At 73.9% G+C, this 56,270-nt stretch carries 59 protein-coding genes (1 of these 59 running past the window's edge); 36 read left to right on the forward strand and 23 right to left on the reverse strand.

What is annotated here, in order from left to right; genetic code table 11:
• The 3 genes from ACFP3R_RS28430 to ACFP3R_RS28440 form a co-directional block, all read left to right on the forward strand.
• A partial coding sequence (locus ACFP3R_RS28430) for an LppU/SCO3897 family protein (RefSeq protein WP_380640185.1) occupies positions 1-823 on the forward strand: 823 nt, incomplete at its 5' end.
• 56 nt (positions 824-879) lie between these two features.
• Positions 880-1,350: an LppU/SCO3897 family protein gene (locus ACFP3R_RS28435; RefSeq protein ID WP_380640187.1), complete on the forward strand. Its 471-nt coding sequence runs from the start codon at positions 880-882 to the stop codon at positions 1,348-1,350.
• Between the two features lie 72 nt (positions 1,351-1,422).
• Positions 1,423-2,325: an LppU/SCO3897 family protein gene (locus ACFP3R_RS28440; RefSeq protein ID WP_380640189.1), complete on the forward strand. Its 903-nt coding sequence runs from the start codon at positions 1,423-1,425 to the stop codon at positions 2,323-2,325.
• A gap of 57 nt (positions 2,326-2,382) precedes the next feature.
• Here the strand turns inward: ACFP3R_RS28440 and ACFP3R_RS28445 are convergent, their stop codons facing one another.
• A complete protein-coding gene (locus ACFP3R_RS28445) occupies positions 2,383-3,282 on the reverse strand; it encodes an ABC transporter substrate-binding protein (protein ID WP_380640191.1) in 900 nt (299 codons plus the stop codon).
• Between the two features lie 521 nt (positions 3,283-3,803).
• Here ACFP3R_RS28445 and ACFP3R_RS28450 point away from each other — a divergent pair.
• The 4 genes from ACFP3R_RS28450 to ACFP3R_RS28465 are packed head-to-tail and all read left to right on the forward strand — an operon-like array spanning position 3,804 to position 8,941.
• Positions 3,804-7,142, forward strand: a complete 3,339-nt coding sequence (locus ACFP3R_RS28450; RefSeq protein ID WP_380640193.1) for a nitrate- and nitrite sensing domain-containing protein — start codon at positions 3,804-3,806, stop codon at positions 7,140-7,142.
• Positions 7,139-7,558 (forward strand): roadblock/LC7 domain-containing protein, encoded by a 420-nt coding sequence (locus ACFP3R_RS28455; RefSeq protein WP_033432212.1) that lies wholly within the window; start codon positions 7,139-7,141, stop codon positions 7,556-7,558. The genes ACFP3R_RS28450 and ACFP3R_RS28455 overlap by 4 nt, the downstream gene beginning before the upstream one ends.
• A 29-nt stretch (positions 7,559-7,587) precedes the next feature.
• Positions 7,588-8,355: a DUF742 domain-containing protein gene (locus tag ACFP3R_RS28460; RefSeq protein ID WP_380640195.1), complete on the forward strand. Its 768-nt coding sequence runs from the start codon at positions 7,588-7,590 to the stop codon at positions 8,353-8,355.
• Complete coding sequence (locus ACFP3R_RS28465) at positions 8,336-8,941, forward strand: GTP-binding protein (RefSeq protein WP_380640197.1); 606 nt, start codon at positions 8,336-8,338, stop codon at positions 8,939-8,941. The genes ACFP3R_RS28460 and ACFP3R_RS28465 overlap by 20 nt, the downstream gene beginning before the upstream one ends.
• Positions 8,942-9,253: 312 nt before the next feature.
• Here the strand turns inward: ACFP3R_RS28465 and ACFP3R_RS28470 are convergent, their stop codons facing one another.
• Positions 9,254-11,506, reverse strand: coding sequence for a helicase-associated domain-containing protein (locus ACFP3R_RS28470; RefSeq protein ID WP_380640199.1), 2,253 nt, complete (start codon positions 11,504-11,506; stop codon positions 9,254-9,256).
• A gap of 368 nt (positions 11,507-11,874) precedes the next feature.
• Between ACFP3R_RS28470 and ACFP3R_RS28475 the strand changes: the two genes are divergently transcribed.
• The 5 genes from ACFP3R_RS28475 (at position 11,875) to ACFP3R_RS28495 (ending at position 15,079) form a co-directional block, all read left to right on the forward strand.
• Positions 11,875-12,060, forward strand: a complete 186-nt coding sequence (locus tag ACFP3R_RS28475; RefSeq protein ID WP_380640202.1) for a hypothetical protein — start codon at positions 11,875-11,877, stop codon at positions 12,058-12,060.
• Positions 12,061-12,170: 110 nt separating this feature from the next.
• On the forward strand, positions 12,171-13,556 hold the full coding sequence (locus ACFP3R_RS28480; protein WP_380640204.1) for an NAD-dependent malic enzyme: 1,386 nt from the start codon (positions 12,171-12,173) through the stop codon (positions 13,554-13,556).
• Between the two features lie 148 nt (positions 13,557-13,704).
• The gene (gene moaC, locus ACFP3R_RS28485; protein ID WP_380640206.1) at positions 13,705-14,178 is read left to right on the forward strand and encodes a cyclic pyranopterin monophosphate synthase MoaC; all 474 of its coding nucleotides are present in this window, start codon (positions 13,705-13,707) and stop codon (positions 14,176-14,178) included.
• The gene (locus ACFP3R_RS28490) at positions 14,175-14,657 is read left to right on the forward strand and encodes a MogA/MoaB family molybdenum cofactor biosynthesis protein (RefSeq protein WP_380640208.1); all 483 of its coding nucleotides are present in this window, start codon (positions 14,175-14,177) and stop codon (positions 14,655-14,657) included. Before moaC ends, ACFP3R_RS28490 begins: the two co-directional genes overlap by 4 nt.
• Positions 14,654-15,079, forward strand: coding sequence for a molybdenum cofactor biosynthesis protein MoaE (locus ACFP3R_RS28495; RefSeq protein WP_380640211.1), 426 nt, complete (start codon positions 14,654-14,656; stop codon positions 15,077-15,079). The genes ACFP3R_RS28490 and ACFP3R_RS28495 overlap by 4 nt, the downstream gene beginning before the upstream one ends.
• Positions 15,080-15,259: 180 nt before the next feature.
• Here the strand turns inward: ACFP3R_RS28495 and ACFP3R_RS28500 are convergent, their stop codons facing one another.
• From ACFP3R_RS28500 to moaA, 3 genes are all read right to left on the reverse strand, one after another.
• Positions 15,260-15,916 (reverse strand): transglycosylase family protein, encoded by a 657-nt coding sequence (locus tag ACFP3R_RS28500; RefSeq protein ID WP_380640213.1) that lies wholly within the window; start codon positions 15,914-15,916, stop codon positions 15,260-15,262.
• Positions 15,917-16,292: 376 nt separating this feature from the next.
• A complete protein-coding gene (locus ACFP3R_RS28505; protein ID WP_380640216.1) occupies positions 16,293-16,547 on the reverse strand; it encodes a MoaD/ThiS family protein in 255 nt (84 codons plus the stop codon).
• A gap of 1 nt (position 16,548) precedes the next feature.
• Positions 16,549-17,607, reverse strand: coding sequence for a GTP 3',8-cyclase MoaA (gene moaA, locus ACFP3R_RS28510; protein ID WP_380640219.1), 1,059 nt, complete (start codon positions 17,605-17,607; stop codon positions 16,549-16,551).
• Positions 17,608-17,722: 115 nt separating this feature from the next.
• On the opposite strand from moaA, the gene ACFP3R_RS28515 reads away from it, so the two are divergent.
• From ACFP3R_RS28515 to ACFP3R_RS28530, 4 genes are all read left to right on the forward strand, one after another.
• On the forward strand, positions 17,723-18,187 hold the full coding sequence (locus tag ACFP3R_RS28515) for a MarR family winged helix-turn-helix transcriptional regulator (protein WP_380640221.1): 465 nt from the start codon (positions 17,723-17,725) through the stop codon (positions 18,185-18,187).
• A gap of 18 nt (positions 18,188-18,205) precedes the next feature.
• Positions 18,206-19,012 (forward strand): HAD-IIA family hydrolase, encoded by an 807-nt coding sequence (locus ACFP3R_RS28520; protein ID WP_380640223.1) that lies wholly within the window; start codon positions 18,206-18,208, stop codon positions 19,010-19,012.
• Between the two features lie 46 nt (positions 19,013-19,058).
• On the forward strand, positions 19,059-19,859 hold the full coding sequence (locus ACFP3R_RS28525) for a maleylpyruvate isomerase family mycothiol-dependent enzyme (protein ID WP_380640226.1): 801 nt from the start codon (positions 19,059-19,061) through the stop codon (positions 19,857-19,859).
• Positions 19,860-20,063: 204 nt separating this feature from the next.
• The gene (locus ACFP3R_RS28530) at positions 20,064-20,933 is read left to right on the forward strand and encodes a metallophosphoesterase (protein WP_380640229.1); all 870 of its coding nucleotides are present in this window, start codon (positions 20,064-20,066) and stop codon (positions 20,931-20,933) included.
• Between the two features lie 91 nt (positions 20,934-21,024).
• Here ACFP3R_RS28530 and ACFP3R_RS28535 read toward each other — a convergent pair whose 3' ends face one another.
• Positions 21,025-21,399, reverse strand: coding sequence for a YccF domain-containing protein (locus tag ACFP3R_RS28535; protein WP_380640231.1), 375 nt, complete (start codon positions 21,397-21,399; stop codon positions 21,025-21,027).
• A 33-nt stretch (positions 21,400-21,432) separates the two neighbouring features.
• Between ACFP3R_RS28535 and ACFP3R_RS28540 the strand changes: the two genes are divergently transcribed.
• Positions 21,433-22,407, forward strand: a complete 975-nt coding sequence (locus ACFP3R_RS28540) for a Gfo/Idh/MocA family protein (RefSeq protein ID WP_380640234.1) — start codon at positions 21,433-21,435, stop codon at positions 22,405-22,407.
• 15 nt (positions 22,408-22,422) lie between these two features.
• Here the strand turns inward: ACFP3R_RS28540 and ACFP3R_RS28545 are convergent, their stop codons facing one another.
• Entirely contained in the window at positions 22,423-22,977 is a 555-nt protein-coding gene (locus tag ACFP3R_RS28545) for a TetR/AcrR family transcriptional regulator (RefSeq protein ID WP_380640236.1), read from the reverse strand.
• A gap of 43 nt (positions 22,978-23,020) precedes the next feature.
• Between ACFP3R_RS28545 and ACFP3R_RS28550 the strand changes: the two genes are divergently transcribed.
• The gene (locus tag ACFP3R_RS28550) at positions 23,021-23,647 is read left to right on the forward strand and encodes an HAD family hydrolase (protein ID WP_380640238.1); all 627 of its coding nucleotides are present in this window, start codon (positions 23,021-23,023) and stop codon (positions 23,645-23,647) included.
• A 119-nt stretch (positions 23,648-23,766) separates the two neighbouring features.
• Here ACFP3R_RS28550 and ACFP3R_RS28555 read toward each other — a convergent pair whose 3' ends face one another.
• The gene (locus tag ACFP3R_RS28555) at positions 23,767-23,964 is read right to left on the reverse strand and encodes a hypothetical protein (protein ID WP_380640241.1); all 198 of its coding nucleotides are present in this window, start codon (positions 23,962-23,964) and stop codon (positions 23,767-23,769) included.
• A 127-nt stretch (positions 23,965-24,091) separates the two neighbouring features.
• Between ACFP3R_RS28555 and ACFP3R_RS28560 the strand changes: the two genes are divergently transcribed.
• Positions 24,092-24,478, forward strand: coding sequence for a cold-shock protein (locus ACFP3R_RS28560; RefSeq protein ID WP_380640357.1), 387 nt, complete (start codon positions 24,092-24,094; stop codon positions 24,476-24,478).
• A 12-nt stretch (positions 24,479-24,490) separates the two neighbouring features.
• Here the strand turns inward: ACFP3R_RS28560 and ACFP3R_RS28565 are convergent, their stop codons facing one another.
• The 3 genes from ACFP3R_RS28565 to ACFP3R_RS28575 form a co-directional block, all read right to left on the reverse strand.
• A complete protein-coding gene (locus tag ACFP3R_RS28565) occupies positions 24,491-24,961 on the reverse strand; it encodes a DUF2771 family protein (protein ID WP_380640243.1) in 471 nt (156 codons plus the stop codon).
• A 48-nt stretch (positions 24,962-25,009) separates the two neighbouring features.
• Complete coding sequence (locus ACFP3R_RS28570; protein ID WP_380640246.1) at positions 25,010-26,770, reverse strand: MFS transporter; 1,761 nt, start codon at positions 26,768-26,770, stop codon at positions 25,010-25,012.
• Between the two features lie 61 nt (positions 26,771-26,831).
• On the reverse strand, positions 26,832-27,629 hold the full coding sequence (locus ACFP3R_RS28575; RefSeq protein WP_380640249.1) for a glutaminyl-peptide cyclotransferase: 798 nt from the start codon (positions 27,627-27,629) through the stop codon (positions 26,832-26,834).
• 57 nt (positions 27,630-27,686) lie between these two features.
• Between ACFP3R_RS28575 and ACFP3R_RS28580 the strand changes: the two genes are divergently transcribed.
• Both ACFP3R_RS28580 and ACFP3R_RS28585 read left to right on the forward strand, forming a co-directional pair.
• A complete protein-coding gene (locus ACFP3R_RS28580; protein WP_380640252.1) occupies positions 27,687-28,511 on the forward strand; it encodes a DUF3027 domain-containing protein in 825 nt (274 codons plus the stop codon).
• Positions 28,508-31,339 (forward strand): sacsin N-terminal ATP-binding-like domain-containing protein, encoded by a 2,832-nt coding sequence (locus tag ACFP3R_RS28585; RefSeq protein ID WP_380640254.1) that lies wholly within the window; start codon positions 28,508-28,510, stop codon positions 31,337-31,339. The genes ACFP3R_RS28580 and ACFP3R_RS28585 overlap by 4 nt, the downstream gene beginning before the upstream one ends.
• An 89-nt stretch (positions 31,340-31,428) precedes the next feature.
• Here the strand turns inward: ACFP3R_RS28585 and ACFP3R_RS28590 are convergent, their stop codons facing one another.
• Positions 31,429-31,701 carry a DUF2530 domain-containing protein gene (locus ACFP3R_RS28590; protein ID WP_380640256.1) on the reverse strand — a complete coding sequence of 91 codons (273 nt, stop codon included), beginning with the start codon at positions 31,699-31,701 and terminating at the stop codon, positions 31,429-31,431.
• Between the two features lie 92 nt (positions 31,702-31,793).
• Between ACFP3R_RS28590 and ACFP3R_RS28595 the strand changes: the two genes are divergently transcribed.
• The 4 genes from ACFP3R_RS28595 (at position 31,794) to ACFP3R_RS28610 (ending at position 36,797) form a co-directional block, all read left to right on the forward strand.
• On the forward strand, positions 31,794-33,263 hold the full coding sequence (locus ACFP3R_RS28595; protein WP_380640258.1) for an NCS2 family permease: 1,470 nt from the start codon (positions 31,794-31,796) through the stop codon (positions 33,261-33,263).
• A 42-nt stretch (positions 33,264-33,305) separates the two neighbouring features.
• A complete protein-coding gene (locus tag ACFP3R_RS28600) occupies positions 33,306-33,755 on the forward strand; it encodes a MarR family winged helix-turn-helix transcriptional regulator (protein WP_380640260.1) in 450 nt (149 codons plus the stop codon).
• A gap of 4 nt (positions 33,756-33,759) precedes the next feature.
• The gene (locus ACFP3R_RS28605) at positions 33,760-35,091 is read left to right on the forward strand and encodes an MFS transporter (RefSeq protein ID WP_380640263.1); all 1,332 of its coding nucleotides are present in this window, start codon (positions 33,760-33,762) and stop codon (positions 35,089-35,091) included.
• A 941-nt stretch (positions 35,092-36,032) separates the two neighbouring features.
• The gene (locus tag ACFP3R_RS28610) at positions 36,033-36,797 is read left to right on the forward strand and encodes an ABC transporter permease (RefSeq protein ID WP_380640265.1); all 765 of its coding nucleotides are present in this window, start codon (positions 36,033-36,035) and stop codon (positions 36,795-36,797) included.
• 150 nt (positions 36,798-36,947) lie between these two features.
• On the opposite strand, the gene ACFP3R_RS28615 is transcribed toward ACFP3R_RS28610, so the two are convergent.
• Positions 36,948-37,577, reverse strand: a complete 630-nt coding sequence (locus ACFP3R_RS28615; protein ID WP_380640267.1) for a superoxide dismutase — start codon at positions 37,575-37,577, stop codon at positions 36,948-36,950.
• Between the two features lie 289 nt (positions 37,578-37,866).
• Between ACFP3R_RS28615 and ACFP3R_RS28620 the strand changes: the two genes are divergently transcribed.
• Both ACFP3R_RS28620 and ACFP3R_RS28625 read left to right on the forward strand, forming a co-directional pair.
• Positions 37,867-38,061, forward strand: a complete 195-nt coding sequence (locus tag ACFP3R_RS28620; RefSeq protein ID WP_380640269.1) for a hypothetical protein — start codon at positions 37,867-37,869, stop codon at positions 38,059-38,061.
• A 4-nt stretch (positions 38,062-38,065) separates the two neighbouring features.
• Positions 38,066-38,476 (forward strand): hypothetical protein, encoded by a 411-nt coding sequence (locus tag ACFP3R_RS28625; RefSeq protein ID WP_380640272.1) that lies wholly within the window; start codon positions 38,066-38,068, stop codon positions 38,474-38,476.
• A gap of 537 nt (positions 38,477-39,013) precedes the next feature.
• Here ACFP3R_RS28625 and ACFP3R_RS28630 read toward each other — a convergent pair.
• Entirely contained in the window at positions 39,014-40,513 is a 1,500-nt protein-coding gene (locus ACFP3R_RS28630; protein ID WP_380640275.1) for a glutamate-cysteine ligase family protein, read from the reverse strand.
• 207 nt (positions 40,514-40,720) lie between these two features.
• On the opposite strand from ACFP3R_RS28630, the gene ACFP3R_RS28635 reads away from it, so the two are divergent.
• A complete protein-coding gene (locus tag ACFP3R_RS28635) occupies positions 40,721-41,509 on the forward strand; it encodes a TrmH family RNA methyltransferase (RefSeq protein ID WP_380640278.1) in 789 nt (262 codons plus the stop codon).
• 37 nt (positions 41,510-41,546) lie between these two features.
• Positions 41,547-42,248, forward strand: coding sequence for a DUF2537 domain-containing protein (locus ACFP3R_RS28640; RefSeq protein ID WP_380640280.1), 702 nt, complete (start codon positions 41,547-41,549; stop codon positions 42,246-42,248).
• A 52-nt stretch (positions 42,249-42,300) separates the two neighbouring features.
• Here ACFP3R_RS28640 and ACFP3R_RS28645 read toward each other — a convergent pair whose 3' ends face one another.
• The gene (locus ACFP3R_RS28645) at positions 42,301-44,235 is read right to left on the reverse strand and encodes an ABC transporter ATP-binding protein (protein ID WP_380640282.1); all 1,935 of its coding nucleotides are present in this window, start codon (positions 44,233-44,235) and stop codon (positions 42,301-42,303) included.
• Positions 44,232-45,995, reverse strand: coding sequence for an ABC transporter ATP-binding protein (locus ACFP3R_RS28650; RefSeq protein WP_380640284.1), 1,764 nt, complete (start codon positions 45,993-45,995; stop codon positions 44,232-44,234). Before ACFP3R_RS28650 ends, ACFP3R_RS28645 begins: the two co-directional genes overlap by 4 nt.
• Before the next feature lie 66 nt (positions 45,996-46,061).
• Here ACFP3R_RS28650 and ACFP3R_RS28655 point away from each other — a divergent pair, with 66 nt between their 5' ends.
• On the forward strand, positions 46,062-46,325 hold the full coding sequence (locus ACFP3R_RS28655; protein ID WP_380640286.1) for a hypothetical protein: 264 nt from the start codon (positions 46,062-46,064) through the stop codon (positions 46,323-46,325).
• Between the two features lie 7 nt (positions 46,326-46,332).
• Here the strand turns inward: ACFP3R_RS28655 and ACFP3R_RS28660 are convergent, their stop codons facing one another.
• The 6 genes from ACFP3R_RS28660 to ACFP3R_RS28685 form a co-directional block, all read right to left on the reverse strand.
• Complete coding sequence (locus ACFP3R_RS28660; protein WP_380640288.1) at positions 46,333-46,764, reverse strand: hypothetical protein; 432 nt, start codon at positions 46,762-46,764, stop codon at positions 46,333-46,335.
• Positions 46,757-47,131, reverse strand: a complete 375-nt coding sequence (locus ACFP3R_RS28665; protein ID WP_380640291.1) for a hypothetical protein — start codon at positions 47,129-47,131, stop codon at positions 46,757-46,759. The genes ACFP3R_RS28660 and ACFP3R_RS28665 overlap by 8 nt, the downstream gene beginning before the upstream one ends.
• Before the next feature lie 42 nt (positions 47,132-47,173).
• A complete protein-coding gene (locus tag ACFP3R_RS28670) occupies positions 47,174-47,506 on the reverse strand; it encodes a hypothetical protein (protein ID WP_380640294.1) in 333 nt (110 codons plus the stop codon).
• A gap of 97 nt (positions 47,507-47,603) precedes the next feature.
• Positions 47,604-48,512, reverse strand: a complete 909-nt coding sequence (sepH, locus tag ACFP3R_RS28675) for a septation protein SepH (RefSeq protein ID WP_380640360.1) — start codon at positions 48,510-48,512, stop codon at positions 47,604-47,606.
• A gap of 220 nt (positions 48,513-48,732) precedes the next feature.
• Entirely contained in the window at positions 48,733-49,866 is a 1,134-nt protein-coding gene (serC, locus tag ACFP3R_RS28680; RefSeq protein ID WP_380640297.1) for a phosphoserine transaminase, read from the reverse strand.
• Between the two features lie 209 nt (positions 49,867-50,075).
• Positions 50,076-51,188, reverse strand: a complete 1,113-nt coding sequence (locus ACFP3R_RS28685; RefSeq protein WP_380640300.1) for a citrate synthase 2 — start codon at positions 51,186-51,188, stop codon at positions 50,076-50,078.
• A gap of 212 nt (positions 51,189-51,400) precedes the next feature.
• Here ACFP3R_RS28685 and ACFP3R_RS28690 point away from each other — a divergent pair, with 212 nt between their 5' ends.
• The 5 genes from ACFP3R_RS28690 to ureG are packed head-to-tail and all read left to right on the forward strand — an operon-like array spanning position 51,401 to position 55,116.
• Positions 51,401-51,703 carry an urease subunit gamma gene (locus ACFP3R_RS28690; RefSeq protein ID WP_380640302.1) on the forward strand — a complete coding sequence of 101 codons (303 nt, stop codon included), beginning with the start codon at positions 51,401-51,403 and terminating at the stop codon, positions 51,701-51,703.
• A gap of 12 nt (positions 51,704-51,715) precedes the next feature.
• Positions 51,716-52,027 carry an urease subunit beta gene (locus ACFP3R_RS28695; protein ID WP_380640304.1) on the forward strand — a complete coding sequence of 104 codons (312 nt, stop codon included), beginning with the start codon at positions 51,716-51,718 and terminating at the stop codon, positions 52,025-52,027.
• On the forward strand, positions 52,024-53,751 hold the full coding sequence (locus tag ACFP3R_RS28700; RefSeq protein ID WP_380640307.1) for an urease subunit alpha: 1,728 nt from the start codon (positions 52,024-52,026) through the stop codon (positions 53,749-53,751). The genes ACFP3R_RS28695 and ACFP3R_RS28700 overlap by 4 nt, the downstream gene beginning before the upstream one ends.
• On the forward strand, positions 53,751-54,416 hold the full coding sequence (locus ACFP3R_RS28705; protein WP_380640309.1) for an urease accessory protein UreF: 666 nt from the start codon (positions 53,751-53,753) through the stop codon (positions 54,414-54,416). The genes ACFP3R_RS28700 and ACFP3R_RS28705 overlap by 1 nt, the downstream gene beginning before the upstream one ends.
• Positions 54,417-54,420: 4 nt before the next feature.
• Positions 54,421-55,116, forward strand: coding sequence for an urease accessory protein UreG (ureG, locus tag ACFP3R_RS28710; RefSeq protein WP_380640362.1), 696 nt, complete (start codon positions 54,421-54,423; stop codon positions 55,114-55,116).
• On the opposite strand, the gene ACFP3R_RS28715 is transcribed toward ureG, so the two are convergent.
• Positions 55,086-55,637 (reverse strand): DUF4232 domain-containing protein, encoded by a 552-nt coding sequence (locus ACFP3R_RS28715; RefSeq protein ID WP_380640311.1) that lies wholly within the window; start codon positions 55,635-55,637, stop codon positions 55,086-55,088. The two genes, ureG and ACFP3R_RS28715, sit on opposite strands and share 31 nt — an antisense overlap.
• Positions 55,638-55,768: 131 nt before the next feature.
• Here ACFP3R_RS28715 and ACFP3R_RS28720 point away from each other — a divergent pair, with 131 nt between their 5' ends.
• Positions 55,769-56,270, forward strand: partial view of an urease accessory protein UreD gene (locus ACFP3R_RS28720; RefSeq protein ID WP_380640313.1) — the 5' portion only. It continues 332 nt past the right edge of the window; the window shows 502 of its 834 coding nt (coding positions 1-502); its start codon is at positions 55,769-55,771; its stop codon lies beyond the right edge, outside the window.

Genomic DNA, 56,270 nt, shown 5'->3' on the forward strand with positions numbered 1-56,270 from the left:
CACCACCCCCTCCGTGGGGGGCGACGCCGGTGGGGGGGGGGGCCGCGCCCCCCCCGCCGCCGGGGTGGGCGGTTCGGCCGCCGCGGGGCCCGCCGGTGCCGCCGACCCCGGCGCGTCCGGCGGCGGTGTGCCGCCGGCCCGGCCGGTCGGGGAGGTGGAGCCCGGCCCCGGCGCCTCGGTCCCGGGGGTCGCGCCCGCCGACTCGATCGACGACTCCGTGCCCGGCCCGGCCACCCCCGCCCCGCCGACCCCCGCCCAGGCCGCGCCCGCGCCCACCCCCGCCGACCCCGGTTCCGCCGCCACCCCCCGGGCGGGCGACGGCGACGAGCCCTCCGGCAAGGGCCGGAAGCTCCTGATCGTCGCCGCGATCGTCGTGCTGGCCGCCGTGGTCGTCTTCGGCGTGGTCCGGCTGACCGGCGGCGGCTCGACGGAGGCCGGCTCCTGCGTCGACGTCACCTCCGAGTTCGAGGACAACCCCGAGGTCAAGGGCCTCGACTGCGACGACGACCAGGCTTCGTTCAAGATCGGCGCGGTGGTCGAGGGCGTGGACGCCACCTGCCCCGAGGACGGCATCTACTCCGAGGTCGCCGAGGGTGACGGCGGTCGCAAGCTGTGCCTGCTGCCGAACATGGTCGAGGGCGCCTGCTACCGGGCGGAGGAGTCGGGCACCGGGTTCGACAAGTCCGAGTGCGTCGGCCCGGAGACCATCAAGGTCACCAGGGTGATCCAGGGCTCCACCGACCTGGAGGCGTGCCCGGACTCCGCCGGCATGGCCTACCCGGAGCCGGCGGTCACCTACTGCCTGGCGCCGGCCGAGGAGTGAACACGCACGGGTGAACCCGCTCAAGCCGCGCCGCGACCGCGCCGATGCCCCGGATCATGCGGAAGATCCGGTGGGGCATCGGCGCGGTCGCGGTGGTCGTGGCGTTCGCGTTCGTGATGCCGCTGCTCGGCGGTGGTGACGGCGACGCCGCGTCCTCCGGCCCCGTGCCGGGGTCCTGCGGCCGGGTCGAGGGCAACGGGGACGCCGACCGGTACGAGATCGCGGACTGCTCGGCCGACACCGCCGGCGTCAAGGTCGCCAAGATCGTCCCCGAGGCGTCCCGGTGCCCGGCCGGCGCGCCGTACACGACGTTCACCAGCGTGAACACGCTCTGCCTGATCCCCAACTTCGTCGAGGGCTCCTGCTACGTGCGGGACCCCCGCACCGGCCTGCGCAAGGTCGACTGCGCCACGGCCGGCGCGACCCGCGTGCTCAAGGCCGCCGAGGGCGTCGTGAGCTGCGGCGACGACCCCACCGTGCGCTACCCGGAACCCCGGGTCACCTTCTGCCTCAGCCGCCCCCTGTGACGGGCCGCTGATTCGGCTGCGCCGGGGCTTCACCCGGCGGTACGTTCCGCTCGCCTACCGAGAGGAACGCCGGTGACCACGCCCCCGAACCAGCCGCCCCCCGGCCAGCCCCAGGGCTTCCCTCCGCCCGAGCAGCCGGGGTGGGGCCCGCCGTCGCCGCAGGGCTTCCCCGGGCAGCAGCCCGGTCACCCGCCGCCCGACCAGCCCGGCCAGCCCGGTCACCCCCAGGGCTACCCGCCGCCCGCGTACCCGCAGCCCGGCCAGACCGGCTACGCGGCCCCGGACCAGGGCGGTTACCCGCAACCCGGCTACGGCCAGCCCGGTTACGCCCAGCCCGGCTACCCGCAGCACCCCCAGCCCGGCTACGCCCAGCACCCGCAACCCGGCTACCCGCAACCCGGCTACCAGGGCCAGCCCGTCCACCCCCACTACCCGCAGGGCGGCCAGCCGTTCCCGCCGCCCCGCAAGGGCCTCTCCAAGGCCGCGAAAGCGCTGGTCGGCGCGATCGGCCTCGGCGTCGTCGGCATCGTGGTCCTGGGGCTCGTCACCGGCCTCACCGGTCCCGGCGGTGCCGACGCGGGCGACTGCCTGAAGATCAACTCGGCGAGCGTGACCGACTCCGACGTCGAGCAGATCGACTGCGCGTCCCCCGAGGCCGCGTTCAAGGTCGCGGTCCGCCTGGACAGCGGCACCGGCGCCTGCCCGACCGGCGACTACACCGAGTTCTACACCAGCGGCGGCCGCCGCGGCGACGGTTACAAGCTGTGCCTGGTCCTCAACGCCTCGGAGGGGGACTGCTTCAAGCAGGAGGGCACGATTGTCGCGGCCAAAACCACGAAGGTGACGTGCGGTACACCCGATGCTTTCAAGGTCGAGCGGGTGATCGGCAGCAGCGACGAGAACGCGTGCGCGAGCGGTGACACGGCGGTCGTTTACTCCCTCCCGCCGAGCACGATCTGCCTGACGAACGCCTGAATGCGAAAAAAGAGGGGGCCTTCTCGCACTGAAGGCCCCCTTAATGACTCTCCGTCGTTAAGTGGTTCCCGGCGGCAACATGTCGCCGATGTCCAGCCGCTCGGGCAGCACCTCTTCGGTGTCCATCATGTCCGCGACCCGCTGGAGCCGGGCCGGGTTGAGCGACAGCGGGAACGTGCCGACCGACACCAGCGCGGCGGTCTGCTGGTCGACGTCCATGTAGCCGGTCAGGGCGTCCTGCACGGACAGCTTGTCGTTCGACGCCGACTCCTGGGCGTCCCGCAGCACCTGCCGGAACAGGGCCAGCGTGCGCGGGTTGGCGTCGGCGAACTTCTTGCTCGACGCGTAGCCGGACACCGGGAAGTCCTTGGTCGGGCCGATCGCGGTGTCGGCCAGGACGCGGGCGCCCGCGTTGCGCTGCGCCTGCGTGATGAACGGCTCGGTCATCCAGGCCGCGTCCACGGTCCCGGCCCGCATCGCGTCCACCATCTGCTCGAACGGCAGCTCCTGGAGCCGGATGCTCTGCTTCTCCACGCCCGCCGTGCGCAGCATGGTCGTGGTGGTCAGGGCGCCGATGTCGCCGACGGTGTTCACCGCGATGCGCGGCGAGGGCAGCTTGTCCGGGCTGTCGTAGGCGGTGTCCAGGGTGACCAGGGCCATCGTGTTCGACCCCGCCTGGTACGCCTCGCCCTGGAGCTGGAGCTGGGCGCCCTCGGCGTAGGCGCGGAACAGGTTGACGTGGCTGGCCCAGGTGATGTCCAGGGTGGTGTCGAGCTGCTTGATGCCCTCGGCCTCGTCGCTGACCGTCACCAGCTGCACCTGGAGGCCCGACCGCTCGAACAGCTTCTCGTTCAGCGCGAGCCGCAGCGGTGCCACGTCGACCACGGGCAGCACGCCGATGCGCAGCGTGTTGCGCTCCACCTCGGGCTGGTCACCGCTGTCGGTGCCGGGCAGCAATCCGCACGCCGTCAGGGTCGCGGCACACGCGAACAACGCTGCCGCACGTCGCAGAACACGCGCTGGGGTAGGCATGGCACCTCTCGCCTGGATGACCTCGTGCAGCCGGGTCCAATTGATCAACGAATATTTCGACGTACTTGTCGATGTGGGGGATCGTAACCACCCAGAGGTATGAAACGACAGTCCTGCTCGGATACGTTGAGTGCTTCCGGAGTCTTCCCCGGGGCGGGGGTCGCGCACTACGCTCCCGGCCGGGTGGCACAGGTCGTTGCGGACCGTCGTGCCCCCGGGCGGGGGAGGGGTGCCTAGCCGGCACCACCGCTCCTGTGCTGCAATTCTGCCCGATTTCGAAGTCCATGCTTCGGCCCTGGGGAGAGGTCGGGGAACACTGCTGCCGGAAGAGGAAGCCCAGGGTGGCCCGTCGAGAGAGAGGTCCCAGCCAGTCAGGCGTGGGGATTCCACCACGCTCGGAAAGCCCCGGAACGGGTGATGGACTGGCTGCGTTGAGTGATGGAACTGTGACCGAGTCCACGGGTGCCGACCCCAGCACCGACGTGCGCGAGCAGCAGGCCCGCACCGCCGGGTGGCGGCTGCGCAACTGGCGGCTGCCCACCAAGCTGGCGGCCGTCCTGCTCATCCCCACCGTGGCCGCGCTCGCCCTGGGCGGGCTGCGGGTGCAGTCCGACCTCGCCGACGCGACCGAGTTCAACCGGCTGGCCAACCAGATCCAGCTGGAGGCCGCGGTCGCGGACCTGGTGCAGCAGCTCCAGCGCGAGCGGGACCTGAGCACCAGCCACGTGGCCTCCGGCAAGGAGCTCGACCGCGTCGTGCTCGACCGGCAGCTGCGCCGCGTCAACGACGAGATCGACGCCCTCAACGGGCGCATCATGGAGCTCAGCGGGGACCTCCAGGACGACGTCGTCACCCGGTTCAGCCGGGCGTCGGACCAGCTCAACCGGCTCAACAGCCTCCGCAACGCGGTCCGCGACACCCAGTACCCGTCCGACGCGGTGCTGCGCACCTACTCCGAGTCGGTGGAGAGCCTCCTCGACCTCGGCGAGCAGGCCATCGCGGGCATCAACGACCCCGAGCTGGTGCGGCTGCACCTGGCCACCAACGCCATCGCCCGCATCAAGGAGCAGGAGTCGCGCAAGCGCGGCATCATGCTCGACGTCTTCCAACGCGGCACGTTCAGCGCCGGCCAGCAGCGCCAGCTGCTCGCCGCCAACGCCGAGCTGGACGCCGCCCGCAACGACTTCCGCAAGTCCGCGACCCCCGACCAGGCCAAGATCTACGACGACACGGTCACCGGTCTGATCGTCGACACCGCGAACGACATGCAGGAGACGGCGCTCAACCTGGCCGGCGCGGGCCGCAACCTGGAGACGCTGCGCCCGGAGAAGTGGGACATCGCCTCCACCCTGACGGTGAACCTCACCCGGGACGTCGAGGTCCTGCTGCTGGAGCAGCTCCAGGGCCGCACCAACGAGCTGACCGGCGAGGCGCGGGCCGCGGCGTTCCGCGACTCCGGCATCGTGCTCGGCGCGCTGCTGCTGGCCCTGGTCATGGCGCTGTTCGTGGCCCGGTCGATCCTCAACCCGCTGCGCGTGCTGCGCCGCACCGCCCTCCAGGTCGCCGACCGCGGCCTGCCCGAGGCGGTCGGGGCGATCCTGAGGGCCCCGAACCCGGAGCAGGCCGCCAAGACGGCCATCGCGCCGGTGCCGATCACCACCCGCGAGGAGGTCGGCCAGGTCGCGCGGGCGTTCGACGCGGTGCACGGCGAGGCGGTGCGGCTGGCCGCCGAGCAGGCGCTGCTGCGCGACAACGTCAACTCGATGTTCGTCAACCTGTCCCGCCGCTCCCAGGCCCTGGTCGAGCGCCAGCTGAACCTGATCGACCGGCTGGAGCAGGACGAGCAGGACCCCGACCAGCTGGCCAGCCTGTTCGAGCTGGACCACCTGGCCACCCGGATGCGGCGCAACAGCGAGAACCTGCTGGTCCTCTCCGGCACCGACCTGTCGCGCCGGCTCACCCGCCCGGTCCCGGTGGCCGAGGTGCTCGGCGCCGCCGTGTCCGAGGTCGAGCAGTACGCCCGGGTGCAGGTCGGCCAGGCCCCGGAGCTGACCGTCCAGGGCCGCGCGGTCAACGACCTCGTGCACCTGATCGCGGAGCTGCTGGACAACGCCACCGTGTTCTCGGACCCGGTGACCAAGGTCACCGTGCGCACGGCCCGCACCCGCAAGGGCGAGCTGGCCATCGAGATCCAGGACCGCGGCGTCGGCATGGGCGAGCAGGAGATCAACGACGCCAACGAGCGGCTGGCCGACCCGCCGGACGTGGACGTGTCGGTGTCCCGCCGCATGGGCCTGTACGTGGTCGCGCGGCTCGCCAAGCGCCACGACATCCGGGTGCGGCTGCGCCCCAACGAGGACATCGAGGGCGGCACCACCGCGCTCGTGCTGGTGCCCGAGACGCTGGTCCAGCAGCCCGGCGCGCCGATGGAGCCGCCCCCCGCGTTCAGCGGCGGCAACCCGGCGCAGCGCGCGTCCGGCATCGCCGGCGCGTTCGGCCTGGGCGGCTCGACCCGCCCCGACGACGAGCCGAGCTTCCCGAGTTTCCCGAGCCTGCCCCGGGTCGAGGACGAGCAGCCCGCGTTCCCGGTGAGCTTCGTGCGCGGCGAGGGCGAGCACGACGCGGCCCGCCTGCCCGCGTTCGGCGAGGCCCCGGCCGTCGCCCCGGTGGAGGTCCCGGCCGAGACCGCGTCGGAGCTCTCCCAGCCGTGGCTGCCCGCGGCCGGCGAGCGCGACGTGGAGCGCGAGCCGTCCGGGTCGTTCGGCGAGCCGACCCTGTTCACCGCCTACGAGGACCGCGACGAGCGGGACTCGGATCACCAGCACGGGTTCGAGACCACCCAGTTCGCCGCGGCCGTGGACGCGAACTTCACCGCCGACGAGCCGGAGCCCGCGCACCGCAACGGCACCGCGCCCGCCCCGTCCCGGCCGGCCGACGCCGACCTGGACGCGCCCACCGAGCGCCTGCCGATCTACGAGGCGGTCCTGTCGCAGTGGTTCCAGGCCGTGGGCAGCGAGACCTCCGCGGCCGCCGCGCAGGCCGTGCCGACCGCCGCCGTCGAGCCCGCGCCGGGGACGCCGTCCACGCCGCTGCCGAGCCGCCGGTCCAGGGCCGCCCAGGACGGGTCCGCGGACCCGGCGCCGGTCGACTTCGGCGTCGAGGTCGGTCGTGGCGAGTTCGGCCGGATCGACGTGTTCGGGGAGTCCGGCTTCGCCGACCCGGCGATCGGCGACACCTCGTTCGTGGACCCCGGTGACGCGCTGGTGCAGCGCGGCACCCTGGACGTGACCTCGAACGGGAGCGCGAACGGCCTGCCCGGGCGCGAGCCCGAGAACGGCACGCCTACCCTGATCGGGGGAGGGTTGCCCAAGCGGCAGCCCGGCTCGCCCCACAACCTGCCCAAGCGTGCTGCGGAGGTGTCCCGCGTGACCGAGCCCGAGCCGGTCGCCGATCCCGAGCCGGGGGACGCCGAGGCGGTGTGGCAGTCGCCCGCCGACGAGGGTTGGCAGGCGGCGCAGTCCCTGTTGAACAAGGTTCCAGAGAGCACGACACAAGCGGGGTTGCCCAAGCGGGTGCCCAAGGCTCAGCTTGTGCCGGGATCGGCCGCGCCGAAGCCCCAGGCGGCGGAGCGGCAACCGCAGCGGCCCCCGCTGCCACCACGGTCGGCTGACGCGATCCGTGGACGCATGTCGAGTCTTCAGCAGGGCGTCCGTCGAGGGCGACACGCGATGATCGACGCTTACGCTGGTGACATGTCGAGCCGGCAAGACGAGGAGCAGGAGTGACGACCGCAGCTCAGCCAGGAAGCTTTGGTTGGCTTATCACCGACTTCGTGCGCCGGGTGCCCGGTGTAGCGCATTCCGTGGTGGTGTCGGCGGACGGGCTTCTGCTCGCCGGCTCACAGGGGCTGCCCCGAGACCGCGCCGAACAACTGTCCGCCGTGGCCTCCGGCCTGGTCAGCCTCACCCAGGGCGCCGCCCGCTGCTTCGAAGCGGGTGCGGTCAACCAGACGGTGGTCGAGATGGAACGGGGCTACCTGTTCCTGATGTCGATCAGCGACGGGTCGTGCCTGGCCGTGCTGGCGGCGCCCAACTGCGACATCGGTCTGGTCGCCTACGAGATGACGCTGCTGGTCGAGCGCGTGGGCCAGCAGCTGACCCCGGAGCTGCGCGCGCAGCTCCAGGGTGTGGTTCGGCGGTAGTCCTCATGAGATCGTGGGGGTGAGGGTGGATGGCTGAACGATCCGCCGGCGGCCGCCGCTTCGGTAGGAACTTCAACTACCAGGAGTGGGCGGTCGGTGGCTTCCGATTCGCTGAGCCGGATGCCGACCCCGCACAGGACGAGGAAGCCGAGGACGCACCGAACTCGTGGACGGGCCGCCGGGCGGAGCGGGCCCCGGGACCACCACGGGTCGAAGGCACAGGGCAGGGGCAAGGCGACATGTCACAGCGTGAGGTTGACGACTCGTCGTACGACTACGACGACGTCCCCAACCGGTTCGACATCGACGGGTACGGCAGCGGGCTGTTCGGGGGTCCGGGCGCCGACCTGTTCGGTGCCCACGGCCTGCCCGACAGCGTGCCGGAACAGGTGCCCTACACGACCGGGCCGCAGCCGGTCGTGCGACGGCACGAACCCACCCCGGAACCCTCCGAGGAGTCCGGTTCGCTGGTGCGCCCGTACACCCGCACCGGCGGGCGCACCCGTCCCGACTACGACCTCGCCATCGAGGCGCTGGTGTCCACCAGCGAGAAGGGCCTGGACCGGGAGGCGGCGGTGCTGCCGGAACACCGGTCCATCTGCGGGCTGTGCACCGACACCAGGTCGGTGGCCGAGGTCGCCGCACACCTGCGCCTGCCCCTGGGCGTCGTGCGGGTGCTGATCGGCGACATGGCGAGCATGGGTTTGGTTTTGATTCACCAGGGCGGCTTGGTCGTTGGGGACCGGCCTTCCATTGAATTCCTTGAGAGGGTGCTCAGTGGGCTTCGCAGGCTCTAGCCCCAACGCGGCCGAAGGCGCACGGAAGCCGACGACCTCCGCGAAGATCGTGGTGGCCGGCGGCTTCGGCGTGGGCAAGACGACGTTCGTCGGTTCCGTGTCGGAGATCGTTCCGCTGACCACCGAAGCGGTGATGACCGAGGCCAGCGCCGGGGTCGACGACCTCTCGGCCACGCCGAACAAGGTCACGACCACGGTGGCCATGGACTTCGGTCGGGTGTCGCTGGACCAGGACCTGATCCTGTACCTGTTCGGCACGCCCGGCCAGCACCGGTTCTGGTTCATGTGGGACGACCTCGTGCGCGGCGCCATCGGCGCGATCGTGCTGGTCGACACCCGTCGACTGGCCGACGCGTTCGCCTCGATCGACTTCTTCGACGACCGGCAACTGCCGTACGTGGTCGGCGTGAACTGCTTCGACGGGTTGCTGCACCACCGCATCGAGGACGTGCGGGAAGCGCTGACCATCGACCAGTCCGTGCCGATGGTGACGTGCGACGCCCGCAACCGGCAGTCGACGAAGCAGACGCTCATCACGCTGGTGGAGCACGCGATGCGCCAGTGGATGTCGGTGCGCGCGGGCTGACCGCCCCGCGGTCTCCGCGTCGGTGGGCGGCTCCCGCCCACCGACGCGGCCGCCCGCCGCCCTCACCCGGCCGCCGTCTCGCCCTGGCTGCCGCCCCCACTCGGCTGCCGCTTTGACCTGGCTGCCGCCTTCACCGGCTGCTGTCCTCGCCCGGCTGCCGCCTCAGACCCGGCCGGCCCGTGTCCACCGGAGCCCGTGCCCACCCGGTCTCGCCCGCCGCCGGTCTCGCCCGCCGCCGGCGGTCGTCCTCCCCGGCGGTCGTCTTCTTCCGCCCGGCCTCGTCCGCTCGTCTTCTTCCGCTGCCTCAGGCCGTCAGCCGTCGTCGTCCTGGTCCTCGACCAGCGCGGCGGACGTGATGCGGTGCAGCGGGAAGCGGCGCACCTCGCCGTAGCTGACGTCCACGCCCTCCAGCACACCGCCGCCCACCACCTGCGGCGTGATGACGCGGCGGGCGGCCGTGCCGTGGCTGTCGACGAAGTCCACCAGCACGCTGCGGCCCTGCCGGGCGGCCCGCTGGAGCAGGGCGAGCGTCGCGGACGGGCCCGCGCCCAGGTGGCCGGGCACCGACACCCTCGTCCCACCCGCGGTGGTCGCCGCGCGGTCGCCCGCCCGGACCAGGCGGACCAGCTCGTCCAGCTGCTCGTCGGAGGGCACGGCGGGCGGCACGGACCTGCGGCGGCCCTTGCCCGCGATCCGGCGTCCCCGCTCGCGCAGGTCGAGCACGCGGCCGTCCGCGCTCTCGGCGGCGGGCGCGAACCCGGCGGTCCGCAGGGCGTCCAGCACCTCGGCCAGCGGCAGCGGGCTGACCAGCACGGTCGACGCGATCCGGCGCAGCTCCAGCCGTTCGGCGGTCGGGTGCGCCAGCACCTCGGCGATCAGCACCGGGTCGTCGCAGCGCAGGAACGACCCGGCCGCGCCGCCGCGCAGCCTGCCGTGCTTGCGGGCGGTGTCGTCGATCAGGTAGGTCAGCGACTGCGGCACCGGGGTGCGCGACCGCGACCGGAACAGCTCGTGCAGGTCGGCGGCGCTGCGGCCGGCGTCGAACGCCCGGCGCACCGAGCCCTCGTGCACGCGGTAGACGGTGGCGCCGCCCGCCGACTCGACGTCCGCGACCAGGTCGATCTCGTCGGCCAGCTCCGGGTCGAGCCGGCCGGGGGCGACCACGGTCAGGTCGGCCTGCACCAGCACGTGGTCGACGGGGGCGGGCAGCGCGTCGCCGAGGCGCTTGGCGGCCGGGCCGGGGCCCTCGGTGAGCAGGGTGCGGCCCTGGGCGGTGATCGCGTTGAGGGCGAGCACGCCCGTCTGCGTGCCCTCGTCCACGGTCCAGCGGACCAGCTCGTCGCGCAGGCGGCCGCCGCGGCGGGGCGCGCGCCAGGCCAGCACGGCGGCCAGCTCGTCCGGGTCGGTGACGGCGGTGCCCGGGTCGAGGGAGGCCAGGGCCTCCAGCACGCGCCTGCGGTCCCTGGGCGCGGCCGGGCGGTTCAGCTCGGGGGCCAGGGGGTTGAGCAGGCGGTCGCGGTCGTCGCGCTGCCCGATCAGGCCCGGCAGGCGGGGCAGGTCGAGCCACGCCTGGGCGAGCGCGGCCCACCGGTGCTCGGGGGCGGCCACCAGCCAGGCGTCGGCCTGCGTGGTCGGCGCCCACTCCGGCTCGGTGCCCTCGCTGTCGGCGACCAGGCCCGCGTTGACGACCAGTTCGACCAGCAGCGCGGCGCGGCGCTCGTCGGCGTTCACGTCCTTGGCCAGCCGGCGCAGGTCGCGCACGCCGAGGCCGCCGGACCGCAGCACCGGCGGCGGTTCGCCCGACCAGCTCTTGATCAGGATCTCGACGTGGCGCGACAGCTCCAGCGCCACGCCGCCGCCGGTCCGGTCCACGGTGGAGGGCTCGCGGGCGGCGGTGCCCAGCGGCGGCTCGATCACCCGCACGTCGCCCAGCGGCCGGTCGCCGCGCACCTTCAGGCCGATCTCGCGGGGCAGCTCGACGGTCAGCGCGTCCCGCCGGATCAGCAGGCCCCTGGCCAGAAGCTTCTGGATCGGCGTCGTGGCGGTGGCGAGGGAGACGGCGTGGGCGGCGTCCCGGGTCTGCCCGACCGGTGGCCCGGCGGCGAGGGCCCGCAGCACGCGGCGCTCGTCCTCGGGCAGCCCGTCCACCTCGGCGTCGGCCAGGCCCGGCACCGAGCGCCCCAGCCCGCACGGGAAGGCGTTGACCGCGTCCCGGGTGGCCGGGGGCGTGGAGATCGCCCCGTCGTCGCCCCACAGCAGCGCCCGCTCCCGCAGCGCATCGAGGGCGTCCCGCACGTCGACGCCCGCGAACAACGCCTCCAGTTCGGCCACCGCGACCGGCCTCAGGTCCGCGTCCAGCACCAGCAGCGCCTCCAGCACCGTCAGAGTGAACGTGTCGAGGTCCTCGCAGGCGCGCGCCACCGAGGCCCGCGACCCGATGCGGGTGGCGAGCACGGTCGTGTCGGCCGGTGGTGGCGTGGCCAGGTCGGGCCGGGCGCGCAGCAGGGCCACGAGCGCGGTGTCCTCCCGCGCCCGCAGCCACTCGGCAAGGGTGACGCCGGACATCCCCACCACGGTATATGCCTCCCCACCACCCCTCGCACCCCCACCACCACCCGCGCGAGTCGTACCCCCAGCCCCCGCGTGTCGTACGCCCAGACCGCGCGAGTCGTACGTTCCGGACCCCCGTGTCGTACCCCCAGGACCCCCGAGTTCAGTCCTCAGGCCCCCACATCACCGGTCGGGCGGGGTCACGAACACTGAATTCGGGGGTCCTGGACGTACGACTCGCGAGGTCTGGACGTACGACTCGCGCGGGTTAGGTATCGCACACGTGATGCGTCTCTCCGGGGTCGGGCGGGGCGCCGCGGACCGACCGGAACGGTCGGGTGAGGCACACTTGAGCCCGACGCAGGCAACACCGAGGAGGAATCGTGGCCAAGGCCCGCCCCGAGCGCATCGACCCGCACTGGCCGGAGCCGCCGGTGGACGGCAAGCACGCGGTCAGCGAGCTCGCCGCCGAAGTCCAGGGCGCCCTGTCCCCGTTCGGCAAGGTCGCCTTCCCGGTGCCGGTCGAGGAGCTCGGTTACCGGCACCCGGTCACCGAGATCAACCGGTGATCGACCGCTAGCACACGATCGCGCGCGGCGGACGAGCCGCGCGCGTTCCGCAATTCCGCCCGGACTACGCTCGATGGCCTCTTGCGCAGCGCAGTCCTGGGAGGTTCGCCGTGCCGGTCCCCGGCCCTGGTTACTCGATCACCGTCCGCCTGGAGGCCCCGCCGTCGGCGTCCGCCGCGGGCGACCTCGCCTCGGCGGTCGGGCGGGCCGGTGGCGTCATCACCGCGTTCGACGTCGTCGAGTCGCACGCCGACCGGGTGATCGTCGACCTCACCTGCAACTCCCTGTCGGCCAACCACGCCAAGGACATCACCGACACCCTCGGCCTGCTGCCGGGCGTCGCGGTCCGCAAGGTGTCCGACCGGACCTTCCTGGTCCACCTCGGCGGCAAGATCGAGATCTCGTCCAAGGTGCCGCTGCGCAACCGCGACGACCTCTCCCGCGCCTACACCCCCGGTGTGGCCCGCATCTGCCAGGCCATCGCGGAGAACCCCGACGACGCCCGCCGGCTCACCATCAAGCGCAACACCGTCGCCGTGGTCACCGACGGCTCGGCCGTGCTCGGCCTGGGCAACATCGGCCCGGCCGCCGCGCTGCCGGTGATGGAGGGCAAGGCCGCGCTGTTCAAGAAGTTCGCGGGCGTGGACGCCTGGCCGGTGTGCCTGGACACCCAGGACACCGAGGAGATCATCCGCGCGGTCGAGCTGATCGCCCCCGTCTACGGCGGCATCAACCTGGAGGACATCGCCGCGCCCCGCTGCTTCGAGATCGAGGCGCGGCTGCGCGAGAAGCTGGACATCCCGGTCTTCCACGACGACCAGCACGGCACCGCGATCGTCGTGGTCGGCGCCCTGCGCAACGCCCTGCGCGTGGTCGGCAAGCAGCTCGCCGACTGCAAGATCGTGGTCTGCGGCGTGGGCGCGGCGGGCAGCGCGATCATCCGGCTGCTGCTCAAGCAGGGCCCCGGCGACGTGGTCGCGGTCGACGTGGACGGCATCGTGCACCGCGACCGCCCCGGCCTGGACGACAACCTGGCCTCCATCGCCGCCGCCACGAACAGGTCCGGCGTCAGCGGCCGGCTGCACGACGCGCTGGTCGGCGCGGACGTGTTTATCGGCGTGTCGGCCCCGAACCTGTTCGGCGCCGAGCAGGTCGCCACGATGAACGACGACGCGATCGTGTTCGCGCTGGCCAACCCGGACCCGGAGATCGACCCGATGGAGGCGCAGAAGCACGCCGCCATCGTGGCCACCGGGCGCAGCGACTTCCCGAACCAGATCAACAACGTGCTGGCGTTCCCCGGCGTGTTCCGGGGCCTGCTGGACGCCAACGCGCACACCATCACCGACTCGATGCTGCTGGCCGCGGCGACCGCCATCGCGGACGTGGTGGACGGCGACCGGCTCAACGCCTCGTTCATCGTGCCCAGCGTGTTCGACACCACGGTGGCCCCGGCGGTGGCCGAGGCGGTGCGCAAGGCCGCGACCGGAGCCTGAAGCCGGGAGGGCCGGGAGGGCCCGGGAGGGCCGGGAGGGCCGGGAGGGGCGCGAAGGGCGAGCGGGGGAGTGAGGGCCGGGCGGGCCGGGCCGGCCGGACAAGGGCGCGACGGGTCCGGCGGGGCGGGCGCGGCCTAGCATCGCCGGTATGAGCGAGCACCTCACCCACGTGGACCGCGCGGGCGCGGCGCGCATGGTCGACGTCTCCGGCAAGGAGCCGACCACGCGCACCGCGGTCGCCTCCGGCGTGCTGCGCACGACGGAGCAGGTGGTGGCGCTGCTGGGCAGCGCCGGCCTGCCCAAGGGCGACGCGCTGGCCACCGCCCGCATCGCCGGGATCATGGCCGCGAAGCGCACCTGGGAGCTGGTGCCGCTGTGCCACCCGATCGCGCTGTCGGGGGTGGAGGTGGGCCTGGAGCTGGGCGGGGCGGAGGTGCGCATCACGGCGACCGTCCGCACCACCGACCGCACCGGCGTGGAGATGGAGGCGCTGACCGCGGTGTCGGTGGCGGGCCTGACCCTGCACGACATGGTCAAGGCGGTCGACCCGGCGGCGCAGCTGGACGCCGTGCGGGTGGAGCGCAAGGAGGGCGGCAAGACCGGTCTGTGGGAGCGCCCGTGAGCGCCCCGAGGACGGCGCGGGTCATCACGGCGTCCAACCGGGCGTCGGCCGGGGTCTACGAGGACCGCTCGGGTCCGGTGATCGTGGCGTGGCTGCGGGAGCGCTCCTACGAGGTGCCGGACGCGGTGGTGGTGCCCGACGGCGAGCCGGTGGCCGAGGCGCTGCGGCGGGCCGTCGCGGACGGCGTGGCGGTGGTGGTCACCACCGGCGGCACGGGTGTCAGCCCGACCGACCGCACGCCGGAGGCCACGCGCTCGGTGCTGGACCGCGAGGTGCCGGGGGTGGCCGACGCGATCCGCCTGTCGGCGTGGCCGCGCGTGCCCACGGCCGTGCTGTCGCGCGGGCTGGCGGGGGTCGCGGGCCGCACGTTCGTCGTCAACCTGCCGGGGTCGACCGGTGGGGTGCGCGACGGCCTGGAGGTGCTCGCGGCGGTGCTGGAGCACGCGGTCGACCAGCTGGCCGGGGGTGATCACGCGTGACCGCGGTGCTGCGCGCGACCGTCAGCGACGAGCCGCTGTCGGTGGCCGAGCACGCCGCGCTGGTGGAGCACGCCGCCGCCGGGGCGGTGGTGACCTTCGCCGGGGTGGTCCGCGACCACGACGGCGGCCGGTCGGTGCGGGAACTGGAGTACGTGGGCCACCCGACGGCCGCCGGGGTGGTGGCCGAGGTGGTGGCGGACGTGGTGGCGCGGTTCGACGGGGTGCGCGCGGTGGCCGTGTCGCACCGGGTCGGGGCGCTGGGGATCGGGGACGTGGCGCTGGCGTGCGCGGTGTCGGCCGATCACCGCCGCGCGGCGTTCGACGTGTGCTCGGAGCTGGTCGACGAGGTGAAGCGCCGGCTGCCGGTGTGGAAGCGGCAGGTGTTCGCCGACGGCGGCGACGAGTGGGTCAACATGCCCTGAGCGGTCCGCCGGCGAGCCGGAGGACGCCGGAGGGCGGGGGGAGGCCGAACGGGGCTCCGGGCGGTCGTGCGGGCGGCTGGGGGAGCCGTGGGGCCCGGAACGGGTCCGGGACCCGACCGCCGAGGGGAAGGCGGTCGGGTCCCGTGCCGGCTCACGCCGACCGGATCACCCGGTCGAGGATCACTTGGTGGCGATCTTCATGCCCGGCATGATGAGGTCCGGGTTCGGGATGAAGTCCTTGTTCAGCTGGTGCAGCGCGGTCCAGCCGCCGTCGACCTTCAGCTCGTCCGCGATCTTGGACAGGGTGTCGCCCGCCTTGATCTCGTAGTCGCCCTCGGGGTTGCTGCTCGGCAGCGCCACCACGACGGGGGCGGGGGCGGCCTGCTGGACCGGCGCCGGGGCCTGCCGGGGCTGCTGCTGCACCGGCGCCTGCTGGACCGGGGCCTGGCGGGCCGGGGCCGGGGCGGCACCGCCGCCGAGGCCCTTGGGGCCGCAGACGGGCCAGGCGCCGATGCCCTGCGTGCGCAGGACGTTCTCCGCCACGCGGATCTGCTCCGCGCGGGAAGCCTGGTGGGGCATACCGCTGCCACCGTTGGCGGTCCACGTGGACGGCAGGAACTGGAGGCCGCCGTAGTAGCCGTTGCCGGTGTTGATGCTCCAGTTGCCACCGCTCTCGCACGCCGCGACCGCGTCCCAGTTGACGCTCTGGGCGTTCGCGGTGCCGGCGGCCAGGCCCAGCGGGGCGCCGACGATGACGCCGGCGACGGCGACCTTGGCGATGCCGCGGGCCGCGGAGCTGGTGGTGGTCGGGCGGTGCTTGCCTCGGTAAGAGAACATTTCCCTCTCAGCCCGTCCGCACCTGCTCAGGCGGTCCGGGTTCGGGGCCCGGGGATCGCCCAGCTTTCCTGTCCGGCGGATTTCTCTCGCTCGGGGGTGTGCCCGGGGCCGTTGGACAGGTTCGGTGCGTGGCGTCCGGGTCGTGCTGCGGTCGGTCGGGGCCAACCGAGGAGCGACGGTACGTAACCGGGAGAGCTCGCGCCAAACGAACTGCTGTGTGATCGACATCACGGTAACGCCATGGGGTGACTCCTCGACCATGGCGTTTAGCCAGGTCAGAGCACCGTTACCGGTCTGTTTCCGTTCCGAGATCGGTCGAAATAAATCACGTTAAGTGAGGTCTGGCTCACGTGTTAACCCGTCCGAGGCGGTGCTGTCAGCCCCCGGCGAAGGGTGGCAACACGTCCAGTTGTGACCCGGACCACACCGTCGTGTCGTGGTCGCGGACCGCGATCCCGTCCAGCAGGAAGCTGCACGCGGGCAGCACCCGGGTCGCCCGGTCGCCGTGCCGCTCCCGCACCGCCGCGAGCACCGCGGCCACCGTCGGGGCCTCGCCGGGCAGCTCGAAGCTCTCGTCCGCCACACCCACGGCCGCCCGCGCGCCCGCGAAGTACCGCACCGTCAGCCGCACGTCATCCCCCGATCGCGCTCATGGGCCGGTCGGGCTGGCTGAACCCGGCCGAGTTGATGCCGTGCCCGGCCGCCTTCGCCCACGAGTTCCCGCGCCACCGGTCCGCGACCTCCTCGTCGCCCGCGCCGCCGCGCAGCAGGGCCCGCAGGTCCGTCTCGGACCGGCTGAACAGGCAGTTGCGCACCTGGCCGTCGGCGGTCAGCCGGGTCCGGTCGCACGCCGCGCAGAACGGCCGCGTCACCGAGGCGATCACGCCGACCACGGCCGGCCCGCCGTCCACCAGCCACCGCTCGGCGGGCGCGCCGCCCCGCTCGCCCGGCTCCGGCGTCAGCGGGAACTCCGAGCGCAGCGCCGCCAGGACCTCCTCGGCGGTCACCATGCCGTCCCGGTCCCAGCCGTGCTGCGGGTCCAGCGGCATCTGCTCGATGAACCGCAGCTGGTAGCCGTGCTCCAGGCAGAACCGCAGCAGCGGCACGGCCTCGTCCTCGTTCACCCCGCGCATCAGCACCGAGTTCACCTTGACCGGGGACAACCCGGCCTCCCGGGCCGCCGCCAGGCCGGCGAACACGTCGCCCAGCCGGTCGCGCCTGGTCAGCTCCCGGAACCGCGCCGGGTCGAGGGTGTCGAGCGAGACGTTCACCCGGTCGAGGCCCGCCGCGACCAGACCGGCGGCCCGCTTCGCCAAGGTCAACCCGTTCGTGGTCATCGAGATCCGCGGCCGGGGCGCCAGCGCCGCCGTGGCGGCCACCACGGCGTCCAGGTTCGGCCGCAGCAGCGGCTCGCCGCCGGTGAACCGGACGTCGGTCACGCCCAGCCGGGTCACCGCGATGCCGATCAGCCGGACCAGCTCCTCGTCGGTGAGCAGGTCGGGCTTCGGCAGCCAGTCCAGGCCCTCGGCGGGCATGCAGTAGGTGCAGCGGAGGTTGCAGCGGTCGGTCAGCGAGACGCGCAGGTCGGTCGCGACCCGGCCGAACCGGTCGACCAGCAGCGGTGAGCCCGGACGTGCCGGGGCGTCCGGGGTGGCGCGCACGACGGGGATGCCCAACTCCACGGCTGTCACCCGCCCCAGGGTAATCGGCCCGCACCGGCGGTCACCGGAAAAAGCGCGGCCGGCGGCGCTCCGGGGCCCGGACGACCGTGCCTGGAACGGCCTCCCGGCCGCTAAATTGCTCGTCATGACCAGGGAGCACGACGTCCCCGCCGACGAGCTGGAGCGGTTCGGCGCCTACGCGCGGGAGACCAGCGCGCTCACCGTCGCGCTGCACAGCCGGGTCGCCGAGCGGATGGGCTTGTCGCCGACCGACGGCAGGTGCCTCGCCCTCGCCGCGCGCGCCGAGGGACCCGTCACCGCGGGCCGGATCGCCGAGCTGTCCGGGCTGTCCACCGGCGCGGTCACCGGCGTGATCGACCGGCTGGAGCGCGCCGGCTACGTCCGCCGCGTGCGCGACCCGCACGACCGCCGCAAGGTGCTCGTCGAGGTCGCCACCGGGGACGGCGACCGGTTCTCCCCCCTGGTCGAGGGCGCGCGGCAGGCGCTGCGCGAGGTGCTGTCGCGGTTCAGCCCGGAGGAGCGCGCCGTGCTGGAGCGGTACCACCGGGCCTCCATCGAGGCGTTCCGGCAGCGCGTGGTCGACACCTGAGCCGGCAGCATGTCGCCCATGGCCGCTCAGTGGAACTACCTGATGGACATGGACGGCGTGCTCGTGCACGAGGAGCACCCGATCCCCGGCGCGGGGGAGTTCGTGGCCGAGCTGACCGCGAACGCCATCCCGTTCCTGGTGCTCACGAACAACTCCATCTACACGCCGCGGGACCTGCGCGCCCGGCTGTCCCGGACCGGCCTGGAGGTGCCGGAGGCGGCCATCTGGACCTCCGCGCTGGCCACCGCGCGGTTCCTGGACTCGCAGCGGCCAGGCGGTTCGGCGTTCGTGATCGGCGAGGCCGGCCTGACCACCGCGCTGCACGAGATCGGCTACGTGCTGACCGACCGCGACCCGGACTACGTGGTGCTCGGCGAGACCCGCACCTACAGCTTCACCGCGATCACCAAGGCGATCCGGCTGGTGGAGGAGGGCGCGCGGTTCATCGCCACCAACCCGGACGCCACCGGCCCGTCGCGCGAGGGCTCGCTGCCCGCGACCGGCGCCGTGGCCGCGCTGATCGAGCGGGCGACCGGGCGCGAGCCGTACTACGTGGGCAAGCCCAACCCGCTGATGATGAGGTCGGCGCTGCGGGCGCTGGGCGCGCACTCGGAGAACACCCTGATGATCGGCGACCGGATGGACACCGACGTGCGCTCGGGCCTGGAGGCGGGGCTGCGCACGATCCTGGTGCTCTCCGGCATCTCCGCGGAGTCGACGGCCGAGCTGTACCCGTTCCGGCCGACGCGGGTGGTCAAGTCGATCGCGGACCTGGTCGGCCACTCGTCCGACCCGTTCCCGGGGGACGAGCCGAACCCGGTGTGAGCCGCGGCCCCCCGGATGTGTCGTACCCCCGCGCTAGCGTGCCGGCATGGCTGTCGACCACATCGCCGTCGCCGAGTTCTACAGCGGGGCGTTCACCGGGATCGTGACCGGCAACGCGGGCGTGCCCGTGCCGAGCTGTCCGGGGTGGACGGTGGACGACCTGGTGGCGCACCTGGCCGAGGTGCAGTCGTGGTGGACGCTCGTGCTGCCGGCCCGGGGCGGGGTGCCGGACGACGAGGTGGCGCGGCGGGCCGCCGACCCGGGGCCCGACCGCGTCGGGGGGTGGCGGGAGATCAGCGCCCGGTACCTGGCGGCGCAGCGGGAGTGCCCGCCGGACGCGCCGGTGTGGGTGTGGTGGAACGACGAGGAGCGCGCCACGGCGGCGGACGTGGCCTCGCGGCAGGCGCACGAGGCGGTGGTGCACTGCTGGGACGCGGGGAACGCGGTGGGGCGTCCCGAGCCGATCCCGGCGGAGCTGGCGGCGGACGGGGTGGGCGAGTTCCTGGACCGGTTCCTGCACGGGCCGGAGTGGGTGCGCGGGCCGCTGGTGGTGGAGCTGGTGGCGACCGACACGGGTGACCGGTGGCTCGTCGGCGCGGAGGGCGCGGGCGGGGTGGGCGGCGGTGCCGGCGGGGTGGCCGGTGCCGGTGGGGTGAGCGGTGCCGCCGGGGTGGCCGGTGCGGGCAAGCCTCGGCGGGTGGTCGCGGGGGAGCCGGGCGCGCGGGTGTCCGGCACGGCCGAGCAGCTCTACCTGGTGCTGTGGCGGCGCGCGGCGCGGGAGGAGGTGACCGTGACGGGTGATGAGGCCGGGGTGGAGGCGCTGCTGGCCTGGCCGCGGCTGGACTGAGCGGTCCGGGGGGAACCGGGCGTCCGGGCGGTCCGGATCGGGGTCGTGGCGGGGGGCGGTGAACGCGGGGCGGAGTCGTGGCGTCACGGCGCGCCACCGCGCGCTCACCCCGGTGGGGGAGGGCGGGCGGGCGGCCCGAAGTTCCCCGGCCGGCCGCTGATCGACTTGTGGGCAGCCTTCCCGCGCGTCGCTTATCGTCACGGTGTGGAACGACCGCTCTTCGTGGTCGGCGACGTGCACGGGCACCTCGCCGAGCTGACCCGCGCCCTGCACACCTCGGGCCTGGTCGACGCCGACGGCACCTGGTCCGGCGGTGAGGCGGAGCTGTGGTTCCTCGGCGACTTCGTCGACCGCGGCCCCGACGGCATCGGGGTGATCGAGTTCGTGATGCGCCTGGCCGAGCAGAGCGGCGGCCGGGTCGACGCGCTGGTCGGCAACCACGAGGTGCTGCTGCTGGGCATGCACCGCTTCGGCGACGAGAACGTGCCGGGCGCCCCGACCCCGCGCAGCTTCGCCCGCAGCTGGCTGCTCAACGGCGGCCTGCGCAGCGACCAGGACCGCCTCACCGACGAGCACATCGACTGGCTCACCACCCGCCGGGTGCTGGCCGAGGTCGACGGGCACCTGCTGATGCACTCCGACACCCTCGCCTACCTGGAGTGGGGCGGGACCATCGACGAGGTCAACCGGGCCGTCCGGGACGTGCTGCGGGGCGACGACCTCGAACAGTGGTGGGAGTGCTGGCGCAAGATGACCACCCGCTACGCCTTCCGCGGCCCGGAGGGGCCCGCCGTGGCCACCGAGCTGCTGGAGGTGCTGGGCGGGCGCGAGGTGGTGCACGGCCACAGCGTGATCGCCGACCAGCTGGGCGTGCCGCCGCAGCAGATCGACGGGCCGTTGCGCTACGCCGACGACAAGGTGCTGGCCGTCGACGCGGGCCTGTACAGCGGCGGGCCGTGCCTGGTGGTCCGGCTGGACGACGCGGGACCGGCCGACGGGCAGGCCGACGACCCGGCCGCCGGGGATCAGGCCAAGGGGGATCAGGCCAAGGGGGATCAGGCCGCCGGGGATTAGGCCGCCGGGGATTAGGCCGCCGGGGATCAGGCCGCCGGGGATCAGGCCGCCGGGGATCAGGCCGCCGACCGGCCCGACTAGCGCGCGCCGCCTAGGGCGCCGGGACGATCTCCTTGCCGAGCGGCACCAGCGACACCGGCACGAGCTTGAAGTTCGCGATGCCCAGCGGGATGCCGATGATCGTCACGCACAGCGCGATCCCGGTCACCACGTGCCCGATGGCCAGCCAGATGCCCGCCACGAGGATCCAGATGACGTTGCCGATGAGCGACGGCGTCCCCGAGCCGGGCCGGTCCACGACGGTGCGCCCGAACGGCCACAGCGCGTAGTTGGCGATGCGGAACGACGCCAGCCCCCACGGGATGGTGATGATGAGCACGCAGCACACGATGCCCGCGAGCACGTACCCGACGGCCAGCCAGAAGCCGCTGAGCACCAGCCAGATCACGTTCAGGATGAGCCTCACCCCGTCCATCCTGCCCGATTAAGCTGCGTGCTCGTGGTGAACAAACTCCGCTGGGGCGTCGTGGCTACGGGCGGCATCGCCGATGTCGTCACCGGCGACCTCCGCCTGCTGCCCGACGTCGACGTGCTCGCCGTGTCGTCCCGCGCGCTGCCCAAGGCCGAGGAGTTCGCGGCCAAGCACGGCATCGCCCGCCCCTACGGCGACTACCGCGACCTGCTCGCGGACCCCGACGTGGACGTGGTCTACGTCGCCACGCCGCACGTCCAGCACCACGAGGTGACGCGGGCCGCGCTGGAGGCCGGCAAGCACGTGCTGTGCGAGAAGCCCGCCACGCTGACCCCGGCGGCGCTGCGGGACGTGGTGGACCTGGCCCGCGAGCGCGGCCTGTTCCTGATGGAGGCCATCTGGACCCGGTTCAACCCGCTGATCGTCGAGCTGGGCGAGCTGGTCCGGGCCGGTGTGATCGGCGAGGTCAGGTCCGTCCGGGCCGACTTCGGCTTCCCGCTGCCGCACGACCCGGCGCACCGCCTGTGGAACCGGGAGCTGGGCGGCGGGTCGCTGTTCGACCTGGGCATCTACCCGGTGTCGTTCGCGCACCTGCTGCTGGGCGAACCGGACGTCGTCCACGCGCACGGCTCGCTGGTCGGCGGCGTGGACGCGGAGATCGGCGTGCTGCTCGGCTACGAGGGCGGCGCGCACGCGCTCGTCGGGTCGTCGCTGCGCAGCCCCCTCAAGGACGGCGCGGTCGTGTACGGCACGGAGGGCCTCGTGGAGCTGCCGGAGGCGCTCTACAACCCGAGCCGCATGATCGTCAACGGGGTGGAGCGCCGGCACGAGCAGGAGGGCGCGGGTTACGTGCCGCAGCTGCGCGAGGTCGTGCGGCGGGTGCGGGCGGGGGAGACGGAGAGCCCGTCGATGACGCTGGACGAGTCGCTGGCGATCATGCGGACCCTCACCAGGGCGGCCGAGCAGGTCGGCGTGGACTACGCGGGCGTGGAGGCCGGCTGAGCCTGCCCCGGGGCTTCACCGCCCCGGGCACGGCGGCAGCAGGGCCAGCGTCACCAGCACCACCGCCTCCACGCTCCGGCCGCCCGGCGTCAGCAGGTGGCTCAGCGCCACCCGCACGGCGGTCTCCGCGATCAGCTGCGCCCGGTCCGCCGCCAACCCGGGCCAGCCGGCGCTGACGTGCTGCGCGAACACCGCCGTCGCCAGGGCCAGCACCGGCCGGCCCTTGGTGGTCAGGAACGGCAGCATGTCCTCGGCGTTCGCCCCGGTGAGCACCGACCTCGCCAGCGCGTCCCGCCCGGCCAGGTCGAACGCGAACGTGATCGCCCGCCGCAGGCCGTCGACCGGGTCGGCGGCCGACCCGAGCCGTTCGCGCACGCCGTCCAGGAACTCCGCCGTCTTGTGCAGGGCGACCGCCTGGACGAGCCGCTCCTTGTTGCCGAACTCGTTGTAGACGGTCTGCCGGCTCACGCCCGCCCTCGTGGCGACGTCCACCATCCGCAGACCGCGGGAACCGTGCTCGGCGACGAGGTCCGCGGCCGCCTCCAGCAGGGACCGGGTGAGTTCCGTCACGGCACAAAGCTTGGCACAGCGGCGGCGGGCTTAGAGTCGGGTCGTGCCGTTGACCGTGGGCTTCGACCTGGACATGACGCTGATCGACCCGCGACCCGGCATGGCGGCCGTGATGGACGCCGTGGCCGCCGAGTCCGGGCACCCGCTCGACGGCGCCCACTTCGCCGCCAACCTCGGCCCGCCCCTGGACATGGTCTACCGGGGCTTCGGCGTGCCCGAGGAGGAGATCCCGGCCCTGGTCGACCGGTTCCGGGCGCTCTACCCGGAGGTCGTCATCCCGGCCACGGTCGCGCTGCCCGGCGCGGCGCAAGCGCTTGCGGCGGTGCGTGAGCTGGGCGGCACCACGATGGTGGTCACCGGCAAGTTCCGGCCCAACGCGGCGCTGCACCTGGCCGCGTTCGGTTGGGAGGTGGACCACCTGTTCGGCGAGGTGTGGTCCACCGGCAAGGCGGAGGCGCTCAAGGCGCACGGCGCGGCCGTCTACGTGGGCGACCACGTGGGCGACGTGCGCGGCGCGAAGGCCGCCGGGGCGGTGGCGGTCGGCGTGGTCAGCGGGCCGTGCGACGCGGACGAGCTGGCCGCCGAGGGCGCGGACCCGGTGCTGCCGGACCTGACGGGGTTCCCGGACTGGCTGCGCGCGAACGCGGCCCGGCTCGGCCAGGCCGGGTAGGCGCGGCTCGGCCGGGCCGAGCGCGACCCGGCCCGGTGCGACTGGCCCGGTGCGACTGGCCCGGTGCGACTGGCCCGGTGTGACCTGACCCGGCGCGGTCCGGTTCAGCGCGGCCCGGTTCAGCGCCGCCGGGGACGCCGGGCGTCCCGCACCGCGCTGACCACACCCAGCGCGAGACCGGCGGGCGCGAGCAGCCAGCCCGCGGCGAACACCCACGCGGGCAGGCCCCGTTCGCCCACGACGAACATCGCGATGATCGCGACGACACCCAGTGTGAACAGGGCGACTGCCGCCGGCATGAGCTTCGAGGTCGACACACCCCGAGGGTAGTCCCGCTATCGGAGGTGCCCCCGGGCTGGTGTTCTGGCTAGTCTGGTGGGACGCGCCTCGGGCACGCCCCGCGGCGCGTTCGTCGTGTGGATGACCCAGGGATTGGTGAGCGCGGTGCCGACCGGCAAGGTCAAGTGGTACGACTCGGAGAAGGGTTTCGGCTTCGTCACCCAGGACGGTGGCGAAGACGTCTACGTGCGGAAATCCGCGCTGCCCCCCGGTGTCGAGGGCCTGAAGGCCGGGCAGCGCATCGAGTTCGGCATGGCCGAGGGCAGGCGCGGCCCGCAGGCGCTGTCGGTGCGGCTGGTCGACCCGGCGCCCTCGGTGGCGGAGGCGCGGCGCCGACCGGCCGAGGAGCTGCACGGCCTGGTCGAGGACATGATCAAGCTGCTGGAGGTCAAGGTGCAGCCCGACCTGCGCCGCGGCCGGTACCCGGACCGGAAGAACACCAAGCTGATCGCCGAGGTGGTCCGGGCCGTCGCGCGGGAGCTCGACCCGTAGACCCGGGGGACCTCAGCTCTCGACGGTGAGCACCCACACCCGGCGCGCGACGAAGTCGAACGCGCCGGTGGTGCTCGTCTGGATGCGCCTGCTCAGCTGCTGGACCTCGACGCCCACCAGTTGGTCGTCGGGGTTCGGCAGGGTGAGCGTGTAGGCGTGCCTGGGGTCGCTGACGGTGAACATCGCGCTGCGGCCGGGTTCCTGCTCCACGCCCGCGGCGTCGCGGTAGCGGAAGTTCACGCCCCACGCGGTGTCCGCGACCTCGCCCGGCACGGAGATCTGCACCGGCTTGCCGGGCCTGATCCGCAGCGAGCCCTCGGCCGCCGGGTCCCGCCGGCAGGTCTCCGCGTCGATGTCGCAGTCGTCGAGCGGCGGGACGTCGATCGCCTCGCCGTCGGCGTAGAACGTCACCTCGGGCGGGTGCGGCGCGGCGCAGGCCGTCATCGGGAGCAGCAGGAGCAGGGACAGCAGGACTCGGCGCACGGCCGTCGAGCCTACGGGGTGGCCGGCGCCGCGGGGCCGCCGGTGCGCTCAGGGGGCCGCGGGTCCGGCCGCGGGCCGGAGCGGCCGGTCGCCGCCGAGGCCGGGGACCAGCGTGGCGCCCCGCCGCGTCTGGACCGTCTGCGCCAGGCCGACCGCGAGCAGCACCGACAGCACGGTGAACCCGATCCAGTACTCGGTGGGCAGCAGCACGCCGAGCGCCCCGCCGAACACCCAACCCAGCTGGAGGATCGTCTCGGACCGGCCGAACGCGGAGGCGCGGGACTCGTCGGGCACGTCGTCCTGGACGACCGCGTCCAGCGACACCTTGGCCAGCGAGCTGGCCGTCGCGCCGACCAGGCCGACGACCGCCGCCGTGGTCAGGCCGGGCAGCACGGCCGCCACGACCGCGGACGCCAGCGCCGCGCCCAGGCAGCCGATCACCACCAGGTCGGGCGCGCCGAAGTGCAGCCGCGCGCCCACCACGTTGCCCAGGAAGCTGCCGACGCCCGCCGCTCCCGCGATCACGCCCAGCAGCAGCACCTGGAGGAACGCGTCGCCCTCGGTCTGGGCGCGCACCACGAACGCGGCGAACAGCATCAGGAACCCGGTGAGCATCCGGATCGCGCCGTTGCCCCACAGCGCCACCACGACCGTGCGGCCCAGCACCAGGCGCCGCGCCTTCCTCGGCCTGGCGCGCAGGGACGCGGGCACCTCGCCCTCGGTGACCTCCACCCACGCCGGGATGCGCAGGCAGTAGTAGGCGTTGGCGGCGGACAGCACGGCGGTGAACCACAGCGCGCCCGGCGAGCCGAACAGGTTCGCGAACCCGGCCGCGAACGCGCCGAACACGCCGCCCGCGGCCAGGCCGAACACCGTCATCCGGGCGTTGGTCTTGGCCAGGGTGATCTCGCGCGGCAGCACGCGCGGCGTGATCGCGGCCTTGAGCACGGTGAACGACTTCGACAGCACCATGCTGCCCAGCGCCGCCGGGTACAGGGCCCAGTTGTCGAAGTTCAGCGCCATGACCACCGACAGCAGCACGCGCAGCGCGCACGACGCGGCCAGCGCCAGCCGCCTGCCGTGCTGGATGCGGTCCAGCGCCGGGCCGATGACCGGGGCGACCAGCGCGAACGGGGCCACGGTGATCAGCAGGTAGAGGGCGACCTTGCCGCGGCTCTCGCCGGTGGCGGCGGAGAAGAACAGGGTGTTGGCCAGCGCGACGGCCATCGCGGCGTCGGCCGCGTAGTTCAGCATCACCGCGTAGGTCAGGGAGGACAGGCCGGACTGCTTGGCGCCGTCGGCGTGCGCGGCGCGGCGGAACGTGGCCAGGGCCCGGCCGACGAGCTGGCGGGCGCGGAACCAGGCGACCCGGGTGACGGTGAGCTTCTTCGGCGGGGCGGGCGCGGTGGGGGTGGTGGGCCGGTCGTCGGGCGGCGCGAAGCGGGCGGACGCCTCGGTGGACCGGTCGGCCTCGTACCAGGACTCCGCGCCGCGCGGGGGTCCGCCTCGGTGGTCGGCGCCTCGGTGGTCGGCGGTGCGGGGGTCGGTGACCCGGTGGTCGGCGGTGCGGTGGTCGCTGCCGTGGTGGTCGGCCCGGGGCCCGGCGCCGCGGTGGTCGGCGCGGTCGTCCCGGTGGTCGCGCCACCCGGCGTCGGGCCGCGGTTCCGGCCGGGTCCCGCGCGGCCGGGTCCCGCCGGGGTCGGGCGGCGGCGGTTCGCCGGGCGTCGGGTACGGCCGGGTGCGCGGCTTGTACTCGTCGTCCTCCCACGGGTACCGCCGCGACTGGTCTTCCGGCCGAGGGGGCGTCACAACCCCAATCCTGCCTGATCGGGGGCAGTCTGTCCCCGCATTGCCGCCCGCCGGGCGGGGCTCAGCCCGCGGTGAACCTGATCCGGAAGATCGTCGGCCAGTTCTTGCCGGTGACCAGGAACTCGTCGGTGCCGGGGACGGCCGCGATGCCGTTGAGCACGTCGGCGGCCGGCACGTCGGCCGGTCGCAGCCCGGACAGGTCCACGGTCGCGTCGACCCGCCCGTCCGCCGGGTCGACGCGCACCACCTCGTCGGTCTGCCACACGTTCGCCCACACCCGGTCGCCGACGCACTCCAGCTCGTTCAGCTCGGTGACGGGCCGCCCGTCGCGGGTCACGCCGGTCGAGCCGGTCTCGGCGAAGGTGACCGGGTCGCGGAAGGTGAGCTCGGCGGTGCCGTCGCTCATGACCAGCCGCTCCCCGTCGCGGCACAGCCCCCAGCCCTCGCCCTCGTACGTGACGCGCCTCACCTCTTCGAGGGTCTCCCGGTCGCGTTCGAGGGCCACGCCGTTGCGCCAGGTGAGCTGCCAGAGCCGGTCGCCCACGACCGTGATGCCCTCGCCGAACAGGTCCCCGGGCAGGTCCACCCGCCGCTGCACCGCGCCGGTGGCGGGGTCCACCCGGCGGATCGACGAGCGCCCCTCCAGGCCGGTGCCCTCGTAGAGCACGCCGTCGACCAGCTCCAGGCCCTGCGTGAACGCCCCGGTGTCGTGCGGCAGGGTGCCCAGCACCTCGAAGCCGGTCGGCACGCCGCCGGACCCGCCGGTCGACGTGGCGCCGGACCCGCCGGTCGGGCCGCCCGCCGGCCCCCCGCACGCCGCCGACAGGAGGAGGACCGCCGTCACCAGGAGCCACCGCACGTCCGAAAGGGTGGCACGTGTGCGCGGGAGTGCGAAGACGTGCGGCACAATTCACCTGTGACCGCGACGCCGACCCAGCAGCCCCATCCAGTGCTCGCCGATGACGCGGCCGTCCGGCTGGCCCGTGCCGCCGCGCAGGAGGAGGCGGGCGCCGACGCCGTGGGCGACCACGTGGGCGTGGTCGCCGAGGACCGGACGGCGGTCACCCACCTGTTCGAGGCCAGGCACTCGGGCTACCGGGGCTGGAACTGGGCGGCCACCGTCGCGTTCGCCGGCGAGGGCACGCCCCTGTCGGTGAGCGAGGTCGTGCTGCTGCCCGGCGACGACGCGCTGGTCGCGCCGGACTGGGTGCCGTGGCACGAGCGGGTCCGCGCGGGCGACCTCGGCGTGGGCGACCTGCTGCCGACCAGGGAGGACGACCCGCGCCTGGCGCCCGGCTACGTCGGCTCCGACGACCCGGCGGTCGAGGAGGTCGCGCTGGAGGTCGGGCTCGGCCGCGTGCGGGTGCTGTCCCGCGAGGGCGTGCTCGACGCCGCCCAGCGGTGGCACACCGGCGACTTCGGGCCGCGCAGCGACATGGCCCGCAGCGCGCCCGCGACCTGCGGCACGTGTGGTTTCTACCAGCGGATCGCCGGGTCCCTGGGCGCGGCGTTCGGGGTGTGCGCGAACGAGCTGACGCCCGCCGACGGGCACGTGGTGCACGTGGAGTACGGGTGCGGCGCGCACTCCGAGGTCGAGGTGGAGGGCGGGTCGGTGGTGCCGGTGGCCGACCTCGTCTACGACGACGCGGTGCTGGACGTGGAGGCCAACGCGCCCGTGGCCGCGCCGCGCGGCGAGACCCCCGCCGCGGCCGGGACCGCCGCCGACGAGACCGGGCGGTGAGCCCGGAGCAGGGTGACCCGTTCGGCACGGCGGCGCTGCGCGAGTCGGTGCTGGCGGCGTGGCGCGGATCGCCGACGAGGTTCCGCGAGGACGCCAACGCCGAGGAGGACCTGAGGCTCGGCGGCTACCGCGACCGGCTGCTGGTGGAGCTGGCCCAGAACGCCTCCGACGCGGCCGGCGCCACGCCCGGCGTGCTGCGGCTGTCCGTTGTGGACGGTGAGCTGCGGGCGGCGAACACGGGCGCGCCGCTGGACGCGGCCGGGGTGGCGGCGCTGGCGTCGCTGCGGGCGTCGTCGAAGTCGACGGGCGCCGTCGGCCGGTTCGGCGTCGGGTTCGCGGCCGTGCTGGCGGTGACCGACGCGCCGCGCGTGGTGTCCCGCGACGGCGGCGTGGCGTTCTCCGCCGACCGGACGCGCGAGCTGGTGCCCGACCTGGCGTCCGCGCGCGGCGGCGACGTGCCGGTGCTGCGGCTGGTGTGGCCGACCGACGAGACCGACCTGCCCGGGGGCTTCGACACCGAGGTGCGGCTGCCGCTGCGGGCGGACCCGGCCGGGCTGCTGGCCGAGTTCGCCGCCCAGGCCCCCGACCTGCTGCTGGCGCTGCCCGGACTGCGGCGCGTCGAGGTCGACGGGCGGGCGTGGGAGCGGACCGAGTCCGCCGGCGTGGTCGAGCTGACCGGCCCGGACGGGGTGCGGCGCTGGCTGGTGCGCCGCGACGGCGGCGAGCTGCCCGCCGAGCTGGTCACGGGCGTCGAGTCGCGGCCCCGGTGGTCGGTGTGCTGGGCGTGGCCCGTGGACGAGCCCCTGACCGGCGACGTGCTGCACGCGCCGACGCCCACCGACGAGAAGCTGTCCCTGCCCGCCCGGCTGATCGCGACGCTGCCCGTGGAGCCGTCGCGGCGGCGCGTGCTGGCGGGCCCCGCCGCGACGTTCGTGCTGGACCGGGCGGCCGCGGCGTACCCGGCGCTGGTGTCGTCGCTGCCCGCGGTGGAGCGCACCTCGCTGGTGCCGCTGCCCGGCTTCCCGCTGTCCGAGGTGGACGACCGGCTGCGGACCGGCCTGCTCGCGGCCCTGCGCTCGGCGCCCTGGCTGCCCCTGGCCGACGGCGAGTGGACCGCGCCCGCGGCGGCCCGGGTGCTCGACGTCGCGTCGTTCGAGCTGGTGGAGCTGCTGGAGGACGTGGTCCCCGGCCTCCTGGACCACGAGCTGACGCTGCCCCAGCACGCGAAGGCCCTGGCCGCCCTGGACGTGCCCCGCATGTCGGTGGCGGAGGTCGTCGAGGCGCTGGCCGGCGTCGGCGGCGACCCGGCCTGGTGGCGGCAGGTCTACCGGGCGCTGTCGCCGATCGCGGACGTCGACGCGGCGGCCCGCGAGGCGATGGGCGCGCTGCCCGTGCCGCTGGCCGACGGGCGGCTGGTGGGCAGCCCGCGCGGCGTGCTCGTCGGCGACGAGCTGATGCCCGTGCCGGGCCTGCGGATCGCGCACCCGGACGCCGCCCACCCGCTGCTGCTGCGGCTCGGCGCCACCGAGGCGACGTCGGCCGAGCTGCTGGACTCCGACGCGGTGCGCGAGGCCGTCCGGCACAGCCTCGACGACCCCGGCATGGACGGCCCCGAACTGGTGGACACCGTGCTGCGGCTGGTGGAGCGGGCCGGCGGGCGACCGTGGCTGGCCGAGCTGGCGCTGCCCGCCGCGGACGGCGAGTGGCGGCGCGCCGACGAACTGGTGCTGCCCGACTCGGCGCTGCTGGAGGTGCTGGAGGCGGACGCGCCGTTCGGCGTGCTCGACGCCGCCACCGCCGGCGCGTGGCCGCGCGAGGTGCTCACCGCCGTGGGTGTGGTCGACGGGTTCACCGTGGTCGAGGACGACTCGCCCACCGAACCCGACCACGACCTGGCCGACGAGGGCTACTGGTGGGACGGGTTCGACGTGCCGCCCACGCGCGTCGTGGGCGTGCGCGACCTCGACCTGGTCGCCCGCGACAGGTGGCCGCGGGCGCTGGCGATGATGGCCGCCGACCCGGTGGTGTGGCGGGCCGTGACCGAACCCGACGGCTACACCTCGTGGTGGCTGGCCCGCTACGCGAGCCTGGACGGCGCGCCGCCGGCCGCGTGGCGACTGCCGTCGGCGGAGGCGCTGGAGGGCCTCTACGACGTGGTCCCCGAGGTCGACGTGCCCCCGCACGTGCTGGCCGCCGTCGGCGTGCGCGCGGACCTCGGCGTCGCCGACGAGGACGACGTGAAGGACCTGCTGGCGCGGCTCGGCGACCCGGCCCGCACGCTGTCCGACGCCCTGGTGCTGCGCGTGCACGCCCTGCTGGCGGAGGTCGCCGACTCGGTCGGCGTCGAGCCGCCCGACCGGGTGCGGGTGCTCACGGGCGCCGCGGTCCCGGCGGACGACGTGCTCGTGCCGGACCTGCCGTGGCTGCTGGGGGTGCTGCCGCCGGACCAGGTGCTGGCCTCGCGCGGCGCGGCGCCGGTGCTGGCCGAGCTGCTGGCGCTGCCCCTGGCCTCGGAGGAGGTCACCGGCTCCGTCGTCGACGAGGGCGACGAGGCGGTCTGGTCGGACCTGGGCGCGGTGCGCCTGGCGTGCGAGCTGCTCGGCGTGGACCTGCCGACCGGCACCCTCGTCGTGCACGACGAGCTGGTCGTGTCGGCGGAGGGCGCGGAGCACCCGGTGTCCTGGTGGGTCGACGGCGAGGTCGTGCACGCCGCCGACACCCCGGAGGGCCTGGCCCGCGCCCTGGCCTGGACCACCGGTCGCTGGGAGGACCGGCACACCTTCGCCGCCCTCATCCACGACCCCACCCCGGCCGTGCTGCTCGGCTGACCCCGCGTCGCCGGGGGCTCGACGTCCCCGGTGACCACCGCCATCCGGGCGGGCACCCCGAACCCGCCACGTCCCCTACCCGGTGAGCCCTACCCGGTGAGCCCCTGCCCCCGCTGCGCGGTCCGCTTCCCGCGCCGCGCGGCGGAGCGCTGCCAGGCGAAGACGCCATAACCGACGAGCCCCAGCGCCGCGCCCGACAGGCACGTCCACAGCAGCGTCCGCTCCTCGCGCCAGAACACGAGCACGACCGCGGCCGCCAGGAGCCACAGCACCGCCCCACCGACGATCGCCGGCACCGGATCGGCCAGCCGCGGCGGCAGCGGCGGAGGCGCGGGGAGGTCGGGTGCGTCCTGTTCTGCCACGTCAGGCAGGCTACCTCCCCGAAACACGGGTGGGGCACGCTCTGCCTTTCCGCCACACCCCGCCTTTCCGCCACCCCCACCCAGGAGATGAGATGGCCACCCCCGCCGAGACGTCGCCCCGCTCCAAGCTGGACGCCTTCTTCAAGATCACCGAACGCGGGTCCACGGTGGGCCGGGAGGTGCGCGGCGGCCTCGTCACCTTCGTGACCATGGCCTACATCGTCGTGCTCAACCCGCTGATCCTCGGCAGCTTCGCCGCCGACGACCCGTCGGCCAAGGTGGACGTGCTCGGCAACATCCTCACCATCCCCCAGGTCGCCGCCGTCACCGCGCTCGTCGCCGGGGTCATGACGATCCTGTTCGGCCTCGTCGCCAACTACCCGTTCGCCCTCGCCACCGGCCTGGGCATCAACTCGTTCGTGGCCGTGTCGATCGTGCCGCAGGTCAGCTGGCCCGAGGCGATGGGCCTGGTCGTGGTCAACGGCCTGGTGGTGCTGCTGCTCGTCGTCACCGGCGTGCGCACCGCCGTGTTCAACGCCGTGCCCGCCGAGCTCAAAGCGGCCATCGCCGTCGGCATCGGCCTGTTCATCTGCTTCATCGGCCTCGTCGACGCCGGGTTCGTGCGCCGCGTCCCCGACGCCGCCGGCACCACCGTCCCCGTCGGCCTCGGCATCAACGGCTCCATCGCCTCCTGGCCGACGCTCGTGTTCGTCGTCGGGCTCGTCGTGACCGGCGTCCTCGTCGCCCGCAAGGTCAAGGGCGGCATCCTCATCGGCGTCCTGTCCGCGACCGTGCTCGCCCTCGTCGTCGAGGCCCTCGTGGACGCCGGCCCGTCCCAGGGCACCAGGCCCACCGGCTGGAACCTCGGCTACCCGGCGCTGCCCGACCAGGTCTTCAGCCTGCCCGACCTGTCGCTGCTGGGCGACGTCTCCTTCGGCGCCTGGACCCGCCTGCCCGCCCTCACCGCCGCCCTGCTCGTGTTCACCCTCGTGCTCACCGACTTCTTCGACACCGTCGGCACCATGACCGGCCTGGGCAAGGAAGCGGGCCTCATCGACCGCGACGGGCAGCTGCCGAACGTGTCCAAGGCCCTGTTCGTCGACGGCGTGGGCGCGGTCGCCGGCGGCGTCGCCTCCTCGTCGTCCAACACCGTCTTCGTCGAATCGGCCTCCGGCGTCGCCGAAGGCGCGCGCACGGGCCTGGCGAACGTCGTCACCGGCCTGCTGTTCCTGGCCGCCGTGTTCCTCACCCCGCTGTACGCGATCGTGCCGATCGAGGCGGCGGCCCCCGCCCTCGTCATCGTCGGCGCGCTGATGATCGCCCAGGTCAGGGAGATCGACTTCGCCGACTTCTCGATCGGCCTGCCCGCGTTCCTCACCATCGTGGTCATGCCGTTCACCTACTCGATCGCCAACGGCATCGGCGCGGGCTTCGTCAGCTACGTGCTGCTGCGCGCGCTCACCGGCCGGGCCCGCGGCGTCCACCCGCTCATGTGGGTGGTGGCGGCCGCGTTCGTCGTCTACTTCGCGATGGGCCCCCTCCAGGCCGCGCTGAACGGCTGACCGGGCGATCCGACCCACTTCACCAGGACGGGACGCGAGATCGTGAGGTATGCTAACTACGTGACGGAGACCGAGGTGGAACCCGGACTGGCGAGCCGACTGCGGCTGGCCGTGGTCCGGCTGAACCGGCGGCTCCGCGCCCAACGGGTCAACTCCGCGATCTCGCTCACCCAGGTGTCCGCGCTGTCCACGCTGCACAAGTGCGGACCCCTGACCCCCGGCGAGCTGGCCGCCCGCGAAGGCGTCCAACCCCCCTCCATGACCAGGGTCATCGCCGCCCTGGAGGAGTACGGGTTCGCCACCCGCCGCCCCCACCCCACCGACGGCCGCCAGGCCATCGTGGAACTCACCGAGACCGGCATGGGCTACATCAACGAGGAGGTCTCCGCCCGGGAGGCGTGGCTCGACAAGCGCCTGGCCGAGCTGACCCCCGACGAACGGGGCGTGCTCTCGCGCGCCGCCGGGATAATCGACAGGATGGCGGGGCAGTAACGACGTGCCGGCGTACGCGGGTGGTGCAGGGGCCGACCAGCTCGAACCCGGTTCGACCGCACCCCCGCCCCGGCGGCGGCGCGCCGGCACGTTCGCATCCCTGAAAGTCCGCAACTACCGCCTCTACGCCTCCGGCCAGGTCATCTCCCTGATCGGCCTGTGGATGCAGCGCGTAGCCCAGGACTGGCTCGTCCTGGAACTCTCCGACGGCTCACCCGTCGCCCTCGGTATCGCCGCCGCGCTCCAGTTCGCGCCCACGCTCGTGCTGTCCCTGTGGGCGGGCGTGCTCGCCGACCGGATGGACAAGCGCAAGCTGCTCCTGTTCCTGGAGACCGGCCTCGGCCTGTGCGCGCTCGTCCTCGGCCTGCTCGACGTCACCGGCGTGGCCCAGCTGTGGCACGTCTACCTGCTGTGCCTGCTGCTCGGCGCGGTGTCGGCGGTCGAGACGCCCGTGCGGCAGAGCTTCGTGGTCGAGATGGTGGGCCGCGACCAGCTCACCAACGCCGTGGCGCTCAACTCCATGACGTTCAACCTGGCCCGCATGATCGGCCCGGCCATCGCCGGCGGCATGATCATCCTGGTGGGCACCGGCTGGGTGTTCCTGATCAACGCGGTCACGTTCGTCGGCGTCATCGCCGGCCTGCTGCTGATGCGCCCGGCCGACCTGCACCGCGGCGACCCCGTGCCGCGCGAGAAGGGCCAGCTGCGCGCGGGCCTGCGGTACGTGCGCGGCCGCCCCGACCTGGTCATCCTGCTGTGCCTGGTGTTCTTCATCAGCACCTTCGGGTTGAACTTCTTCGTCACCCTCGCGGTGCTGGCCCGCAACACCTTCGACGGTGACGCCGACGCCTACGGCCTGCTGTCCACGATGCTCGCGGTGGGCACGTTCGCCGGCGCGACCCTCGCCGCCCGCCGCAGCACGCGCGGCAAACCCCGCCTGCGGCTGCTGATCACCGGCGCGCTGGCGTTCGGCGTCCTGGAGATCGTGGTCGGCCTGATGCCGACGCTGTGGCTCACGGGCGCGGCCCTGATCCCGGTCGGCATCGCCATGATGACCTTCACCACCACCGCGAACGCCACCGTGCAGCTGGCCGTCGAGCCCGCCATGCGCGGCCGGGTCATGGGCCTCTACATGCTGGTGTTCCTCGGCGGCAACCCGGTGGGCGGCCCGGTGATGGGCTGGCTGGCCGAGCACTTCACCGCCCGCGCGCCCATCGTGTTCGGCGGGGTGGTGTCGATCGTGGCCGCCCTGGTCGGCGGGGTGGTGCTGGCCCGTCGGGGCGGGATCACGCTGTCGGCGTCCCGCCTGGGACTGCGCCGACGCCTGCGCTCCTGAACTGCGGCGATCGCGCCGGCGCGACCGCGCGACCACCACGGCGGCCCGGACCGCGAAGCGCCACGACAGCGGGACGTCACCGGCACACATGCGCAGAGCTTCACCATCGCCTGCGCCTGACCTGCCGGCCACTGGACACGCGGTTCTTCATCGGCGCCAGAAGTGTGGCGGTGCACGAGCACCTCCGCGCCGGCCGTTCTCGGCAAGGCTCGTCACCCCGTGCCGGAGGGCGGCTCGACCGGGGAAGCGCGAGGTCAAGGCCCTTGGCCTGCGAGAACTGCGTGTTCCCGTACTCCGGTCAAGCACCCCGGGGTGTTGTTTCAAGGGTGGTTCCAGGCGTTCTTTTCGGTGGATGAGTTACGCATGAGGAAAGGGGAGTGCGGACAAGGCCCATTACCGTCCGCCGCATGACCACCCCTGAGGTGCCCCGGCACGACCACGCAGACCAGCCCTCTACCAGGAGCCACTGGGCAGAGGCCATGGTGCGAACCCGCGGTCGGGCCCTCGATGCACACAGCGAGAAGTTGCGTGACCTGGAGCAGCGATTGACGCGCCTGGAGCGCGCGGTGGTCGACTGATGCCCGGAGCCCGTCCATCCGCAGTCGACCGGACCCCGCTGGGTCTTCGACCCTTGTGACACCTCCGTCGGCACCACCACCCAACAGGAATCGCTCATCGCCCGGAATCCGTCCACCCGACCGGCGGTCACACCGCTCAACAGCATGGAGTGCGTGTCGTCCTTCGTGTCGGCGCCCCTGGGCGTTGGACCCCGGTGGCCGTCCGGGGGCCCGACCTTGCCGCCTCCATATTTCCGGCAACGTGCGAGCCGTTGACATCGATCCCGGATTTGATGTTCTTAACCCGTTCGTGTCATCGGAGTGATGACGTCCATCATCACGGTACCGCAGGCGTGCGGGAGAGGGGAACCCGACAATCCCGGTGTGGTGATCAACGCGGACTGGGTCCGCCTGCTCGTCGTGTGCCTGGTGCTCACCGCCGGCGCGGGCGCGGTGCTGCACTTCGGCGGGCTGGCCTCGCCCCGGCCGGTGGTCCGGGCGGCCCTGCGCGCGGCGGTCCAGCTGGCCGCCGTGTCGGCGGTGATCGCGGCGGTGTTGGCGTCGTTGCCGTTGACCGCGGCGTTCCTGCTGCTCATGGCGGTGATTGCCACGGGCACGTCCGCGGCACGGGCGAAGACCGGCCGCCGCGGGTGGTGGGTGGCCGTGGCGATCCTCGCGGGTACCGCGCCCACCATCGTGATCCTGCTGGTCAGCGGTCTGGTGCCGGTGCGGGGGATCGCGCTGGTGCCGGTCGGCGGCATCCTCGTCGGTGGCGCGATGACCGCGACCACCCTGTCCGTGCGGCGGGCCCTGGACACCCTGCGCGACCGCCACGGCGAGTACGAGGCCGCGCTGGCGCTGGGCTTCACCGAGCCGGTCGCGGTGCGGGAGTTGGTGCGCCGCCCCGCCGCCGAGGCCCTGCTGCCGGCGCTCGACCAGACCCGGACGGTCGGGCTGGTCACGCTGCCCGGCGCGTTCGTCGGGATGCTGCTCGGCGGCGCGCCGGTGTGGCAGGCGGGGGCGCTCCAGCTGGTCGTGCTGCTGGGGCTGCTGCTGGTGGAGGCCACCGCGATCGCGGTGGTGGTGGAACTGGTCGCACGCGGTTTCGTCCGGCGGGGTTCCCAAGAAGGTGATGTTAGGCTAACCTAAGTCACGTCGCTTCGTGGTGGGAGCGGCAGTCAGTTCGGGAACAGACGAGGCCCCGCCCCCGGTCGTACCACCGGGAGCGGGGCCTCGTCGATTTTCGGCGACGGGGCTTTGTCGGAGCATCCACCGCCGAAGATCACGAGAGCCGCCCGCTCACCGCTGCGGCAGCAGCAGCCCGTTCCGCCCCGCCCGGGCCGCCTCGAAGCGGGCGGCGACGTCGTCCCAGTCCACGACGTTCCACAGCGCCGAGATGTAGTCCGCCTTCAGGTTGCGGTACTGGAGGTAGTAGGCGTGCTCCCAGATGTCGAACACCAGCAGCGGCGTCGTGGCGATCGACAGGTTCGAGTGGTGGTCCTTGAGCTGCTGGGTGATCAGCCGCTCCCCGACCGGCTCCCACGCCAGGATCCCCCAACCCGAGCCCTGGATGCTGCCCGCCGCCGCGGTGAGCTGCGCCCGCAGCCCGTCGAACGACCCGAAGTGCTCGTCGACCGCGGCGGCCAGCTCGCCGGTCGGCTTGTCGCCGCCGTTCGGGGACAGGTTCTTCCACCAGACCTGGTGCAGCGCGTGGCCGGCGAGGTGGAACGCGAGCGTGGTCTCCAGCCCGACGATCGACCCGAACGAGTTCTTGTCGCGCGCCTCGTCGATCTGTTCGAGCGTGTCGTTGGCGCCCTTGACGTAGGCGGCGTGGTGCTTGCCGTGGTGCAGCTCGTTGATCTCGCCGATGATCGCCGGCTCCAGGTCGCCGTAGTCGTACTCCAGATCCGGCAGGACGTACCGCGCCATGGCATCCCCTCGTTGCAGATCACTTGTAGTTGCAACCTACTTGCGATTGTGTTGTGCCGAAAGTCGGGCGCGTGGCTCGCGGCGGGGTTGCCACCATCGGGGACGTGTCCGTGCCGGTGGTCCGGAACGTCACGCTGCCGTTCGGTTCGCGGACCGTGGTCTCGGAGGTGCGGCTCGATGTTCCGGCAGGCCGACGCGGAGGACCCCCGCGCTCGACGGCGCCGGCAAGTCGGCCTTCCTCGGTCGCCTGCCGCTCGCCGCCGGGGGAGCGGATCGGGCCGGGCTCACCGTGCTCCGGGCGCGCGGCACCACGTGCCCGAGGCCGGACGAACCGGCGAACCGCCTCGGCCTGGACGCCGTCGAACGGCCGGTGCGGGTGCCGGAGGACTGCCGGGACACGCTGCTGCTCGTGACGCGCGACCGGAAACCGGCCCAAGCCGTGGGGGTGGACCGCACCCCGGACGTGACGACCCTGGCAAGATAGGCGCATGGGCACCGAGGAGGACTGGCCGATCGAGCAGACGTGGTCGCTGCGCAACACGCACTGGCACGCGTACGTGGAGCACACCTCTCTTGATCACGCGTCCCCGAGGTCCGAGCGCCTGGAGCGGACGCCGGAGGAGGTGCTGACCACGCCGGCGGAGGTGGCCGCGTGGCTGGAGATCAACCTGCGCAGCGCGACCAAGCCGGAGGAGGCGGGGAAGAAGCGCACCAAGGACGAGCGCGACTTCTCCGACTCGAACCGCGTGCACACCTCGCTGGCGTCGATGGGCGAGAGCATCTACACCGGCGTGAAGGGGATGCTGACGCTCGCGGTCGAGGCGGTGACGCCCGACGAGTGCCGCAACACGCACGACGGGGCCGACGTGGCGCCGCTGAAGGCCGGCCGCCGCCGCTGAGGTGGGCTATGATTCGGTCGTGTCGTCGAGGTGATGACACGAACGGGTCAAAGTGGGCGGATCCGGGATCGATGTCAACGCCGCCGACGTTGCCGGGATCAAGGAGGCGGCGCGGCTGGCGGGGCACCGTGCTGGTTGGCGCGTACCCGTGTTTGGCGAAGACCTCGCCGAACAGCGCCTGGGACACGCGCAGGCAGTCGGCGGGTGCGCCGGCGGGGCCGGCGAGCACGGCCGCGACCGCGTGATCCGGGGTGCGCCGGCGAGGGCGGCGAGCACGTCGCGACCGCGTGCTGCGGGGAGACGCACCCCCGCCTCGTCCCGCGTCGGCCCGCTGGGCCGGCCACCCACGCGGCCGTGGGTCGGACGGGCTGGAGCCGGGTCGCCGCGCAGCTCGTCCGGTGGTTGACGGGGTGCCGGTGGTCGGCGGGGCGTCGGGGCCGGGTGAGGCCCTGCTGTGGCGGTTCGCGTACGGACGGTGGCGTGAGGTGGGGCGGGGGGTGGGAGCTCCCCGGATCGTGGGAAGCACCCACCCGTGGCTCACGGCGAGACCGGCCACGTGTGCACCGGCTCGCCCTCGTGCATCAGCTCCACGTACCGCGTGAGCATCGCCGACAGCGCCTCCTCCCGCTCCACGCCCTTCTCCTCCATCATCGTCACGGTCTCGCGCTGCCACTGGGACCCCGTGCGCCGCGCCAGGCACCGCGCCTCGATCACCCCCAGGTACCGCTCCCGCGCCTCGTCGGACACGCCGCAGTCCCGCAGGCCCTCGTGCGCCAGCGGCAGCAACCGCCGCAGCACCAGCTCGTCCGGCGGCACCCAGCCGATCCCGGGCCAGTACAGCTGCGCGTTCATCCCGTGCCGCGACCCCGAGTACAGGTTCTCCTCGGCCGCGTGGAAGGACATCTGGCTCCACAGTGGACGTTCCGAGGTGGTCAGGGCGCGCTGGGCCCCGTAGAAGAACGCGGCGTTGGCCATGGTGTCCAGCACGGTCGGCCCGGCGGGCAGCACCCGGTTCTCCACGCGCAGGTGCGGCACGCCGTCCACCACGTCGTACACCGGTCGGTTCCAGCGCCACACCGTCCCGTTGTGCAGGCGCAGCTCGGTCAGCGACGGGGTGCCGCCCGCGCCGAGCACGTCCAGCGGGTCCTCGTCGCCGGTCTCGGGCAGCAGCGCCGGGAAGTAGCGCACGTTCTCCTCGAACAGGTCGAAGATCGACGTGATCCACCGCTCCCCGAACCACACGCGCGGCCGCACGCCCTGGTTCTTCAGCTCCTGCGTCCGGGTGTCGGTCGCCTGGAGGAACAGCGGTATCCGGGTCTCGTGCCACAGCGCCCGCCCGAGCAGGAACGGCGAGTTCGCCGCGATCGCCACCTGCACCCCGGCCAGCGCCTGGGCCGCGTTCCAGTGGGCCGCGAAGTCGTCCGGCGCGACCTGGAGGTGCAGCTGCACCGACGTGCAGGCCGCCTCCGGCATGATCGACTCCGAGTAGCTGGACAGCCGCTCCCCGGGGCGGCCGGGCAGCGGCGCGCCCTCCATGGACAGCGCCACCTCCTCGCCGCGCTCGGCCAGGATCCGGTCGTTGAGCACGGCGTAGCGCGGCTGCGTCGACAGCCACCGCCGGTCGAAGTGCTCGTGCCGCAGCGTGGGCAGCACCCCGATCATCACGATCGAGGTGCCCGCGTCGTGCGCCTTGTCGTCGGCCGACGCGAGGGTGGAGACGAGTTCGCGCTCCAGGTCGAGCGTCTCGTCCCTGGCCAGTTCGCGCGGCGGGACGTTGACCTCCAGGTTGTGCTGCCCGAGCTCCAGGGTGAACGACGGGTCGTCGATCTTCTCCAGCACCTCGGAGTTGGCCATCGCGGGCCGGCCCGCCCGGTCGACCAGGTTCAGCTCGATCTCCAGCCCCATCTGCTGGCGCGGGAAGGAGAAGCTGCCCTCCGCCAGCATGGTGCCCAGCGCGTCCATGCACCGCTGCATGCGTTCCCGGTAGCGTTGGCGGTCTTCCCTGGTGAAAGTCCGGGTGGACACATCCCTACCCATGCCGCCTCCCAATCGGTTCGGGCTGCTCCGGCGGGCTCAGCGGAGGTCAACCGTGGCACAGCGTGACCGGGCCGGCCAGCGTCCAAATCGGTGCTCTCTGTCACCTGGCAGTAACAATGAGCGAGAACTGCCTGGTGGTGGGCTTGTGCCGATAACCCCCGGTTCTGCGAGCGGTGTTCACGTACCGGGAGGTGGGACACTGCCCGGGTGATCGAGATCGACGACCCGGCCGACCCGCGCCTGGACGACTTCCGGGACCTGTCGACGGCCGACCGCCGTCCCGACCGCCCCGGCGGGCGCGGCCTGGTGATCGCGGAGGGCGTGGTCGTCGTCGAGCGCCTCCTGGCCTCGCCCTACCCGGTGCGGGCGCTGCTGGGCGTGCGCCGCCGCGTCGAGGCGCTCGGCGACGGCGGCCGCGACCTCCCGGCGCCCGCCTACGTCACCTCCGCCGAGGTCATGGCCGAGGTGGTGGGCTTCCACCTGAACCGGGGCGTGCTCGCCGCCGCCGACCGGGCGCCGCGGGCCGACCTCGCGGACCTGGTCGCGTCCTCGCGTCGGCTGGCCGTGCTGGAGGGCGTCGGCGACCACGAGAACCTGGGTTCGCTGTTCCGCAACGCCGCCGCCCTCGGCATCGACGGCGTCGTGCTCGGCCCGGGGTGCAGCGACCCGCTCTACCGGCGCAGCGTGCGCGTCTCGATGGGGCACGTGCTGCGCGTGCCGTTCGCCTCGATGCCCGACCTGCCCGCCGGGCTGGAGCTGTTGCGCGCCAACGGCTTCACCACCGCCGCCCTGACGCCGCGCGCCGACGCGGTCGGCCTGGCCGACGCCGGGTTGCGCGGGCGGCGGGTCGCGGTGCTGCTCGGGTCCGAGGGGCCGGGCCTGACCGACCTGGCCATCGGGGCCGCCGACCTGGCCGTGCGCATCCCCATGGCGGGGGGCGTCGACTCGCTGAACGTGGCCACCGCCGCCGCGATCGCCTTCTACGCGATCGCCTGAACGCGCTACGTTCTTCCCGGACACGAGGAGGGCGCAGGTGGAACTGCGGGTTCAGGACGGCCGGGCCGTGCTCGCGGGCCGCGACGGGGTCGGCGACGGCAGCGGCGGTGGCGACAGTGGCGAAGGCGGCAACAGCGGCGAGCGGGAGGTCGACCCGCACAGCCTGCCGCTGGGCGCGGGCCTGGCGGACGCGCTGCACGAGTGGGCGAAGGTGGCCGACGCGGTGATCCGCAGCGACACGCCCTCCGACGGCGCGGCGAGCGCGCTGGTGACCCGGCGCGGGCGGCAGCTGGCCGGTCGGCTGGCCGCCGACATGGGCACGCCCGTCCGGTACGCCGACCCGGTGACCGGCGAGCTGGTCACCGTGGAGGCGCCCGAGGACCCCGACGACCCCGACGGCTCCACCGACCCCGACCGCCTCGACGGCCTCGACGACGAGCCGCCCGGGGACCCGGCCGAGGACCCCGCACCGCGGGAGCCGACGCCCTGGGGCACGGGCCTGGCCGTCACCGTGATCGTCGGCGCGGTGGTCACGTTCACCGTCTACATGCTGTCGGTGGGGCTGGGCGAGACCAGCCAGTGGCTCGCGGTGCTGGCGAACGTGCTGGTGGTCGGCGGCATCTCGCCCTCCGTGTGGCTGGCCCGCAACACCCCGGTGTGGCGGTGGGTCGCCTACGGCGTGGTCGCGGGCATCGGCGTGGCCTGGCTGTCGCTGCTGCTGAACAACCTGCTCGGCTAGCCCCGGGCGCGGGTCCGGTCGGCCGACCTCCGCCGGCCGACCGGACCCGGCCTCACACCAGCGAGTCCTTCCAGGCCGCGTGCAGCGCCGCGAACCGGCCGCGCTCCCCGATCAGCTCCTCCGGCGTCCCGTCCTCCACCACGAGCCCGCCGTCGAGCACCAGCACCCGGTCGGCGATCAGCACGGTCGACAGCCGGTGGGCGATGATGAACGCCGTCCGCTCCGCCAGCACCGTCTCCAGCGCGTCCTGCACCAGCCGCTCGGTCGGCACGTCCAGGCTCGACGTCGCCTCGTCCAGCACCAGCACCGCCGGGTCGGCCAGGAACGCCCGCGCGAACGCCACCACCTGCCGCTGCCCCGCGGACAGCCGCCCGCCGCGCTTGCGGACGTCCGTGTCGTAGCCCTCGGGCAGGGACCGGATGAACTCGTCGGCGCCCACCGCCCGCGCCGCCGCCTCGACCTCCTCGCGCGTCGCGGACGGCCTGCCCAGCGCGATGTTGTCCAGCACCGACCCGTCGAACAGGAAGTTCTCCTGGGTCACCATGACCACCGCCCGCCGCAGCTCGGCGTCCGCCACCGACCGCAGGTCCACGCCGTCGAGCAGCACCGCGCCGGCGGCCGGGTCGTAGAACCGGGCGACCAGCTTCGCCAGCGTCGACTTGCCCGCCCCGGTCGCCCCCACCAGCGCCACCGTCTGCCCGGCGGGCACGGTCAGGGCGAACCTCGGCAGCACCACCGGCGACCCCGGCGCGTACCGGAACTCGACGTCCTCGAACCGCACCGCGCCGCGCACCTCGCCCAGCGGCGTCGGGTCCTCGGGCTCCCGCACGGCCGGCTCCTCCTCCAGCAGCCCCGAGATCTTCTCCAGGGCCGCGGTCGCCGACGCGTAGGCGTTGGTGAACATCGCCAGCTGGTCGAACGGGTCGTAGAAGCGCCGCACGTACAGCGTGAACGCGGCCAGCACGCCCAGCTCCAGCTGACCGCCCGCGACCCGGAACGCGCCCCACGCCAGGATCACCGCCAGCGACAGGTTGCCGATCACCCGCACGGACGCGGTGTAGGTCGCCATCACGCCCAGGGCGTCGGTGTTGGCGTCCCGGAACCGGCCGTTCAGCCCGGTCAGGATGGCGAAGTTGCGCCGCTCCCGCCGGAACGCCTGCACCGCGCGGATGCCGTTCATGGTCTCCACGAACTGCACGATGATCCGCGCGATCGCCCCGCGCGTGTCCCGGTACGCGGTGCCCGACCGCCGCCGGAACCAGCGGGTCAGCAGCACCAGCGGCACGAACCCGGACAGCACCACCAGCGCCAGCGGCGCGTCCAGCCAGAGCAGCACCACCGAGATGCCCAGCAGCGACAGCAGCGAGGTGAAGAACCCGTCCAGGCCCTCCTCCAGCAGGTCCTGGAGCGAGTCGACGTCGCTGGTCGCCCGCGAGATGACCTTGCCCGAGGTGTACTTCTCGTGGAACGAGATCGACAGCCGCTGCGCCTGCCGGAAGATGCGCTCCCGCAGCACCAGCAGCACGTCCTGGCCGATGCGCCCGGTCAGCCGCACGAACGACCAGCGCAGCAGGGTCGCGGCGAGCGCCACCCCCGCGTACCCGCCGACGCACCACGCCAGCGCGTCCGGCCGCCCGTCCAGCGCCGCGGGCACCCCGGTGTCGATCGCGGCGGCGATCAGCAGCGGCCCGGCCAGGTTGACCAGGTTCTCCGCCACCACGATCAGCAGCGCCAGCGCCGCGGCCCCGGTGTGGGGCCGCAGCAGCTCCGCCAGCAGCCGCCGCGACCGGGCCTGGAGCTTCACGCCCGTGGCGTGGTCGACCTCCTCGACGTCCTCGGCGGCGACACCCCGCCAGGACTCCTCACCGGGCGCCACCTCCCCGGACACCACCTCGCCAGGCGTCACCTTTCCGGGCTTCACCTCACCGGGCTTCACCTTCCCGGGCGTCGTCCCGTCCGGCGCCGGGTCCTCCCTCGTGGCGGTCACGCCGCCACCCCCTCGTCCTCCAGGGTCGCCAGCAGGTGCCGGTAGACCTCGTTGTCGGCCAGCAGCTGGGTGTGCGTGCCGACCGCCGCGATCCGGCCGTCGACCAGCACCGCCACCCGGTCGGCCAGCTGCACCGTGCTCGGCCGGTGCGCCACCACCAGCGCCGTCACGCCCTTGAGCACCCGCCGCAGCGCCGCCTCCACCTCGGCCTCGGTGTGCACGTCCAGCGCGGACAGCGGGTCGTCCAGCACCAGCACCGCGGGCCGGCCGACGACGGCGCGCGCCAGCGCCAGCCGCTGCCGCTGGCCGCCGGACAGCGACAGGCCCTGCTCGCCGATCCGGGTGTCCAGCCCCCACGGCAGCGCGTCCACGAACTCCTCCGCCCGCGCCACCCGCAGCGCCTCGCGCACCCGCGCCTCGTCCACCCCGTCCACGCCCAGCGCGATGTTCTCGGCCACGCTCGCGGAGAACAGGATCGGCTCCTCGAACGCGGTGCCCACGACCTCCCGCAGCCGCGCCAGCTCCAGGTCCCGCACGTCCACCCCGTCCACGGTGACCCGCCCGGCCGTGACGTCGGCCAGCCTCGGCACCAGCGCGGTGACCGTGGTCTTGCCCGAGCCGGTCGCGCCGACCAGCGCCATCGTCTCGCCCGGCCGCACCTCCAGGTCCACGCCGCGCAGCACCTCGCGGTCGGCGCCGGGGTGGGCGAAGCGCACGCCCTCGAACCGGAGGTGCCCGCGCACCGGGGCGGGCAGCGGCACCGGCCGGGTCGGGTCCGTGATCTCCACGGGCGCGTCGACCACCTCGAAGTACCGCTCCAGCGCCGAGGCGGTCGAGTTCGTCTCCGCCAGCAGCCACCCGATCGAGTCGACCGGCCAGCGCAGGTAGGCGCTCACCGTGACGGCCGCGACGAGCGTGCCCACGGTCAGCGTCCCGTCCGCGATGCCGACCGCGCCGAACGCCAGCTGCCCGGCGATGCCCAGCTCGGGCAGCACGATCAGCACCGCCCACAGCGCCGCGAACACCTTCACCTTGGCGATCTCGCTGGCCCGCAGCTCCCGGGCCTGCCGCAGGAACCGCCCGGTCAGGTGCGGGCCCCGGCCGAACGCCTTGAGCACCCGGATGCCCAGCACCGACTCCTCGACCACGGTGGTCAGGTCGCCGGCCTGGTCCTGCGCCCGCCGCGCCACCACCTTGAACCTCGACTCGAACAGGTAGGACAGGGCCAGCAGCGGCAGCGTGCAGGCCAGCCCGACCGCGCCCAGCGCCGGGGACAGCCAGAACAGCACGCCCAGCCCCGCCACCACGACCAGGGTGTTGACCACCAGGAACACCAGCGCGAACCCCACGAACCGGCGGACCTGGGTCAGGTCGGTCGTGGCGCGCGACAGCAGCTGCCCCGACTGCCACCGGTCGTGGAAGGACACCTGGAGGTCCTGGAGGTGGTGGTAGAGCAGGGCGCGCATCCGCGCCTCGACCTCCGACGCGGGCCGGGCGATCAGCCTGCGGCGCGCGTAGAACAGCGCCGCCTCGGCACAGCCCAGCAGCACGATCAGGCCGATGAGCGGCGGCAACGCGGTCAGGTCGCGGCCGGCGATCGGGCCGTCCACGATCCTCTGGGTGATCAGCGGGATGCCCAGGCCGCACAGCATCGCCAGCAACGTGGCCACCATGCTCAGCGCGATCGGCGCGCGCACGGGCTTCAGGTACGGCCACAGGCGGCGCACGGTGGCCGCCGTGGAAGTACGTTCTCGAGACACGAGTCCCCCTCCGGTCCACCCCGACGGTACGAAGGGGACCGCTGCTCGGCATCCTGTTTTCCCGTCGTGAAGACTGCGGGCTCGACCCAGGTGGAGGTCAAGGTGGACGTGAGGTTCATGCGCGCGGAGCCGACCATGGCGTTCCCGCGCGGCAGGCTGCTGGCCGTGCGCGGCGGCCGGCTGCACGTGCTGGCGCACGACGGCTGGGACGTGGTGGGCGGGGCCCGGCCGGAGGGGGCGCGCCCGGTGGGCCGCGCCGAGGCCGAGGAGTGGTGCCGGTACGAGGGCGCGGACCCGGCGCTGCTTGACACCGTGCCCACCCCCGGCTGACCGGCCGCTACCCGCGGCGGCGCCGCATGGCGGGCACGGTCAGCAGGCCCGCCAGGCCGTAGCTGAGGCCGGCGAGCAGGATCAGCACGGTCCAGCGGTCGCCCACGCCGGTCAGCCGCTCGGGCAGCCCCACCAGGTGCGCGAGCGCCAGCAGCACCGGCCCGGTCAGCACCACCGGCCACACCGGCCGCACCCCGAGCAGCCACAGCACCGGCCCGGCCAGCAGCCCGCTGACCACCAGCGCGACCGGCAACCCGATCACCACCAGCATGACGAACTCGCCGAACGTGGTCTCGTTCACCACCCGGTCGAGCATCCCGGCCTGGTGCGCCCGCACCCACACCAGCAGCAGCACCGCCCCCACGGCCGCCGACAGCAGGACGCGCGCGAGCACCTTGACCGCGAAGCCGCCCGCGGTGGGGCGCGGGGTGTCAGTCACGGCCGGCAGTGTGCCCCACCGGGTGGCGGGCTGTCACGGGCGCGGCCAGCGCGAACCCGAGGGCGCCGGCCAGCAGCCCGCCCGCCGGCACCTGCACCCACACCGTGGTCAGCGTCAGCACCGCGGTGAACGCCACGCCGCACGCGGCGAACCCCAGCGGCCGCTCCCGCCGGGTCGCGACGAACAGCAGCCACGCACCCAGCACCCCGAGCACCAGGCCGACCGGGATCGAGACCAGGCCCAGGCCCAGGCAGTCCCAGTCCTCCGTCGAGCACACCACGCCCGCCGCGATGAACTCGCGCAGACCCCACCAGGCCGCGCCCACCAGGACCCCGACCAGCACGCCGATGATCAGCCGTCGCACCATGACCACCGGTTACCCGATCGGTCACGCTCCGCAAACGCCGGTTCACGACACGAACGCGGCGCCGATCAGGAACGCCAGCGCGCCCACCGCCACCGGCGCCGCCCCCGTCGCGCCGGTCAGGGTCAGCAGCACCGCCACCCCGACCCCGGCGGCGGAGGTCGCGGCCGGTCGCGCCACCCGGGCCGACCGCAGCCCGGCCCAGCCCAGCACCCAGCTCGCCACCGGCACCAGGGGTGTGGCCAGCGCCAGGGCGACGCCGCACCCGATCTCCCCGCCGCACGCCACGGGGGCCCCGTGCAGGAACCACCACCAGCCCGTGCCGAGCACCGCGCCGACCACCGCCGCCCACCCGTACCGCCACGCCACCCGCCTCATACCGGTGAAGCATGGGCCGGGCACCGGCGCGCGGTCATGAGCAGAACTACGCGAAAAGGGCCCCCACCCGGCGGTGGGGGCCCTTCTTCGGCGACGATCAGCCCCGGTTGGACCGGACGCCCAGCAGGACGTCCTCCCAGGACGGCACGATCGGGTGGTTCTTCTTGCCGCGCTTCGGCGGCTCCATGCGGGGCTGCTTGGTCGCGGGCTGCTGCTGCGGCGGCACCGGGGCCGGCAGCGGCTCCTCGTCCACCGGGGCGGCCGGCACGGGCTCGGGCTCCGGCTGCTCGACGACCGGCGGCGGGACGGGCAGGGGCTCCTCCCGGACCAGGATCTCCGGCTCCAGGACGACCACCGGCGGCTTGTCCATCTCCAGCGCCGCCCGCGCCAACTGCGTCACCGGCCGCAGGCTGCGCAGCCCCCGGTTCGGGTTCGGGTCCATCAGGTCCACGGCCGCGTCGTCCAGCGCGGTCACGGTGCCGCCCCGCACGCCCGGGTGGAACGCCCAGTGCGCCCGGTTGTCCGACCGGCCCGCGGTCCAGTGCAGCTGCACGACCCACCGGCCGTCCTCGCCGCGCCAGGAGTCCCAGCTCACGTCGGTGTAGTCCTGCCCGCGCAGGCCGAACGAGTGCGCCACGACCTCGCCGAGCGTCTGCACGTCCGGGCCGTCCTCGCGCACCGGGTGGGCCCGCTGCGCCAGGTCCGCCGTGCGCGAGCGCTCCAGCAGCACCGGGTAGGCGAACCGCTCGACGCGGTGCTTGGGGATGCCGGCCGCGACCGCGACCTGCTCCACGGACTCGCCGGCGCGGATGCGGGCCTGGATCTCCCGGGGCCGCATCTGGCTGTCGGACTCGACCTCGATCTGGCCGAGCCGGGTGAGGTCGCCGCGCGCCGCCGCCCGCAGCCGCTCGTCCGCGGGCAGCACGAAGCGCTCGCCGCGATCCGGGTCCTCCAAGAGGACGGTCTTGCCGTCGTCTTCGAGCCCGATGACCCGCAACGCTCGCATCATGGCCTCCCGGTTGGCTCACCTCGCCGAGTACGCAACGCTAATGCGGCGTGCCGCCTTGACGGGGGAGGCTCGCCGTGTCACCGATATCTTCGTGTGATCTTGCCGTATGTCGCGGGTGTCCGCACGTCCGTTACCCGAAGGTTCACCCCCGGACGTGCGGAAGGGGCCTCCCGGGCGCGCCGGGAGGCCCCTCGTGGTACCGCGTCGCGGGCGGGGGTCAGAGCTGCGAGACCACCCAGTCGACGGCCTTGGTCAGGGTGGTGACGTCCTCGGGCTCGACGGCCGGGAACATCGCCACGCGCAGCTGGTTGCGGCCCAGCTTGCGGTAGGGCTCCACGTCGACCACGCCGTTCGCGCGCAGCACCTTGGCCACCACCGAGGCGTCCACCGAGTCGTCGAAGTCGACGGTGCCCACGACCTGCGAGCGGTGCGCCGGGTCCGCCACGTAGGGCGTGGTGAAGGAGGTCGACCCGGCCCACGAGTACAGCCGCGACGACGAGTCGGCGGTCCGGCCGACCGCCCAGTCCAGGCCGCCGTTGCCCAGGATCCACTCGACCTGGTGGTTCAGCAGGAACAGGGTGGCCAGCGACGGGGTGTTGTAGGTCTGGTCCTTGGTGGAGTTGTCCAGCGCCGTGGTCAGCGACAGGAACTCCGGCACCCACCGGCCGGACGCGCCGATCTCGGCGACCCGCTCCAGGGCCGCGGGCGACATCAGGGCGATCCACAGGCCGCCGTCGGAGGCGAAGCACTTCTGCGGCGCGAAGTAGTAGACGTCGAACTCCGACGCCGCGACCGGCAGGCCGCCCGCGCCCGACGTGGCGTCGATCGCGACCAGCGCGCCGTCGGAGCCGGCGGGGCGGGCCACGGGCACCGCGACGCCGGTCGAGGTCTCGTTGTGGGCCCAGCCGACCAGGTCGGCGCCCTCGGCGTAGGCGATCTCCGGGGCGGAGCCCGGGTCGGCCTTGACCACGATCGAGTCCCCCAGGAACGGGGCGTCCGAGGTGACCTTGGCGAACTTCGACGAGAACTCGCCGTAGGTGAAGTGCTGGGCGCGCTCGCGCACCAGGCCGAACGCGGCGGCGTCCCAGAAGGCGGTGGTGCCGCCGTTGCCCAGGACGACCTCGTAGCCCTCGGGCAGCGAGAACAGCTCGCGCAGGCCGGAGCGCACCTTGCCGACCAGGGACTTCACCGGCTTCTGGCGGTGGGAGGTGCCCATCAGCGCGGCGCCCTCGGCCGCGAGGGCCTCCAGCGCCTCGGGGCGGACCTTGGAGGGCCCGCACCCGAACCGGCCGTCGGACGGCCGCAGTTCGGGGGGCAGGACCAACGTGGTCGGGTCGGCGGTCTGGGTCATCGCGGAGCCTCCGGTAGCGGGGAGGGGGTCGGCCGACCGGCGCCGTTGCCGGGGGTCCAAGTGTTGCAGGGCGGTGACCGGGAGGTGGCAACCGGGTGTCGTGGGTCACCCGGTCCTCCCAGCCGGTGGACACCCCCGGCACGCGCGGTGACCGGTGGCGGCGCCTCGGACCCCGTCACCACCGGCCCCGTCACCACCGGCCCCGGGGGTTACGCGATCCGGTCCCAGCCCTCGACCTCGGAGGGCGTGCGCGGGCCGGGGCCCACGTAGGCCGCGGACGGCCGCACGAGGCGGCCGGTGCGCTTCTGCTCCAGGATGTGCGCCGACCAGCCGGCCGTGCGCGCGCAGGTGAACATCGCGGGCATCATGTGCGGCGGCACCTGCGCGAAGTCCAGGATCACCGCGGCCCAGAACTCCACGTTCGTCTCGATCGCCCGGTCCGGCCGCCGCTCGCGCAGCTCCGCCAGCGCGGCCTGCTCCAGCGCCTCCGCCACCTCGTAGCGGGCCGCGCCCAGCTCCCGGCAGGTGCGCCGCAGCACGCGCGCCCGCGGATCCTCCGCCCGGTACACCCGGTGGCCGAAGCCCATCAGCCGCTCGCCCCGGTCGAGGACGCCCTTGACGAAGCCCCTCGCGTCGCCGGTCCGCTCGACCTCCTCGATCATCGGCAGCACGCGCGCGGGCGCGCCGCCGTGCAGCGGGCCGGACATGGCGCCGATCGCGCCGGACATGGCCGCCGCGACGTCCGCGCCCGTGGACGCGATGACCCGCGCGGTGAACGTGGAGGCGTTGAGCCCGTGCTCGGCGGCCGACACCCAGTAGGCGTCCAGGGCCCTCACGTGCGCCGGGTCCGGCTCGCCCCGCCAGCGGGTGAGGAACCGCTCGGTGATGGTGCGGCACTCGTCGATGCGGGCCTGCGGCACGGCGGGCCGGCCGATGCCGCGCGCGGACTGCGCCGCGTAGGACAGGGCCATCACCGAGGCCCGCGCCAGCTGCTCCCGGGCGCGCTCGTCGTCGATGTCCAGCAGCGGCTGGTAGCCCCAGATGGGCGCGACCATCGCCAGCGCCGCCTGCACGTCCACCCGCACGTCACCGGTGTGCACCGGGATGGGGAACGGCTCGGCGGGCGGCAGGCCGGGGCCGAAGCGGCCGTCCACCAGCAGCGCCCACACGTTGCCGAAGGTGACCTTGCCCGCCAGGTCCTCGACGTCCACGCCCCGGTAGCGCAGCGCGCCGCCGTCGCGGTCCGGCTCCGCGATCTCGGTGCGGAAGGCGACCACGCCCTCAAGTCCCGGTTTGACGCCGTCGTCCTCGCTGTGCACCACGCTGTGCGCTCCTCTTCCGACGAAGGTCCCAGGGGTTGGTCCAGGGGTTGACAGCACCTTCCTCCGCGGCGCACGCGCCGGCAATCACGGGCGTGCGTGGCGTCGGTCACGATCAAGGAACCGATTCAGAACGGGAGCGGGGAGCAAGCGGATCGTTAAGCCCTTGTTTCCGGCCGGGGGTAACGGCGTTTCGCCGTGGTAGACCACCGACCATGCACCTGACGCCGCACGAGCGCGACAAGCTGCTGGTCCACGTTGCGGCCGACGTCGCGCGCAAGCGGCTGGAGCGCGGTGTCGTCCTGAACTACCCCGAGGCCGTCGCGCTCATCACCGACCACGTGCTGGAGGGCGCGCGGGACGGCCGCTCGGTCAGCGACCTGATGGACAGCGGCCGGCACGTCCTCGCGCGCGGCCAGGTGCTGCCGGGCGTGCCCGAGATGATCGAGTCCGTGCAGGTGGAGGCCACCTTCCCGGACGGCACCAAGCTCGTGACCGTGCACCACCCGATCGCGTGAGGAGGAACCGACGTGGTCCCTGGTGAGGTGATCCCCGGGAACGAGCCGGTGGAGCTGAACCCCGGCCGGCCGCGCACGACGCTGGTCGTGGTCAACGCCGCCGACCGCCCGGTGCAGGTCGGGTCGCACTACCACTTCGCGGCGGCCAACCCGGGCCTGGAGTTCGACCGGGAGGCCGCGTGGGGCAAGCGGCTGGACGTCCCCGCGGGCACGGCCGTGCGGTTCGAGCCGGGCGTGGAGCGCGAGGTCGTGCTGGTGCCGATCGCCGGGGCGCGGCGGGTGCCGGGCCTGCGGCCCGAGTGGGCCGGGGAGCTGGACCGGTGACCGGGCCGGGGGCGCACCGGATCGACCGCGAGCGCTACGCGGAACTGCTCGGCCCCACCGTCGGCGACCGCGTCCGGCTGGCCGACACGGAGCTGTTCATCGAGGTCACCGAGGACCGCAGCCGGGGCGCGGGCGCCGGCGACGAGGTCGTCTTCGGCGGCGGCAAGGTGATCCGCGAGTCCATGGGCCAGGGCGTGGCCACCCGCGCCGAGGGCACGCCCGACCTGGTGATCACCGGCGCGGTCGTGCTGGACCACTGGGGCGTGGTCAAGGCGGACGTGGGCGTGCGCGACGGGCGGGTGGTCGGCATCGGCAAGGCCGGCAACCCCGACACCATGGACGGCGTCGACCCGGCCCTGGTCATCGGACCCGGCACCGAGGTGCTGGCCGGCAACGGCAAGATCCTCACCGCGGGCGGCATCGACTGCCACGTGCACTTCGTCTGCCCGCAGATCGTCGAGACCGCCGTCGCCTCCGGCCTGACCACCCTCGTCGGCGGCGGCACCGGCCCGGCCGAGGGCACCAAGGCCACCACGGTCACGCCCGGCGCGTGGAACCTCGGCCGGATGCTCGCCTCCCTGGACCACCTGCCGGTCAACGTGCTGCTGCTGGGCAAGGGCAACACGGTCCGCGAGGAGGCCCTGCGCGAGCAGCTGGCCGGCGGCGCGGGCGGGTTCAAGCTGCACGAGGACTGGGGCACCACGCCCGCCGCGATCGACGCGTGCCTGCGCGTGGCCGACGAGTCCGGCGTGCAGGTGGCCATCCACACCGACACGCTCAACGAGGCCGGGTTCGTCGAGTCCACCCTGGCCGCCATCGCGGGTCGCTCGATCAACGCCTACCACTCGGAGGGCGCGGGCGGCGGGCACGCGCCGGACATCATCCGCGTGGTGTCCGAGCCCAACGTGCTGCCGTCCTCGACCAACCCGACCCGCCCGCACACCGTCAACACCATCGAGGAACACCTGGACATGCTGATGGTGTGCCACCACCTCAACCCCTCGGTGCCCGAGGACCTGGCGTTCGCGGAGAGCCGCATCCGGCCGACCACGATCGCCGCCGAGGACGTGCTGCACGACCTGGGCGCGATCTCCATGATCAGCTCCGACTCGCAGGCCATGGGCCGGGTGGGCGAGGTGATCATCCGGACGTGGCAGACCGCGCACGTGATGAAGCTGCGGCGCGGCGGGTCGGGCGGCGGCGAGCCGGCCGACAACCTGCGCGCCCGCCGCTACGTCGCCAAGTACACGATCAACCCGGCCATCGCGCACGGCATCGACCACGAGGTGGGCTCGGTGGAGGTCGGCAAGCTGGCCGACCTGGTGCTGTGGGAGCCGAAGTTCTTCGGCGTGCGGCCGTCGGTGGTGCTCAAGGGCGGGTTCGTCGCGCACGCGGCGATGGGCGACGCCAACGCGTCCATCCCGACCCCGCAGCCCGTGCTGTCGCGGCCCATGTTCGGCGCGTACTCGGCGGCGCGCGGCAGCGTCCACTTCGTGTCGCGGCAGGCCGTCGACGCGGACCTGGCGGACCTGCTGCGCCTCGCGCGGCCGCTGGTGCCGGTCCGGGACACGCGCGGGGTGACCAAGGCCGACATGGTGCTCAACGACGCGCTGCCGGACGTGCGGGTCGACCCGGACAGCTTCGCGGTGCGCGTCGACGGCGAGCTGATCGAGCCCGCGCCGGTGGCCGAGCTGCCGATGGCCCAGCGCTACTTCCTGTTCTGATGAACCTCGTGGCGCTGATGCTCGCGGACTCCCGCTTCCCCGGCGGCGGCCACGCGCACTCCGGCGGGCTGGAGGAGGCGGTGGCGCGGCGGCTGGTCACCGACGAGGGCACGCTGGCCCCGTTCCTGCTCGGCCGGCTGCGCACGGCCGGCGCGCTGGGCGCGGTGTTCGCCGCCGCCGCGACCCGGGCGGCGGACGCGCCCGGCCGCTACGCCGAACTGGACGCCGAGCTCGACGCCCGCACCCCCTCGCCCGCCCAGCGCGCCGCCTCGCGGGCGCAGGGGCGCCGCGCCGCCCGCGCCGCCCGCCGGGCCTGGCCCTCGCCCGCCCTGGCCGGGCTGCTGCGGGCCACGCCCCGGCCGCACCACCCGATCGTCGTCGGCGTGCTCGTCGGCGACCCGTTCGAGGCCGCGCAGACCGTCGCCTACCACGCGGTGACCGGGCCGGCGACCGGCGCGGTCCGGCTGCTCGGGCTGGACCCGTTCGGCGTCAACGCGGTCCTGGCCCGGCTGGCGGACGAGATCGACGCGGTGGCCCGCGCCGCCGCCGACCACGCCGGCACCGCGCCCGTCGACCTGCCCGCGCCCGCCTCGCCCGGCCTCGACCTGCTGGCCGAGGCCCACGACCGCCACCACAGGGAAGAGGTGCGTCTCTTTGTCAGCTGACCACGTGCACCCGGTCAACTTCGACCCGACCGACGCCGGGCACGACCCCCACGGGCACCACCACGACCACGACACCCACGACCACGGCCGGGCGGTGCGCCTCGGCATCGGCGGCCCGGTCGGCAGCGGCAAGACCGCCCTGACCGCCGCCCTGTGCCGGGCCCTGGGCGGCGAGCTGGAGCTGGCCGTGGTGACCAACGACATCTACACCACCGAGGACGCCGACTTCCTGCGCCGGGCGGGCGTGCTCGACCCCGAGCGGATCGAGGCGGTGCAGACCGGCGCGTGCCCGCACACCGCCATCCGCGACGACATCACCGCCAACCTCGACGCGGTCGAGCTGCTGGAGCACCGCTTCCCGGACCTGGAGCTGATCATCATCGAGAGCGGCGGCGACAACCTCACCGCGGTGTTCAGCCGCGGCCTGGTCGACCGCCAGGTCTTCGTCGTGGACGTGGCCGGCGGCGACAAGGTGCCCCGCAAGGGCGGCCCCGGCGTCACCACCGCCGACCTGCTGGTGATCAACAAGACCGACCTGGCCCCGCTGGTGGGCGCCGACCTCGACGTCATGGCGGCCGACGCCCACCGGGTGCGGGGCGGGCTGCCCGTGGTCAGCCAGTCGCTGGTCGAGACCCCGCAGGCCCCGGCGGTGGCCGACTGGGTGCGCGCTCAGCTCCGCACGCTCGCGACGGTCAGGTGAGCGCCGAACCCGCCGACGTCACCCGCGCAGCCGTAGGCGTCCACGAGCGGCAGGTGCCGCGGCGCGGTCTCGTCCGGCGGGTGGACGCGGATGCCCCGCACGGGTGTCTTGCGGCAGTCGGCCGGGTCGAAGTTGTCGACCGCGGCGAACCCGACGTCCGAGGTGGCCGCCGCGCCGTGCGGCAGGGTGAGCAGCGGTCCCCGCTCGCCGACCCGCACGGCCGCCGCGCCGACCTGGTTCCCCGCCGCGTCCACGTAGGACACGCCGGGGAACCCGCGCAGCACGCACGCGACCGGGCCCCGGTTGGTCAGCACGACCTCGCGGTAGGTGGTGCCCGCCGTCCCGCTGACGCGGCCGAACCGGACGTCCAGGTCGGCCGAGCGGCAGGTGGTGGTCTCGGCTCGCTGTTGGGTGACCCGCTGTCCGGTGACCTGCTGTCCGGTGCCCGGTGTTGCGACGGCGGTTCCCCCGGTGCTCAGCAGCGCGGCGCCGGCCGCGACCGCTGCGACGAATTTCCTCATCACGATCTCCCCCGAGATTCGCGGGTGGAATTCCCACCCGGTGGAGGGACGTGTCGGGCGTCACAGGGGTTGCACCGGTGAGGGCGCGGGCCCGCCTGGTCGTGGCGCGTGACCCGGACGGGCGAACGTCGGTGCGCGAGCTGAGGTCCATGGCCCCGCTCCGGCTGGTGCCGCACTGCGGTCGCGCCGAGACCGCGCTGGTCCACCTGGTCAGCTCGGTCACCGCGCCGCTGGGCGGCGACGACCTCGAACTGGACGTCCGGGTCGGGCCGGGGGCGGCGCTGGTGTTGCGGGGAGTAGCCGCCACGCTCGCCCTCCCGGGTCACCGGGGCACCGGCAGTCGGTCACTCGTCCGGGTGGAATTGGGCGAGGGCGCGTCGCTGGAACACCTGCCCGAACCCACCGTCGTCACGGCACGGGCGCGGCACGAGGCGGTGTTCCGCGCGGACTTGACGGAAGGCGCTCGACTTCGCACCAGGGAAATCCTCGTGCTGGGCCGGCACGGCGAGTCCTCCGGGTTGCTCGACACCACGCTGGACATCCGGAGAAACGGGACCGTAATAAAACAGACATCTCGCCTCGGCGTGCCCGCGGTGGACCGCGGCGCGGCGGGGATGGCGGGCCACCGGGTGC

Source organism: Saccharothrix lopnurensis (genome assembly GCF_042658445.1).
GTDB lineage: Bacteria > Actinomycetota > Actinomycetes > Mycobacteriales > Pseudonocardiaceae > Actinosynnema > Actinosynnema lopnurensis.

Coding starts and splice junctions, on each gene's coding strand:
- ACFP3R_RS28525 (WP_380640226.1), top strand. CDS start 19,059: ATGGCTGTCGACCACATCGCCGTCGCCGAGTTCTACAGCGGGGCGTTC.
- ACFP3R_RS28615 (WP_380640267.1), bottom strand. CDS start 37,577: ATGGCGCGGTACGTCCTGCCGGATCTGGAGTACGACTACGGCGACCTG.
- ACFP3R_RS28515 (WP_380640221.1), top strand. CDS start 17,723: ATGACCAGGGAGCACGACGTCCCCGCCGACGAGCTGGAGCGGTTCGGC.
- ACFP3R_RS28500 (WP_380640213.1), bottom strand. CDS start 15,916: ATGTTCTCTTACCGAGGCAAGCACCGCCCGACCACCACCAGCTCCGCG.
- ACFP3R_RS28690 (WP_380640302.1), top strand. CDS start 51,401: ATGCACCTGACGCCGCACGAGCGCGACAAGCTGCTGGTCCACGTTGCG.
- ACFP3R_RS28595 (WP_380640258.1), top strand. CDS start 31,794: ATGGCCACCCCCGCCGAGACGTCGCCCCGCTCCAAGCTGGACGCCTTC.
- ACFP3R_RS28670 (WP_380640294.1), bottom strand. CDS start 47,506: ATGAGGCGGGTGGCGTGGCGGTACGGGTGGGCGGCGGTGGTCGGCGCG.
- ACFP3R_RS28715 (WP_380640311.1), bottom strand. CDS start 55,637: ATGAGGAAATTCGTCGCAGCGGTCGCGGCCGGCGCCGCGCTGCTGAGC.
- ACFP3R_RS28705 (WP_380640309.1), top strand. CDS start 53,751: ATGAACCTCGTGGCGCTGATGCTCGCGGACTCCCGCTTCCCCGGCGGC.
- ACFP3R_RS28470 (WP_380640199.1), bottom strand. CDS start 11,506: ATGTCCGGCGTCACCCTTGCCGAGTGGCTGCGGGCGCGGGAGGACACC.
- moaC (WP_380640206.1), top strand. CDS start 13,705: ATGAGCGAGCACCTCACCCACGTGGACCGCGCGGGCGCGGCGCGCATG.
- serC (WP_380640297.1), bottom strand. CDS start 49,866: ATGACCCAGACCGCCGACCCGACCACGTTGGTCCTGCCCCCCGAACTG.
- ACFP3R_RS28630 (WP_380640275.1), bottom strand. CDS start 40,513: ATGGGTAGGGATGTGTCCACCCGGACTTTCACCAGGGAAGACCGCCAA.
- ACFP3R_RS28520 (WP_380640223.1), top strand. CDS start 18,206: ATGGCCGCTCAGTGGAACTACCTGATGGACATGGACGGCGTGCTCGTG.
- ACFP3R_RS28435 (WP_380640187.1), top strand. CDS start 880: ATGCGGAAGATCCGGTGGGGCATCGGCGCGGTCGCGGTGGTCGTGGCG.
- ACFP3R_RS28665 (WP_380640291.1), bottom strand. CDS start 47,131: ATGGTGCGACGGCTGATCATCGGCGTGCTGGTCGGGGTCCTGGTGGGC.
- ACFP3R_RS28625 (WP_380640272.1), top strand. CDS start 38,066: ATGGGCACCGAGGAGGACTGGCCGATCGAGCAGACGTGGTCGCTGCGC.
- sepH (WP_380640360.1), bottom strand. CDS start 48,512: ATGCGAGCGTTGCGGGTCATCGGGCTCGAAGACGACGGCAAGACCGTC.
- ACFP3R_RS28460 (WP_380640195.1), top strand. CDS start 7,588: ATGGCTGAACGATCCGCCGGCGGCCGCCGCTTCGGTAGGAACTTCAAC.